This is a genomic window from Dactylosporangium sp. NBC_01737 (genome assembly GCF_035963215.1).
Classification (GTDB): domain Bacteria; phylum Actinomycetota; class Actinomycetes; order Mycobacteriales; family Micromonosporaceae; genus Dactylosporangium.
In genome coordinates, this window is record NZ_CP109153.1 from 2236173 (window position 1) to 2292154 (window position 55982).

The 55982-nt window shown below is 69.4% G+C and carries 56 protein-coding genes, 1 tRNA gene and 5 pseudogenes (2 of these 62 cut by a window edge); 37 read left to right on the forward strand and 25 right to left on the reverse strand.

Annotation, left to right across the window (positions count from 1 at the left end; genetic code table 11):
* The 4 genes and pseudogenes from purF to amcA form a co-directional block, all read left to right on the forward strand.
* Positions 1-1405, forward strand: the 3' portion of a protein-coding gene (gene purF / locus OHA72_RS09725; RefSeq protein WP_327007509.1) for an amidophosphoribosyltransferase. 155 nt of this gene lie to the left of the window's left edge; the window shows 1405 of its 1560 coding nt (coding positions 156-1560); its start codon lies beyond the left edge, outside the window; the stop codon is at positions 1403-1405.
* 58 nt (positions 1406-1463) lie between these two features.
* The gene (gene purM, locus OHA72_RS09730) at positions 1464-2618 is read left to right on the forward strand and encodes a phosphoribosylformylglycinamidine cyclo-ligase (protein WP_327007510.1); all 1155 of its coding nucleotides are present in this window, start codon (positions 1464-1466) and stop codon (positions 2616-2618) included.
* Positions 2619-2813: 195 nt separating this feature from the next.
* Positions 2814-3915 (forward strand): annotated as a pseudogene (amcB, locus tag OHA72_RS09735) (cyclophane-forming radical SAM peptide maturase AmcB); the annotation flags it as partial.
* A 33-nt stretch (positions 3916-3948) separates the two neighbouring features.
* Positions 3949-4086, forward strand: coding sequence for a multiple cyclophane-containing RiPP AmcA (gene amcA / locus OHA72_RS09740; RefSeq protein WP_442788709.1), 138 nt, complete (start codon positions 3949-3951; stop codon positions 4084-4086).
* A gap of 138 nt (positions 4087-4224) precedes the next feature.
* Here the strand turns inward: amcA and OHA72_RS09745 are convergent, their stop codons facing one another.
* A complete protein-coding gene (locus OHA72_RS09745; protein WP_327007512.1) occupies positions 4225-4455 on the reverse strand; it encodes a DUF3073 domain-containing protein in 231 nt (76 codons plus the stop codon).
* 196 nt (positions 4456-4651) lie between these two features.
* Entirely contained in the window at positions 4652-5710 is a 1059-nt protein-coding gene (locus OHA72_RS09750; protein WP_327007513.1) for a Glu/Leu/Phe/Val dehydrogenase dimerization domain-containing protein, read from the reverse strand.
* A gap of 97 nt (positions 5711-5807) precedes the next feature.
* Here OHA72_RS09750 and OHA72_RS09755 point away from each other — a divergent pair, with 97 nt between their 5' ends.
* Positions 5808-6647, forward strand: a complete 840-nt coding sequence (locus OHA72_RS09755) for a DUF8083 family protein (RefSeq protein ID WP_327007514.1) — start codon at positions 5808-5810, stop codon at positions 6645-6647.
* Positions 6648-6787: 140 nt separating this feature from the next.
* Here the strand turns inward: OHA72_RS09755 and OHA72_RS09760 are convergent, their stop codons facing one another.
* The gene (locus OHA72_RS09760) at positions 6788-7000 is read right to left on the reverse strand and encodes a hypothetical protein (protein ID WP_327007515.1); all 213 of its coding nucleotides are present in this window, start codon (positions 6998-7000) and stop codon (positions 6788-6790) included.
* A gap of 558 nt (positions 7001-7558) precedes the next feature.
* Between OHA72_RS09760 and OHA72_RS09765 the strand changes: the two genes are divergently transcribed.
* Complete coding sequence (locus OHA72_RS09765; RefSeq protein WP_033365012.1) at positions 7559-7768, forward strand: BldC family transcriptional regulator; 210 nt, start codon at positions 7559-7561, stop codon at positions 7766-7768.
* A gap of 132 nt (positions 7769-7900) precedes the next feature.
* On the opposite strand, the gene OHA72_RS09770 is transcribed toward OHA72_RS09765, so the two are convergent.
* Positions 7901-8281 (reverse strand): PPOX class F420-dependent oxidoreductase, encoded by a 381-nt coding sequence (locus tag OHA72_RS09770; protein WP_327007516.1) that lies wholly within the window; start codon positions 8279-8281, stop codon positions 7901-7903.
* A 103-nt stretch (positions 8282-8384) separates the two neighbouring features.
* Here OHA72_RS09770 and OHA72_RS09775 point away from each other — a divergent pair, with 103 nt between their 5' ends.
* A complete protein-coding gene (locus OHA72_RS09775; protein WP_327007517.1) occupies positions 8385-9083 on the forward strand; it encodes a glycosyltransferase family 2 protein in 699 nt (232 codons plus the stop codon).
* 5 nt (positions 9084-9088) lie between these two features.
* Complete coding sequence (gene soxR, locus OHA72_RS09780) at positions 9089-9532, forward strand: redox-sensitive transcriptional activator SoxR (RefSeq protein WP_327007518.1); 444 nt, start codon at positions 9089-9091, stop codon at positions 9530-9532.
* Here the strand turns inward: soxR and OHA72_RS09785 are convergent.
* A complete protein-coding gene (locus OHA72_RS09785) occupies positions 9513-10469 on the reverse strand; it encodes an NAD(P)H-quinone oxidoreductase (protein WP_327007519.1) in 957 nt (318 codons plus the stop codon). The two genes, soxR and OHA72_RS09785, sit on opposite strands and share 20 nt — an antisense overlap.
* Positions 10470-10492: 23 nt before the next feature.
* Positions 10493-11041, reverse strand: coding sequence for a hypothetical protein (locus OHA72_RS09790; protein WP_327007520.1), 549 nt, complete (start codon positions 11039-11041; stop codon positions 10493-10495).
* Positions 11042-11306: 265 nt separating this feature from the next.
* Here OHA72_RS09790 and OHA72_RS09795 point away from each other — a divergent pair.
* Both OHA72_RS09795 and OHA72_RS09800 read left to right on the forward strand, forming a co-directional pair.
* Positions 11307-11394, forward strand: a tRNA-Ser gene (locus OHA72_RS09795).
* 325 nt (positions 11395-11719) lie between these two features.
* The gene (locus OHA72_RS09800) at positions 11720-12541 is read left to right on the forward strand and encodes a protein kinase domain-containing protein (protein ID WP_327007521.1); all 822 of its coding nucleotides are present in this window, start codon (positions 11720-11722) and stop codon (positions 12539-12541) included.
* Here OHA72_RS09800 and OHA72_RS09805 read toward each other — a convergent pair.
* A complete protein-coding gene (locus tag OHA72_RS09805) occupies positions 12519-13886 on the reverse strand; it encodes an FAD-binding oxidoreductase (protein WP_327007522.1) in 1368 nt (455 codons plus the stop codon). The two genes, OHA72_RS09800 and OHA72_RS09805, sit on opposite strands and share 23 nt — an antisense overlap.
* Before the next feature lie 156 nt (positions 13887-14042).
* Between OHA72_RS09805 and OHA72_RS09810 the strand changes: the two genes are divergently transcribed.
* A complete protein-coding gene (locus OHA72_RS09810) occupies positions 14043-14615 on the forward strand; it encodes a hypothetical protein (RefSeq protein WP_327007523.1) in 573 nt (190 codons plus the stop codon).
* Between the two features lie 64 nt (positions 14616-14679).
* Here the strand turns inward: OHA72_RS09810 and katG are convergent, their stop codons facing one another.
* Both katG and OHA72_RS09820 read right to left on the reverse strand, forming a co-directional pair.
* Positions 14680-16917, reverse strand: a complete 2238-nt coding sequence (gene katG / locus OHA72_RS09815) for a catalase/peroxidase HPI (RefSeq protein ID WP_327007524.1) — start codon at positions 16915-16917, stop codon at positions 14680-14682.
* Between the two features lie 432 nt (positions 16918-17349).
* The gene (locus OHA72_RS09820; protein WP_327007525.1) at positions 17350-17586 is read right to left on the reverse strand and encodes a hypothetical protein; all 237 of its coding nucleotides are present in this window, start codon (positions 17584-17586) and stop codon (positions 17350-17352) included.
* 55 nt (positions 17587-17641) lie between these two features.
* Here OHA72_RS09820 and OHA72_RS09825 point away from each other — a divergent pair, with 55 nt between their 5' ends.
* Both OHA72_RS09825 and OHA72_RS09830 read left to right on the forward strand, forming a co-directional pair.
* Complete coding sequence (locus OHA72_RS09825; RefSeq protein ID WP_327007526.1) at positions 17642-17962, forward strand: hypothetical protein; 321 nt, start codon at positions 17642-17644, stop codon at positions 17960-17962.
* Positions 17963-18541: 579 nt separating this feature from the next.
* Complete coding sequence (locus OHA72_RS09830) at positions 18542-18718, forward strand: hypothetical protein (protein ID WP_327007527.1); 177 nt, start codon at positions 18542-18544, stop codon at positions 18716-18718.
* A 254-nt stretch (positions 18719-18972) separates the two neighbouring features.
* On the opposite strand, the gene OHA72_RS09835 is transcribed toward OHA72_RS09830, so the two are convergent.
* Positions 18973-19386, reverse strand: coding sequence for a DUF4279 domain-containing protein (locus tag OHA72_RS09835; protein ID WP_327011520.1), 414 nt, complete (start codon positions 19384-19386; stop codon positions 18973-18975).
* Positions 19387-19737: 351 nt separating this feature from the next.
* Between OHA72_RS09835 and OHA72_RS09840 the strand changes: the two genes are divergently transcribed.
* Positions 19738-21036, forward strand: coding sequence for a hypothetical protein (locus OHA72_RS09840; RefSeq protein ID WP_327007528.1), 1299 nt, complete (start codon positions 19738-19740; stop codon positions 21034-21036).
* A 103-nt stretch (positions 21037-21139) separates the two neighbouring features.
* Positions 21140-21499 (forward strand): hypothetical protein, encoded by a 360-nt coding sequence (locus OHA72_RS09845; RefSeq protein ID WP_327007529.1) that lies wholly within the window; start codon positions 21140-21142, stop codon positions 21497-21499.
* Between the two features lie 254 nt (positions 21500-21753).
* Here the strand turns inward: OHA72_RS09845 and OHA72_RS09850 are convergent, their stop codons facing one another.
* From OHA72_RS09850 to OHA72_RS09870, 5 genes and pseudogenes are all read right to left on the reverse strand, one after another.
* Positions 21754-22620 (reverse strand): hypothetical protein, encoded by an 867-nt coding sequence (locus OHA72_RS09850; protein WP_327007530.1) that lies wholly within the window; start codon positions 22618-22620, stop codon positions 21754-21756.
* A 181-nt stretch (positions 22621-22801) separates the two neighbouring features.
* Positions 22802-23050: pseudogene (locus tag OHA72_RS09855) on the reverse strand (transposase); the annotation flags it as partial.
* A gap of 289 nt (positions 23051-23339) precedes the next feature.
* Positions 23340-23990 (reverse strand): transposase, encoded by a 651-nt coding sequence (locus tag OHA72_RS09860; protein ID WP_327007531.1) that lies wholly within the window; start codon positions 23988-23990, stop codon positions 23340-23342.
* 47 nt (positions 23991-24037) lie between these two features.
* The gene (locus OHA72_RS09865) at positions 24038-24541 is read right to left on the reverse strand and encodes a hypothetical protein (protein WP_327007532.1); all 504 of its coding nucleotides are present in this window, start codon (positions 24539-24541) and stop codon (positions 24038-24040) included.
* Complete coding sequence (locus OHA72_RS09870) at positions 24538-24906, reverse strand: hypothetical protein (protein WP_327007533.1); 369 nt, start codon at positions 24904-24906, stop codon at positions 24538-24540. The genes OHA72_RS09865 and OHA72_RS09870 overlap by 4 nt, the downstream gene beginning before the upstream one ends.
* 224 nt (positions 24907-25130) lie before the next feature.
* Between OHA72_RS09870 and OHA72_RS09875 the strand changes: the two genes are divergently transcribed.
* Positions 25131-26237: a uroporphyrinogen-III synthase gene (locus OHA72_RS09875; protein WP_327007534.1), complete on the forward strand. Its 1107-nt coding sequence runs from the start codon at positions 25131-25133 to the stop codon at positions 26235-26237.
* 220 nt (positions 26238-26457) lie between these two features.
* Here the strand turns inward: OHA72_RS09875 and OHA72_RS09880 are convergent, their stop codons facing one another.
* Together OHA72_RS09880 and OHA72_RS09885 are read right to left on the reverse strand one after the other, a co-directional pair.
* Complete coding sequence (locus OHA72_RS09880; protein ID WP_327011521.1) at positions 26458-27435, reverse strand: carbohydrate ABC transporter permease; 978 nt, start codon at positions 27433-27435, stop codon at positions 26458-26460.
* A gap of 25 nt (positions 27436-27460) precedes the next feature.
* Positions 27461-27799 (reverse strand): CoA-binding protein, encoded by a 339-nt coding sequence (locus tag OHA72_RS09885; RefSeq protein WP_327007535.1) that lies wholly within the window; start codon positions 27797-27799, stop codon positions 27461-27463.
* Positions 27800-28012: 213 nt separating this feature from the next.
* Between OHA72_RS09885 and OHA72_RS09890 the strand changes: the two genes are divergently transcribed.
* Entirely contained in the window at positions 28013-28345 is a 333-nt protein-coding gene (locus OHA72_RS09890; RefSeq protein WP_327007536.1) for a hypothetical protein, read from the forward strand.
* A gap of 88 nt (positions 28346-28433) precedes the next feature.
* Here the strand turns inward: OHA72_RS09890 and OHA72_RS09895 are convergent, their stop codons facing one another.
* Positions 28434-28694, reverse strand: a complete 261-nt coding sequence (locus tag OHA72_RS09895; RefSeq protein WP_327007537.1) for a hypothetical protein — start codon at positions 28692-28694, stop codon at positions 28434-28436.
* Between the two features lie 326 nt (positions 28695-29020).
* On the opposite strand from OHA72_RS09895, the gene OHA72_RS09900 reads away from it, so the two are divergent.
* The 10 genes from OHA72_RS09900 (at position 29021) to OHA72_RS09945 (ending at position 38479) form a co-directional block, all read left to right on the forward strand.
* The gene (locus tag OHA72_RS09900) at positions 29021-29254 is read left to right on the forward strand and encodes a hypothetical protein (protein WP_327007538.1); all 234 of its coding nucleotides are present in this window, start codon (positions 29021-29023) and stop codon (positions 29252-29254) included.
* A 518-nt stretch (positions 29255-29772) separates the two neighbouring features.
* Positions 29773-30930: a hypothetical protein gene (locus tag OHA72_RS09905; RefSeq protein ID WP_327007539.1), complete on the forward strand. Its 1158-nt coding sequence runs from the start codon at positions 29773-29775 to the stop codon at positions 30928-30930.
* On the forward strand, positions 30858-31664 hold the full coding sequence (locus OHA72_RS09910; protein ID WP_327007540.1) for a hypothetical protein: 807 nt from the start codon (positions 30858-30860) through the stop codon (positions 31662-31664). The genes OHA72_RS09905 and OHA72_RS09910 overlap by 73 nt, the downstream gene beginning before the upstream one ends.
* Positions 31655-31822 carry a hypothetical protein gene (locus tag OHA72_RS09915; RefSeq protein WP_327007541.1) on the forward strand — a complete coding sequence of 56 codons (168 nt, stop codon included), beginning with the start codon at positions 31655-31657 and terminating at the stop codon, positions 31820-31822. The genes OHA72_RS09910 and OHA72_RS09915 overlap by 10 nt, the downstream gene beginning before the upstream one ends.
* Positions 31823-31909: 87 nt before the next feature.
* Entirely contained in the window at positions 31910-33202 is a 1293-nt protein-coding gene (locus OHA72_RS09920; RefSeq protein ID WP_327007542.1) for an ammonium transporter, read from the forward strand.
* A 33-nt stretch (positions 33203-33235) separates the two neighbouring features.
* A complete protein-coding gene (locus tag OHA72_RS09925; RefSeq protein WP_327007543.1) occupies positions 33236-34387 on the forward strand; it encodes a hypothetical protein in 1152 nt (383 codons plus the stop codon).
* A complete protein-coding gene (locus OHA72_RS09930; RefSeq protein WP_327007544.1) occupies positions 34377-36974 on the forward strand; it encodes a sensor histidine kinase in 2598 nt (865 codons plus the stop codon). Before OHA72_RS09925 ends, OHA72_RS09930 begins: the two co-directional genes overlap by 11 nt.
* Complete coding sequence (locus OHA72_RS09935; protein WP_327007545.1) at positions 36974-37408, forward strand: roadblock/LC7 domain-containing protein; 435 nt, start codon at positions 36974-36976, stop codon at positions 37406-37408. The genes OHA72_RS09930 and OHA72_RS09935 overlap by 1 nt, the downstream gene beginning before the upstream one ends.
* 2 nt (positions 37409-37410) lie before the next feature.
* The gene (locus OHA72_RS09940) at positions 37411-37860 is read left to right on the forward strand and encodes a DUF742 domain-containing protein (RefSeq protein ID WP_327007546.1); all 450 of its coding nucleotides are present in this window, start codon (positions 37411-37413) and stop codon (positions 37858-37860) included.
* 16 nt (positions 37861-37876) lie between these two features.
* Positions 37877-38479, forward strand: coding sequence for a GTP-binding protein (locus OHA72_RS09945; protein WP_442788550.1), 603 nt, complete (start codon positions 37877-37879; stop codon positions 38477-38479).
* A gap of 39 nt (positions 38480-38518) precedes the next feature.
* Here OHA72_RS09945 and OHA72_RS09950 read toward each other — a convergent pair whose 3' ends face one another.
* Positions 38519-38659, reverse strand: a complete 141-nt coding sequence (locus OHA72_RS09950; RefSeq protein WP_327007547.1) for an aldehyde dehydrogenase family protein — start codon at positions 38657-38659, stop codon at positions 38519-38521.
* Between the two features lies 1 nt (position 38660).
* On the opposite strand from OHA72_RS09950, the pseudogene OHA72_RS64575 reads away from it, so the two are divergent.
* From OHA72_RS64575 to OHA72_RS09975, 6 genes and pseudogenes are all read left to right on the forward strand, one after another.
* A pseudogene (locus OHA72_RS64575) lies at positions 38661-39832 on the forward strand (IS1634 family transposase); the annotation flags it as partial.
* 52 nt (positions 39833-39884) lie between these two features.
* Positions 39885-40085 (forward strand): annotated as a pseudogene (locus tag OHA72_RS64580) (group II intron reverse transcriptase/maturase); the annotation flags it as partial.
* Positions 40086-40130: 45 nt separating this feature from the next.
* Positions 40131-40544: an HNH endonuclease gene (locus OHA72_RS09960; RefSeq protein WP_327007549.1), complete on the forward strand. Its 414-nt coding sequence runs from the start codon at positions 40131-40133 to the stop codon at positions 40542-40544.
* Positions 40545-41490: 946 nt separating this feature from the next.
* The gene (locus tag OHA72_RS09965) at positions 41491-41757 is read left to right on the forward strand and encodes a DUF1348 family protein (protein WP_327007550.1); all 267 of its coding nucleotides are present in this window, start codon (positions 41491-41493) and stop codon (positions 41755-41757) included.
* A gap of 303 nt (positions 41758-42060) precedes the next feature.
* Positions 42061-42630 (forward strand): RNA polymerase sigma factor, encoded by a 570-nt coding sequence (locus tag OHA72_RS09970; RefSeq protein WP_327007551.1) that lies wholly within the window; start codon positions 42061-42063, stop codon positions 42628-42630.
* Positions 42627-43565 (forward strand): CU044_5270 family protein, encoded by a 939-nt coding sequence (locus tag OHA72_RS09975; protein ID WP_327007552.1) that lies wholly within the window; start codon positions 42627-42629, stop codon positions 43563-43565. The genes OHA72_RS09970 and OHA72_RS09975 overlap by 4 nt, the downstream gene beginning before the upstream one ends.
* A 255-nt stretch (positions 43566-43820) precedes the next feature.
* Here OHA72_RS09975 and OHA72_RS09980 read toward each other — a convergent pair.
* Positions 43821-45260, reverse strand: a pseudogene (locus OHA72_RS09980) (IS1380 family transposase).
* 669 nt (positions 45261-45929) lie between these two features.
* Here OHA72_RS09980 and OHA72_RS09985 point away from each other — a divergent pair.
* The gene (locus tag OHA72_RS09985; RefSeq protein WP_327007553.1) at positions 45930-47282 is read left to right on the forward strand and encodes a CHAP domain-containing protein; all 1353 of its coding nucleotides are present in this window, start codon (positions 45930-45932) and stop codon (positions 47280-47282) included.
* 393 nt (positions 47283-47675) lie between these two features.
* On the forward strand, positions 47676-47948 hold the full coding sequence (locus OHA72_RS09990) for a helix-turn-helix domain-containing protein (RefSeq protein WP_327007554.1): 273 nt from the start codon (positions 47676-47678) through the stop codon (positions 47946-47948).
* Positions 47949-47971: 23 nt separating this feature from the next.
* On the opposite strand, the gene OHA72_RS09995 is transcribed toward OHA72_RS09990, so the two are convergent.
* Positions 47972-48229 carry a hypothetical protein gene (locus OHA72_RS09995; protein WP_327007555.1) on the reverse strand — a complete coding sequence of 86 codons (258 nt, stop codon included), beginning with the start codon at positions 48227-48229 and terminating at the stop codon, positions 47972-47974.
* A gap of 14 nt (positions 48230-48243) precedes the next feature.
* On the opposite strand from OHA72_RS09995, the gene OHA72_RS10000 reads away from it, so the two are divergent.
* Complete coding sequence (locus tag OHA72_RS10000; RefSeq protein WP_327007556.1) at positions 48244-48855, forward strand: hypothetical protein; 612 nt, start codon at positions 48244-48246, stop codon at positions 48853-48855.
* A 4-nt stretch (positions 48856-48859) separates the two neighbouring features.
* Here OHA72_RS10000 and OHA72_RS10005 read toward each other — a convergent pair whose 3' ends face one another.
* Together OHA72_RS10005 and OHA72_RS10010 are read right to left on the reverse strand one after the other, a co-directional pair.
* Positions 48860-50017 carry a hypothetical protein gene (locus tag OHA72_RS10005; RefSeq protein WP_327007557.1) on the reverse strand — a complete coding sequence of 386 codons (1158 nt, stop codon included), beginning with the start codon at positions 50015-50017 and terminating at the stop codon, positions 48860-48862.
* Between the two features lie 4 nt (positions 50018-50021).
* Complete coding sequence (locus tag OHA72_RS10010) at positions 50022-51125, reverse strand: ImmA/IrrE family metallo-endopeptidase (RefSeq protein WP_327007558.1); 1104 nt, start codon at positions 51123-51125, stop codon at positions 50022-50024.
* 82 nt (positions 51126-51207) lie between these two features.
* On the opposite strand from OHA72_RS10010, the gene OHA72_RS10015 reads away from it, so the two are divergent.
* A complete protein-coding gene (locus tag OHA72_RS10015; RefSeq protein ID WP_327007559.1) occupies positions 51208-51447 on the forward strand; it encodes a hypothetical protein in 240 nt (79 codons plus the stop codon).
* A gap of 44 nt (positions 51448-51491) precedes the next feature.
* On the opposite strand, the gene OHA72_RS10020 is transcribed toward OHA72_RS10015, so the two are convergent.
* Positions 51492-52703, reverse strand: a complete 1212-nt coding sequence (locus tag OHA72_RS10020; protein ID WP_327007560.1) for a Wadjet anti-phage system protein JetD domain-containing protein — start codon at positions 52701-52703, stop codon at positions 51492-51494.
* On the reverse strand, positions 52700-55982 hold the 3' portion of the coding sequence (locus OHA72_RS10025) for an ATP-binding protein (protein WP_327007561.1). The gene runs 275 nt beyond the window's last position; 3283 of the gene's 3558 nt are visible here — the last part of the coding sequence; its start codon lies beyond the right edge, outside the window; its stop codon occupies positions 52700-52702. The genes OHA72_RS10020 and OHA72_RS10025 overlap by 4 nt, the downstream gene beginning before the upstream one ends.

Genomic DNA, 55982 nt, shown 5'->3' on the forward strand with positions numbered 1-55982 from the left:
AGCGGCCGGCATCGCGGTGTCCGACGGCTCCGGCGTGGTGGTGTACAAGGACCTCGGCCTCGTGTCACAGGTCTTCGACGAGCCGACGCTGGCGAGCCTGCGCGGCCATATCGCGATCGGCCATGCGCGCTACTCCACCACCGGCGGCTCCAACTGGGAGAACGCGCAGCCCACGCTGCGCTCGACCGCCCCGGGCGAGGACCGCGGCGGCACCACGATCGCCTTGGCGCACAACGGCAACCTGGTCAACACCGCCGAGCTGGCCCGCCGCGTCGCGGAGCTCGGCGAGCGCGACCAGATGAACTCCACCAACGACACCGCGCTGGTGACGGCGCTGCTCGCGGCCCGCCCTGACCTGTCGGTCGAGGCCGCGGCCCTGGATGTGCTTCCGACGCTGCGCGGCGCCTTCAGCTTCGTCTTCATGGACGAGGACACGCTGTATGCGGCCCGTGACGTCAACGGGGTCCGCCCGCTGGTCCTCGGCCGCCTCGAGCGCGGCTGGGTGGTGGCCAGCGAGACCGCCGCGCTGGACATCGTCGGCGCCAGCGTCGTGCGCGAGATCGAGCCCGGCGAGCTGATCGCCATCGACGAGCACGGCCTGCGCTCCAGCCGCTTCGGCACCCCTGACCCCAAGGGCTGCCTGTTCGAATACGTCTACCTGGCCCGCCCCGACACCACCATCGTCGGGCGCAACGTGCACGCCGCACGCGTGGCGATCGGTCGCACCCTCGCCCGGGAGCACCCGGTCGAGGCCGACATGGTCATGCCCGTGCCGGAGTCCGGCACGCCCGCCGCGATCGGCTACGCGAGCGAGTCCGGCATCACGTTCGGGCACGGCCTGGTCAAGAACGCCTACGTCGGGCGCACCTTCATCCAGCCGTCCCAGACGATCCGCCAGCTGGGCATCCGGCTCAAGCTCAACCCGCTGCGCGACAACGTGCGGGGCAAGCGCCTCGTGGTCGTCGACGACTCCATCGTGCGCGGCAACACCCAACGTGCGATCGTACGTATGCTGCGAGAAGCTGGCGCGGTCGAAGTCCACGTCCGTATCTCGTCGCCGCCGGTCAAGTGGCCCTGCTTCTACGGCATCGACTTCGCCACCCGGGCGGAGCTGCTCGCCAACGGGCTCGACCTCGAAGGGATCCGCCGGTCGATCGGCGCCGACTCGCTCGGCTACGTGTCGCTGCCCGGTCTGATCGCGGCGACGGAGCAGCCGGCCAACCGGCTGTGCAGCGCGTGCTTCGACGGTCAGTATCCGATCGAGCTGCCGGCCGACAACGTGATCGGCAAGCACGTCCTGGAAGGTGTGGCGCGCGCCGCGGGGGCCGCTCCCACCACGACGGACGGTGGCGCGGTCAGCGTCGCCGCCAGTCCGGGCGGTTCGGGCGCACTGCTGCGCCCGTGACCCGCCCACCCGAAGCACCATGCGGTGGCCGCCGCCGAGGCAGACAAAAGGGGAGAAAGTGACGCACGTGGATGAGCGCGCCGAGAAGGCCGGTGAGACCGGCCAGGGCAGCACCCCCGAGCGGCAGTTGTGGACCGCCGGCAACGGCAGGAGCCGCAGGCGCACCGTGACGTATGCGGACGCGGGCGTGTCGATCCACGCCGGCGAGAAGGCCGTCGAGCTGCTCCGCACCAAGGTGCACCGGACCCACCGGCCCGAGGTCATGGGTGACATCGGCGGGTTCGCCGGGCTGTTCCGGCTCGACCTCAAGAAGTACAAGAGCCCGATCCTCGCCTCGTCGACCGACGGCGTGGGCACGAAGCTCGCCATCGCCCAGGCCATGGGCATCCACGACACGGTCGGCATCGACCTCGTCGCGATGGTCGTCGACGACCTGGTGGCCTGCGGTGCCGAGCCGCTGTTCCTGCTCGACTACATCGCCTGCGGCGAGGTCGTGCCGGACCGTGTCGCGGAGATCGGCGCGGGCATCGCCGACGGCTGCCGGTATGCGGGCTGCGCCCTGCTCGGCGGCGAGACGGCGGAGCACCCGGGCGTGATGCGCCCCGATGAGTACGACATCTCCGGCACCGGCGTCGGCGTGGTGGAGGAGGACAAGATCCTCGGCCGCGACCGGGTCGAGGTCGGCGACGTCGTCATCGCGCTGCGCTCCACCGGGCTGCACTCCAACGGCTACTCCCTGGTCCGGCACGTGCTGCTCGGCGCCGGCCGGATGCGGCTGGACAGCGTGATCGACGAGTTCGGCTCGCAGCGCACCCTCGGCGAGGAGCTGCTCACGCCGACCCGGATCTACGCCAAGGACTGCCTCGACCTCATCACCGAGAGCGAGGTCCACGCGTATGCCCACGTCACCGGCGGCGGCATCCCCGGCAACCTGGTCCGCGTGCTGCCCGAGCACGTCGACGCCGTCGTGGACCGCTCGACCTGGCGCCCGCAGCCCATCTTCGACCTCGTGCGCACCAAGGGGCGCATCGAGGACATGGAGATGGAAAGCACCTTCAACATGGGCATCGGCATGCTGACCGTCGTCTCCGCCGAGGACGCGGACCGCACCCTGGCGTTCCTCGCCGGGCGCGGCCTGGACGCCTGGCAGGTCGGCGAGGTCATCGAGGGCACCGGCCAGGTGCAGATGGTCGGCTCGCACACGCGGGGCTGACCGGAAATCAGCGACAGGGCGCCGTCGGAAGTCGCTGCGACGGCGCCCTGAGTCTTTCACTGTCGGAATACGCGGGATTGAACAAGTCCCACATATCTGATCACTCGGGTCTTACCGCAACGGAGCAAGAGACCTTAGGCTGAAGCGACACGTCCCTACGCCCAAAAGGAGGATGGGGCGGTGTCGTGGAACGGCATGCGGGGCATCTCGCCGATCCCAGGCTATGTCGTGTTGCAGCCCACGACGTTGTGCAACCTCGACTGCACGTATTGCTACCTGCCGTTCCGGTCCCGCAACGACCGGATGAGCCCGGCGACGGCGGCCGCGGTCGCCGCGTCCGTCAACGAGTGGGCCGCAGGCAATGACCGCTTCTCTGTGGTCTGGCACGGCGGTGAGCCCCTGGCCGCGGGCCGCACGGCGCTCGCCGAGCTGATGGCCCCCTTCGAGGGCGTCGAGCACCACGTGCAGACCAACGCCACGCTGATCGACGACGCCTGGTGCGAGTTCTTCACCGAGCACCGGATGCACGTCAGCGTGAGCGTCGACGGGCCACCCGACCTCAACGGTGAGCGACTCGATCGCGGGGGAGCTCCCGCGTACACCCGGATCCTCAACGGCATCGAGACGCTGCGCCGCCACGGCATCCCCTTCTCGGCGCTCTGTGTCGTGACGAGCCCCGGCCCCGGCGTGGCCGGCCGGCTCTACGACTACTTCCTCGACCTCGGCTGCGACGTGCTGGGGATCAACATCGAGGAGCAGGAAGGCGTCAACGCCCGAGCCAACGACTTCGGCGCGGACGCGGTCCGCGCCTTCTGGGCCGAGCTCGTGGCGGCGTGGCGGCGCGACCCGCGCATCCATGTGCGGGAGATCGAATGGACGCTGCGGTACGCCGGCGCGGTCCTGTCCGGCGGCGCCGACGACGTGCTGCCCGCCGCGCTCGACCCGATCCCCACGGTCGCCGCCGATGGCAGGGTCTTCCTGCTCTCACCCGAGCTGGCGGGTTTCACCGACGCCCATTACGGCGACTTCTCATCCGGCAACGTGCTGCAGACACCCCTTGCCGCCATCCTGGCCGGTGCGGCCGGCTCCGCCGGATGGGTGCCGGAGTATCTGCGCGGCGTCGAGGCGTGCCGCTCGGCCTGCCCCTACTTCGGCTTCTGCGGCGGCGCCCACGCGGCGAACCGCTACTTCGAGCACGGCAGGTTCGACGGCACCGAGACGAATCACTGCCGCAACAGCAAGATTTGCCTTCTGGAGGGAGTGCTGGACCATGCCGGAGCACGCTGACCCGGTCACCGAGCGCGTCCACGGAGCCGCTGACGGCCTTCGTGTGCTGCTCGACGAGGCCGCCGTGGCAAGGGCCGCCCGCTCGGAGGCGAGTGGCGAGGACGGCGCGAACGCCGTCTGCGCCTGGAACCACTTCGAGAACATCCCGACCTTCTACAACTGGAACAACCGTCCCCGTTGAGGGCCGCTCCAGCAGCATCAGGATGTGCCTGAACACCCACGTGGTGCGCCGTCGAGAGAACGGCCACCGCGCGGGTGTCTCGGACACGACGCGGGCACGTGGGGTCTCCACGTGCCCGTCAGCCGGGTTGACCGATGATCAACGACTCCGTGAGCGCCAATCGCTGTCGCTGGAGGAGTCGTCGTAGTTACCGTCGTCCTCGTCGTCGGCCTCATCGTCGACTTTTTCGCCAGTTCCGGCGTAGTCGTCGTAAGACTTCGGGCTGCCCGCGAGCTCGCGCTGCAACGCGTCGAGGTCGGTGTTGGGGGAGTGATACTTCAACTCCCTGGCCACCCTAGTCTGCTTGGCCTTCGCACGGCCGCGCCCCATGGCTCGACCCCCTCGCACAGAATTACGGGGCAGCCATTACCGGCAGGCCCCGACAACGTCAGGCATCTCTCGTGGCTCTTACGGTACATGTCGAGGGCACCTTTCGGCATCTCGCCCCTGCCGACCAATTCGGTGGCGTTGCTTACCCGACCGGACCGGTTGGGTAAGCACCACCGTCGTACCGTGGTCGTCACGCTTACAAGAGGATCGTACGGAGCCTTCCGACGTCGGCCATCCGCCGTTCGGCGAGACGGTCCGCGGCGACCGCCGGCGGGACCCCCTCAGCCTCCGCGAGCTGCAGGATCTCCCTCGTGGTGTCGAAGATCCGCCCGGCGCGTTGCTGTGCCCTGGCGAAGTTGAAGCCCTCGATCTCGTCGGCCACCTGGATGACCCCGCCCGAGTTGACCACGTAGTCCGGCGCGTACAGCACGTCGCGCTCGGCGAGCAGTTTCTCCACCCCCGGGTGAGCCAGCTGGTTGTTCGCGGCACCCGCGACGATCTTGGCGCGGAGCACCGCCACGACCTCGTCGCTCAGGGCCCCGCCGAGCGCGCACGGCGCGTACACGTCGAGGTCCGCCGCGACCAGTTCCTCGCTGCTGCCGACCACGTCCACCTGCGGATACGTGCTTCGTACCCACTCGACCGCGCGCTCGTCGACGTCGGTCGCGACGACCGAGGCGCCGTCCTCGATGAGGTGCTCGGTGAGGTGCTTGCCGACCTTGCCCAGACCCGCGATGCCGACCCGCCGGCCGGCGAGGGTGGGTGCGCCCCAGCGGTGCTCCGCGGCTGCCCGCATGCCCTGGAAGACCCCATAGGCGGTAAGGACCGACGAATCACCCGCGCCGCCGTGCGACTCGGAGCGCCCCGTGACGAATCTGGTCTCCTTCGCCACCACGTCCATGTCCTGCACATACGTGCCCACGTCGCACGCCGTGTAGTACCGGCCACCCAGCGACTGGACGAACCTGCCGTAGGCGCGCAGCAGCGCCTCGCTCTTGTCCTTGTCCGGGTCGCCCCAGATCACGGCCTTGCCGCCGCCGAGGTCGAGCCCGGCCAGAGCGTTCTTGTAGGCCATCCCGCGCGACAGGTCCAGCACGTCGTGCAGGGCGTCGTCCTCCGACGCGTACGGATAGAAACGGGTCCCGCCCAGCGCGGGACCGAGCGCCGTGGAGTAGATGGCGATGATCGCGCGGAGGCCGGACGGCCGGTCGTGACAGTAGACGACCTGCTCGTGGCTGGTGGTGAAGACACCCATGGATGCTCCTGTGTCGGTGGGGGCCGGTCCTCGTGAGACGGCGCCTGTGTACCGACCCTAATACCGGCAGACGCATGTTTCGTGCGACGATCGGGCCGTGCCGTCGCTCTTCGCGTCATACCTGCGGGTGTACGAGCCGCTGGCCGCCTTCGACCGCGATCACCAGTTGTACTGGCGTCGCTACGTGAAGGAGGGCAGGGCCGTCGCGCTGTCCGACGGCCCCGGCCGGCAGCGCACCGCGGTCATCGAGGCGCTCGGCGCCGGCTGGACGCGACTGCCGGACCTCCCCGACGATGCCTACGTCCTGGAGGCCGACGACACCCTGCTCGTCTGCCCGTGGAATCTGCGCATCCGCGTCGCCGAGGCCGCGCTCACCGCCCGCGACGGGGTGCCCAGCGTGATCGCCGACGCCTTCGTCCCGCCGGTCCTCGCCGGCCTGGCCCAGACGATCGTGGACGACTGGCGCAGCGGCGACCACGTCCTGGAGCGCGGCCTGCCGCGCGTGCACGAGCAGGTCGCCACGTGGGGCGTGCCGCTGCGCTGGTTCGTCTTCGTCGACCTGGAGGAGCGCGAGCTGTCGCTGCGCCCCGGGCGGCGAGTCCTGCGGTACCGCACCGAGATCTCCAAGGCCCGCAGGCGGGCGCACCGGGCGTATGCGGTGCTGCGCCGCGCCATCGGCGACGCGCCGATCACCGTGGCGGTCGAGGAGACCGCGCGGTGGCTGGAGGAGTTCCACTCCCGTTCGATCGTGGAGCTGGACTACGGCGGTCTGGTCGGCCTGCTCTCCGACGAGACCCTCATCGAGGACGACTCGCCCGGCCTGGTGTCCGCGGGGCTGTCCAGCGTGGCCCGCGGCGACGCCGACGAGGCCACCGAGGTGTACGAGAAGCTGGTCGAGCGCTGGCGCGCCGTGCAGCTGCTGGAGCGCTGCAACTGACGCAACCGCTGACCGCGGCCGTTCCGGGGGATCGCTCCCGCACCCGGCGTTGATCACGGCGGAGCGGTGCCGGCGGGCGAGCATCCGCATGCGATCAAAGGACCGCAGTGGTCATCCCAGCGACCACGGGCGTCCTTGGATCACGCGGACGGGATGAAGATCGCCGCCTGACCATGGATCGAAGCCGCCCGGTGGCCGTCCGGCGACCAGCACGCGGCGTTGATCACGATGGCGCGCGGGTCGGCCCCGCGCTGCAACCCGATGCCGGAAGCCGCGCGTTCTGGGCGGGCGGACGATCTTGCGGACGTGATCGAAGGACGGTTTCGGGCGTCCGGGCGGCCATGGGCGTCCATGGATCACGCTGGTGGGGTGCTTCCCTGGCCTGCAGGTGGGCTTGAGCACTCCAGTGCGGTCGTCGCTCGCGGTGGTCGTCCGGGCGGCCACGGGACGGCTTCGATCACGGACGGTGGCCGGCCGTGGCGGGCGGTGTCTTCGCCACGACAGTGGGCTCCGTCATTCCTTCGGGTGACTGTGGCCGGAGCCGTGAATCTTGGCATCGTCGTGGATGAATGTCCGGATCTCTGCACCCACGAACGGGTGTCACCCTTCGCAACCGAATCGCTCCTCAATGGTGTCCGTTATGGGTTATTGGGAGGATTTTGTGGGCTACCGCTCACCCGGTCGAGTGAGCTAGATTCGTATCGACTCACCCACAGAGCGTCACATCCGGTCCTGCTTTATCCCATTTCGTATCATCAAAATGGGAAAATTCACTTATTCATCATCCGTCCATACAGGGACCTTCAGCCGTTCGGCCCATGTCGGACATCGGGGACTAGCCGGACCATAGGAAACGCGTCGGCCGGCGGGACCCCGTCCGACGTTCCTGGGTACCTGTGGAGGAGTGACCGATGCCATCTCGCACGCATGAGCCTGAGCCGTTGCTAACGCCGGCTGAGGTCGCGTCGATGTTCCGCGTCGACCCGAAGACCGTCACCCGATGGGCGAAGGCCGGCAAGCTGAGCGCCATCCGCACCCTCGGTGGACACCGCCGCTATCGCGAATCCGAGGTGCGCGCCCTGCTCCAGGGACAGATCCCGCAGCAGCGCCAAGGCGACTGAGGCCGCAACCGTACCTCGCGCCTCCCTCCGGTGCCAAAACCACACGCTTCTTTCCGCAACGCGCTCGGATCGTCACCCCCCGGTGATCCGAGCGCGTTGCTTTGTGTCGTTGCTTTGTGCGGGGCCGGCCGTTCAGACCAGCGTGATCCGCACACCGACCGTCGCGTCCTCGCCCCGCCGCCTGACGCTCATCCAGACGAAGAGGCGGCCGCGCAGGCCGTACTTCTTCTTGATGAGCTCCCGTGCGGTGCGGCCGCCCTCCGGTCCGAGGACCGTCGCGTGCCCCGGCACCGCGTCGCCCGTCGGCACCCCGCGGATCGTGCACGGGGCCACCGTCACCGTGCCGTCCCTGCGGATCCGCTTGACCTTGCCCGACGCGCCGACGGTCCAGATCACCAACGCCTCGCCGTCCCGCGCGACCCACACGGGGGTGGGCACCGGCGTCCCGTCGCGGCGGAACGTCGTCACCGCTATGTACGCTTCGTCGCCCAAGTGCTTCGCTGCGCTCGTCATAGGCCACACCGTACGAGGTGTGCAACCCCCGTCGGGGACATCACACGCACGGGTGATGGGAAGCTAGTCTGATGGTCCCAGCCCGACCCTCCCGGAGATCGTGATGAAGCTGTCGATCCTGATGCCGGTCTACAACGAGGAAGTTCGCGTCGCTGACGCCGTCAAGCAGGCGCTCGATGTGGACTACCCGACCGAGACCGAACTCGTCATCGTTGATGACGGGAGCCGGGACCGCACGGCGGAGATTCTCAACGGATTGCATGACGAGCGGTTGCGGGTGGTGTTGCATCCGCGGAACAAGGGCAAGGGTGCGGCGATCCGCACGGCGGTGGAGCATGCGACGGGTGACTACATGGTGATCCTGGACGCGGATCTCGAATATGACCCGCAGGACATTCCGAAGCTTCTGGAGCCGGTGCTGGATGGCCGGGCGACGGTGGTGTACGGGAATCGGACGTTCGGTAGTCACAGTTCGTTCTCGTTCTGGTACGTGATGGGCAACAAGGCGGTCACGACGGCGGCGAACATGTTGTACAACTGCTATCTCGGTGATCTGGAGACGTGTTTCAAGCTGATGCCGGTGGAGTTGTACCGGTCGTTACAGATCAGGTCGGCGGGGTTCGGCATGGAGGCCGAGGTGACCGGGAAGTTGCTGCGTAACCGGCACCGCCCGTATGAGGTGCCGATCAGCTACCGCGCCCGCACCCGCGAAGAGGGCAAGAAGATCACCTGGAAGGACGGCGTCGAGGCGCTGTGGATCCTCTCCCGGGAGCGGGTCCGTAAGCCGTCCCACAAGCGCTGACCCGGATGGCTGAGCTCCTCACGATCGGCGAGCTCTCGGCGCGCAGCGGGGTCGCTCCGTCCGCACTGCGGTTCTACGAGAAACTCGGCCTGATCCACTCCACCCGCACCGGCGGCAACCAACGCCGCTACGAGCGCTCCGAGCTGCGGCGGGTCTCGTTCATCAGGATCTCCGCCCAGGTCGGCATCCCCCTGGAGACGATCAAGGAGGCGCTCGCCTCCCTGCCGGCCAACCGCACCCCGACGCGCGGCGACTGGGCGCGGCTGTCCCGCAACTGGCGTGTCCACCTCGATCGGCAGATCGCGCTGCTCGAGCGGCTCCGTGACACGCTGACCGGCTGCATCGGCTGCGGCTGCCTGTCGCTGAGCCACTGCGAGCTGGCCAATGCCGGCGACCGCCTCGCCACCCGAGGCTCCGGCCCGGTCATCCTCACGGTCGGGTCAGAATGATCTTTCCGAAGTGCTCGCTGGACTCCATCAGGCGGTGAGCCTCGGCGGCGTCGGGCATCGGCACCCTGCTGTGCACGACCGGCCCGATGAGACCCTCGTCGATCAAGGGCCAGACTTCCTCCCGTACACCACGGATGATTGACGCTTTCTGCGCCAGCGACCTGGAGCGCAACGCCGTGGCGAACACGCTGCCGCGCTTCGCCAGCAGCGCACCGAGGTCGAGCTCCGCCTTCCGGCCGCCCTGCATGCCGATCACGACCAGCCGGCCGCCCTCGTTGAGCGCCTTCACGTTGCCCGCCAGGTAGGCGCCGCCGATGATGTCGAGGATGACGTCCGCCTTGACCGTCGCGCTGAAGTCCTCAACCGTGTAGTCGATCACCCGGTCCGCGCCGAGCCTGGTCAGCGCCTCATGCTTGCCCTGCCGCGCCGTCGTCACCACGTGCGCGCCGAGCGCCTTGCCGAGCTGCACCGCGAACGTGCCGATCCCGCTGCCGCCGCCGTGCACCAGCAGCGTCTCACCCGGCCGGATCCCCGCGACGTCCACGATGTTGGAGAACACGGTCGCCGCCACCTCGGGCAGCGCCGCCGCGTCTTCCACCGTCGTGTTCCGCGGTACGGGCAGCAGCTGCCCGACCGGTGCCACCGCCAGCTCGGCGTACCCACCGCCCGAAATCAGCGCGCAGACGTCCTGCCCGACCTCCCAGGGGTGCGAGCCCGGCCCGACCTGCACGATCCGCCCCGACACCTCCATGCCCGGATACGGCGGCGCTCCCGCGGGCGGCGGGTAATGCCCCTGCCGCTGCAGCAGATCGGCGCGGTTGACCCCCGCGGCGCGCACCTCGATCAGAACCTCGTCGTGTGCGGGCACCGGATCGGGGACCTCGGTCCACCGCAGTGCCTCAGGCCCGCCCGGCTGCTCGATGGTGATCGCGCGCATGCGGACCATTTTGCGCTACGGCGCTACGGTGCGACGACGCCGGGCTCGGCGGTGGATGTCCGCTCCTGGCTGCCCTGGCCCTGGTCCCACGGCCAGTGGTGCTGCCAGCCCGGGGGCCACGCTGTGGGGTCCTGGGCCGGCTCTTGCGTCGGCTCTTGCGTCGGCTCTTGCGTCGGGTCCTGGGTTGGCTCCAGGGTCGGCTCCTGGGTCGGATCTTCGGTCGGTGCCTGCGTCGGGCTTTGCGTCGCCGCCGGCTGCGTCCTGGCGGGTGCGGTGATTCTCGCCTTCTCCACCCGCTTTGCCTGGGCTGCCTTGGCCGCCTGCTGCGGCCTGGCCGGCGCGGCCACGGTCCGAGTCGGCTGCGGCCCGAGATCGAGGACCGGCTGTGGTGCGGCGGGCACCCCGTACAGGTTGACGTCCTGCACCGGCTCCGGCATCGCCACCCCCTGCTGCGCCGCCTGCGGTGCGGGCCTGCCCTGCTGTGGCGGCTCCCACCCCGCCGCACCGATCACCACACCCAACGCCGCCACCCCGACCCCACCCGCCACCAGCGCCACCAACGGATGCCGCACGATCCGCCGATGCCTGGTGACGTACGCAACCCGTGGATCGTTGAAGAACAGATGCATCCCGCTCGGCCCCCGCCCGTAGTTTTCTCGCTTGCGCCCTGAGTCTGCGCAGCTCAGGCTTATGCCGCGCGACATTTGAAGCGGAGTGTCAAGATGTCATCTGGTCGCGGTCGCCCAGTCCGCCACCGCCCCCGCAACGTCCGGCGTCCCTCACACGGGTGACCGCCGACGCTCGAAGGCGATCTGGCAGACTGGTCGACGTTCCGCTGGAGGGCTCGCCTAGTGGCCGATGGCGCCGGTCTTGAAAACCGGTGAGGCGTTCCGCGTCTCCGTGGGTTCGAATCCCACGCCCTCCGCAGTGCTTCCTTGGCGGCCTTCGGCCGGACCCGGTGGGGGGTTCCCACCCCACACCCCACATGCTCGCTGTGCTCGCACCGCCCGCGCTCCGCGCGGCAGACTCACACGCGTGCGCGTGGCATCCGTTGGTCCCGGCCGTGCGTTGAGCATGCTTCCCGCGGACGTGGTCGAATCCCATGCCGAGCACCAGCGGGTCCTGATGATTCCGGTCCGGCTGGCTGACAGCGCTCGGCCTGTGTACCCCACCAGGCCAACGCGGCGCCTGTTGGAGGCCGGCTCGCGCGGTGCGTACGCCCCTTTCGCGGGCTGGTCACAATGGCGGGCATGGAGGTGGGTGCGGCGCTGAGTGAGGAGTTCGGGGCGGTCGAGTTGCTCGCTGAGGACGGCACGTCGCAGGTGTTCCGCGGTACGAGCGAGGACGGGCCGGTGGCCGTCAAAGTCTCCCGCTGGCCGATGCAGGGCGTGAAGGAGCTCCTCTGCTTCGGTGCGGAGGTTCGGCAGATGATTGCGCTCTCCGCCGAGGGTCATCTGGTGCCGGTGCTGCGCTGTGGATTTCTGCCGGACGGGCATCCGTACGTCGTGACGCGGCTGTGTGCGGGGGGTTCGGTCGACAGGTTCATGCCGTTGCCCGGCGCGGTGGCGTGCGAGGTTGTGGGGACGGTCGGGCGGGCGGTTGCGGGTCTGCACCGGGCCGGCGTGGTGCACGGTGGGATACGGCCGAGCAAGATCCTGGTCGGCAGGGACGGCACGGCGCAGCTCGGTCTCTTCGGTGTCGACGCGGTGACCGCCGTGCCCAGTCATGTCGTCGGGGGTGTGCTGGTGCAGGGCGTGTTGTCGATCGCCTACCTGGCGCCGGAGATCGTGTACGGCACCGGCCGGGTGCCGAGCGCCGACGTGTACTCGCTCGGTGCCGTGCTGTACGGGCTGATCACCGGCAGGGCGCCGTACTGCCCGCCGGATCGCGAGTTGAGCGTCGGCGAACAGGTCGGCATGCTGCGGCGGCCGGTGCCCGAGAACCCGGCGGTCCCGGGCGGGCTGCTGGCCGTGATCCGCAAGGCGATGCGGTTCGAGGCGGGTGAGCGCCACGGCGACGTGGACGAGCTGATCGGTGAGGTGGCGCGGTTCAGTCCAGCAGCGCGGGGATAGCGGAGAAGACGTTGTCCGGGTCGTAGCGGCGCTTCGCGGTCAGGAGACGGTCGAGGTTGCCGGCGAAGGAGTCGCGGGCGCGGGCGTCGTCGTCCGGGCCGAGGAGGTTCGGGTAGCCGCCGGGCAGTGAGACCGGGTCCAGGGCCTCGACCACGGAGTCGGCCCAGGCGCGGTGCCGGTCGGCAGAGTCGGTGGGCGGCCACACGGCGATCACCTCGATGACCTGGTGCGGTACGCGGTTGGCGAATGCGGTCGCGGCCGGGTCGATCCTCGCGGCAGCGCCGTGGAAGCGGTTGACGATCAGGGTCGAGAAGGGTGAGGAGATCTCGGCGGCGCCGGTCACGAGCGCGTCGGCGGCGGTCGGGGACAGTTCGGCGAGCCAGCGGCTGCGCAGCAGGTAGTGGTTGCCCTCGACGATGTTGGCGTCGAACATGCTGAGCGCGGCGACGTACGGCATCGCGCCGACCTGATCGACGACGGGATGCCCGAGGGAGCGCAGCGCGTCGATCGCCCGCTCGCCGGCGGCAAGGTCGGCGCCGGACCAGAACGGGCACAGGAACACCATCGGGCCCTGCGGGCCGGGCAGGAAGCCGGTCATGACGGTCAGCTCGTCGGGTGCGGCGGCCACGATCTCCGCGTAGCCGGCGAGGACCGTACCGGCGTCGGCGAACGGGAAAAACAGCATGCCGGCGAGCACGGTGGGCAGCTCGTGCAGCCGGAACCGCAGGCCGGTGACGACGCCGAAGTTGCCGCCACCGCCGCGCAACGCCCACCACAACTCGGGGTCGCCGTCCGGGCCCGCGGTCATGGTGCTGCCGTCGGCGAGCACGACGTCGGCGCCGAGCAGGTTGTCCAGCGCCAGGCCGAAACGGCCGACCAGCGGGCCGTACCCACCGGCGGTGGTGAGGCCGGCCACGCCGACGGCGCTCACGACGCCGGTGGCGGTGACCAGGCCGTGCGGGGCGGTCGCGGCGAGCAGGTCGGCGGTCGTCGCCCCGCCCTGGACGGTGACGGTGCGTGCGGCCGGGTCGGCGGTGGCGCCCCGCATGCCGGTGAGGTCGACGACGAGGCCGCCGTCGCGCAGTGCCCGGCCGGCCCAGTCGTGCCCGCCGGCCCGCACGGACAGCGGCAGCCCCGCGTCGCGGGCCGCGCGGACGGCGGCGCCGACCTCGGCCGTGTCGCGGCATCGGGCGATCAGCGCCGGCCGGCGCGTCACGGCGGCGTTCCACACCCGCCGGGCGTCCTCGAAGCGATCGACGTCCTCCGGCGCGATCAGGCGCTCGCCGAGGTGCGGCCGGAGCGCGCGGACGGCGGTGTCGATGTCGGCTGCGCTGATGGCGGTCATTGCGCCTCCCTGGCTGCGGACGGTGCGGCGACGGTACCCCGAAGCTCACCATCTGTGCCGTCACGAACACGACCCGCAGCGGTTGAACCGCAGCCGCCCCGCGCGCGTGTGCCGCGCCATAGACGGGTGTCACGCAGGCCTGCCACGATGCAAGGCATGCAGCAGCCGAACAACGGCCATTACGCGCTGCTCGCGCTGCTCGCGCTGCTCCCGCCGGCGGCCGGATTCCTCGTCTGGCGGGCGGTCGAGCACCTGTCCGGCCACGAGTACGCCTGGAGCATCGTGGGCGCGGGCGTCGTGGCGGGGATCGCGACCACGGCGGTCTGGGCGCGGCGGGTGCGGACCAGTGTCGCCGCGAAGCTGGCGGTCGCGGGGTTCCTCACCGAGTTCGGCCTCGAGTTCGTCGCCGGCCAGGTCCGCGGGGGCGTGCCGGCTCTCGTCGCCGGGGCCAGCGAGGCGTTCCTGGCGGGTGCGCTCCTGGTCGGCGAGGTGGTGCTCGCGCTGTGGATCCACGGCAACTACCGCTTCGAGGCGGGCCACCGCGTCAGCGTCTGGCTGCTGCAGGGCCACAGCGGCCACGACCCGGACTACTACCAGGCGTTCTGCGAATGTACGTGGCAGAGCGACCGCTTCGAGGTGGAGGACGGCGACGACTCGGAGGAGCGCGCCTTCGAGGTCGCCCGCGAGCACAGCCCGACCGTCCGCTCGGACGTGGCGGTCAAGTTCTGAGTCCCGACGCCGAGAGGCCCGGCCGATCGCGGTGGATCGGCCGGGCCTCTCGGTGCGCGTCAGCTCAGGACAGGTCGAACCGGTCGAGGTCCATGACCTTGGTCCAGGCCGCGACGAAGTCCGTCACGAACTTGTCGCGGGCGTCGTCGCTGGCGTAGACCTCGGCGAGGGCCCGCAGCTGCGAGTTGGAGCCGAAGATGAGGTCGACCGCGGTCGCGGTCCACTTCACCTGGTCGGTGGCGAGGTCGCGGATCTCGTACACGTGCTCGTCGGACTCCGACGCCTTCCACCGGGTGCCGGGGGAGAGCAGGTTGGCGAAGAAGTCGTTGGTGAGCACGCCGGGCCGGTCGGTGAGCACGCCGTGCGCGGCGCCGCCGACGTTGGCGCCGAGGGCGCGCAGGCCGCCGACGAGGACGGTCGTCTCGGGCGCGGTGAGGTCGAGCATGTAGGCGCGGTCGATGAGCAGCACCTCCGGCTGGGTCTTCTCGCCGGGACGCAGATAGTTGCGGAACCCGTCGGCGCGCGGCTCGAGGACCCGGAACGACTCGACGTCGGTCTGCTCCTGCGTGGCGTCGGTGCGGCCCGGGTGGAACGGCACGGTCACCTCGACGCCGGCGTCGCGCGCCGCCTTCTCCACGGCGGCCGAACCGGCCAGCACGATCAGGTCGGCGAGCGAGATCTTCGCGCCGCCGGCCTCGTTGAACTCCCGCTGGATGCCTTCGAGGGCGGTCAGGACCGTCGCGAGCTGCTCGGGCTGGTTGACCTCCCAGCTGCGCTGGGGCTCGAGGCGGATCCGGGCGCCGTTGGCGCCGCCGCGCTTGTCGGTGGAGCGGAAGCTCGCCGCGGACGCCCAGGCGGTGGAGACCAGCTGGGCGGTGGTGAGGCCGGACTCCAGGACCTTCGCCTTGAGGGCGGCGACGTCGGCGTCACCCACGAGCGCGTGGTCGACGGCCGGCACCGGGTCCTGCCACAGCTGGGCCTCGGGCACCCACGGCCCCAGGAACCGGTCGACCGGGCCCATGTCGCGGTGCAGCAGCTTGTACCAGGCCTTGGCGAACGCGAGCGCGAACTCGTCGGGGTTCTCCAGGAAGCGGCGGGAGATCTTCTCGTACGCCGGGTCGACCCGCAGCGACAGGTCGGTCGTGAGCATCGTCGGCTTGTGCTTCTTCGCCGGGTCGTGCGCGTCGGGGATGATCGCCTCGGCGTCCTTGGCGACCCACTGCTTGGCACCGCCGGGGCTGGTGACCAGCTCCCACTCGTAGCCGAACAGGATCTCGAAGAACCGGTTGCTCCACTGCGTCGGCTTGTCGGTCCACGTCACCTCGAGCCCGCTGGTGATCGTGTCGGCGCCCTTGCCGCTGCCGTGGCTGCTCAGCCAGCCCAGGCCCTGCGCCTCCAGCGGCGCGCCCTCGGGCTCCGCGCCCACGTGGTCGTCGGCGACACCGGCGCCGTGGGCCTTGCCGAAGGTGTGCCCGCCGGCGATGAGGGCGACGGTCTCCTCGTCGTTCATCGCCATCCGGCCGAAGGTCTCCCGGATGAAGTACGCCGCCGCCTGCGGGTTCGCGTTGCCGCGGGGGCCCTCGGGGTTGACGTAGATGAGGCCCATCTCGGTCGCGCCGACCTCGGGCGCCATCTCGGTGTCGCCGACGTAGCGATCGCCGAGCCAGGTGTCCTCGGGACCCCAGAAGATCTCCTCGGGCTCCCAGACGTCCTCACGGCCGAAGCCGAAGCCGAAGGTCTTGAAGCCCATCGACTCCAGCGCCACGTTGCCGGCGAGCACCAGCAGGTCGGCCCACGAGATCTTCTGGCCGTACTTCTGCTTGACCGGCCACAGCAGGCGGCGGGCCTTGTCGAGGTTGGCGTTGTCGGGCCAGCTGTTCAGCGGGGCGAAGCGCTGACCGCCGTCGCCGGCGCCGCCACGGCCGTCGTGGATGCGGTAGGTGCCCGCGGCGTGCCAGCTCAGCCGGATCATCAGACCGCCGTAGTGACCGAAGTCGGCCGGCCACCAGTCCTGCGAGGTGGTGAGCACCTCGGTGATGTCCCGCTTGAGGGCCTCGACGTCGAGCTTCGCGAACTCCTTGGCGTAGCTGAAGTCCGGGCCGAGCGGGTTGCCCTTGGAGGAGTGGGCGTGCAGCACCGACAGATCGAGCTGGTTGGGCCACCAGTCCCGGTTGGTGCGCGGGCGACCGCCGGTCTTGGGGGTCGGCGCTTCGATCGCGGGGTTCTCACTCTCGCTGCCCTGCGCGGTCGCAGAGTCGTGCGCGACCGGGCAGCCGCCCGCCGTCTCGTTGTCCTGAGTCATCTGTTTCCTTCCGAACTGGCGGATCACTGGGAATGCGTTTGGTCGCGCAGGCAGGTTGCGTGCGCCGCACGAGACCGGCGTCGGTGAGCCCTCAGTCCGTCGTACACCGTCCGGTGGGACACCGTGGGATGTTCGGCCCGGTGTTCACGAGCGACTGAGTCACCCGATCAACACTAGGCCACTTGTCTGGAACAGTTCAAGTTTTCGACGAGCACGTCAGGAAATATTCATCCCCTCGCCGACCAGCTCATCTGCAAGGTCGAATTGGCGGGACGCGGAACCGCCGGGCCGTCCGGAAACAAAACGACCAGGAGAAACTCCTGGTCATTGCTGCATGCCCGAAGGGACTCGAACTCCAGCGCGCCGCACCCTCCGCCGAGGTGGTCGCGATGGTGCCGGCCGGATCCGTGCGGGACGGACGGCGATCCGCCGTCAGGCGTCCGGCCGTGGGCGGTGCCGCTGGAATGCGGCGGCCCTGACGATCTCGTCGCTGTCGGTGCCGTGCTGCACCACCTGGCGCGCCCGCTGTTCGGCATGCAGGCGCTCGGCAACGACCCCGCCCGGATCCGGTGCGCCGTGGACGGGGACTTCGTCATCGCGGCGGAGCCCGACCTTCCGCCCGAGCTGCAGCAGGACCTCCCGCTCAACGTCCTCACGATCCTCGCCCACATGACCGCGGCCGACCGCCCGATCCTGCAGGAAACCGTTCGGCTGGCTGGCCCAGGTGATCCACGGGCTGGCGCCCGGTCAGATCGACTCCGTCGACGCGGGCAACGTCCTGTACTTCCGCATCTACCAGCAGTCGGACTCGGTGCCCGACGAGGACCGCCGGCAGGCCAGCGCCGGCCTCGGCAAGGCGGTGTTCCTGAAGATCGAGATCGTGGACGACGCGGGCGTCGAATGGGTCGTCCCGGCCTACGAGCACGACCTGCGCGCGATCGTGAAGCAGTACCGGCGATCGCTGCCCCGCTACACGGAGTACCAGGTGCTGACCAAGCGGAAGGACATCCTGCGCCGGCTGGAGACGGCCCTGACCACATACTGACCCCGCCCACCCACATGAACATGGGCCAGGCAAAGCAAAGGGCCTGAACTGCTTCTACGCAGCTCAGGCCCTTGACGATCCTGCGCGCCCGAAGGGACTCGAACCCCTAACCTTCTGATCCGTAGTCAGAAGGTTGAGGTGCATCATCTCCCACGATCACACTCTCACGAATCGTGCCGTTTCGCAAGGGCCCGTACTGGAAGCGTGCGGCGCGTATCCGCAGGTCCACGCGATCTCACCATTCAACGCCCGCCGCCAATAGGCGGCCGACGGGCGCGTGTGCCGAAACGGTGCCCGGCGTGCTGAACGGTCGCGCTACATCCGATCACCGCCGGAACACAACGCGATCGCCGCGTCATGGGCTACGAGCCCCTCGACCGTCGGTCGTGCGCCGTCGCAAGAGCCAAGATCGACGCACTCATCTGCCGATGAGCGCTCACGTGATCTTGTGCCGTTGCGACCGCCCATCTGACAAGACTTCCTCAGGATGTGCCGGGGCGTGGATGATCCGACTCTTGCCGGGCTTCAATGTAGGTACGGCCGAACCGGTCGTCGGAGCGCACGGAAAGGTGACGACCGATGAGCGCGCAGCCCAAACGTATCCCGGGCCAGAGCAACGCCGAGTATTCCGCCGGCCCCGACCCGAATGCGCAGTTCCTCGGCACCCATTCGGTGTCGGGCGGCGACACGTCCTGGGTGGGCCGCCTCTACAACGCCATCGCCGACCGGCTCGCCGCCCGCCGCAACCGCACCTGACCCGACGCACGCCCGGTTTCGTGGGTGCGGCAGTCTTCGACAGCGGTCACCCATTGTCATCTCATGTCCGCACGTAGCCGCCGTTGGTGCGCGGCGTCCCGTCGCTACTCGTCACGGTGGATGATCGGCCTGCGGCGCCGAGGCCTTTCTGAACTGCCGATGACCGGACGTCGAGCCGGACGCGCCGGAGCACCGATGATGCACGGCATCCGCTGCCGGAGGTTGGTGAGCCGTCGGGCTGCGGAGACGATGCCTCAGTACACGTATTGGTCGCAGTCGAGCCAAAGATCGAGTTTGGCCAGCCGGCGCACCGTCGCCGCACTGAGCGAAAGCGCGGGTGTGGTCACGAGCTCCTCGCCGTCTGGGCCCTGAACCGGATGCATCTCGATTACGACGTTAATCCCTGCTTGGAGTCCCAGAACTTGACAGGCTCGCGCCAGGCCGTCAGCACGCGACTCGATGATGTCCAGCAGCTCGACAAGAACGACCTCAGTGTCGTACTCATCCCGCTCCGGAACCTCGACTTTCCAGCCGCTACGCCGCCATGCACGCTGGTGCGGACCGTAGCGATCGCCTTTCCTGTGTTGACTGGTGGGTGGTAGTCCAACCAGTCGTGTCACCTCTGCCGGGTCCAGATCCCGGACGTCGTCGTCTTCGGCAAACGCCACCGTCAAGTACGCACGCTGGACGCAGCGTCCCCGCACAACACCGCCAGTGTCCCCACCGTCATCAGCACTCATGATCAGCAAACTACAACGACACGAGACTGCTCGCTCATGCCGCGATCTGCTCGCAACAGAGGTTACGGCGTGCCGGCCCGGCTGTTCGTGCTCGTAGCCGATGTGCGGGCACGCGATCATGGTGGGCGAAGGCCGGGGCAGGAAGCCGGGCGTCACGTGCGCTTCGGCATAGGCGCTCGGACGCCGCATCCGTCCGTCTGATCATGAGCGGCTGCCTGTTCACGGGTTCTCTGCAGTCCCCGGACCGACTAAGGTTCCGATCTTGTGTCGATGCCTTGCATGATCTGCGGTGAGCCCGGCTTCGCCACCGGCGACGGACACCTGTGCCCGGAGCATGGCGGCCGCCCGCCGGCTCCGGCCACCCGGCTGCGGCCGTCGCTGTCCTGGCATGTGCTGACCTGGTTGTTCGTGGCCGTCACCATCGGCTACTTCGGGCTGCTGGTGGCGCACATCGCAGCGTTGGCTGCCGTGGACACGATCGTCACCGACCCGGCGTCGTTCTCCACCGCGGCGTCCCGCGCCGTGTTCGACGGTGCCGCTCTGCTCAGCAACGTCACGCTGGTGTGGATCTGGGTGTACCTCGCAGGCTTCATCGCCTGGTCCGTCAGCAGCCGTCGCCACGTTCAGCGGCTCGGCCACGACCGAACCGAGATCCTGGGCCATTGGACGTACACGACCTGGCGGCTCAGCCTCGTACCGGTCGTCGTCCTCTCACTCGTCCTCGCCAACCGGCCCCTGCCCGGCACCGATGATCCGGCGGCGTTCCGGGACGCCTTCGTCAGCCGGAGCTACGCGCTGATGGGCTACACCATCCTGCGGATCGCCATGGTCGCGCTGCTGTCGGCGTACGCCATCATCGTCTGGCGCCGCGTCACCCAGACGTCGAGCCCACCGAACACCACCGGCCAGCCGGACACCCACCGCAACATCCGGCAGCGCGGGCCGCTCGGCGCAATCATCGGGGCCGGCCTGGCCGGCCTCATGCTCGTTGCGGTGATCGTCATCGTCGCTGCGAAGTCGGCGACGGCACCGCACGTGGCCGGTACCGCACCGAGACCCAGCGCTGCGGCGACGCCGGGCCCGAGTCCCGTCCGGCCGACCGCTACCCTCGCGGCGCCCGACGCCATTGTCGAGTACGAGAAACCAGTCGATCAGACGCCCGCGACCACGATGCGTACAGCGCACCCATTCCCAGGCGTCGAGCACCCGTTTGATGCGTACTACCACGACCCGGCCGGACACACCGCCACGATCTGGGGCGGAACCGGCGAGGCGTTCAACCGGGACTTCGACACCGACGCCCTGGACGCACTGTTGAGCAGCCTGGGTCCGGTCGGCGGCGCGACAGCCGACCACTTCCGCCTCGCCATGGACGGCCTCGCCCGCGCCGCCCATGCTCGCAGTTCACCAGCCAAAGCCAGCGCGGTACGGCGTGTGTCTGGGCTGGCCACGGCGCTGTGCTCGCGTTCGTCTTCACCGGCCTCGACGCGCCGGGCGCCTCAGACATCATGTGGCGCATGCTCGACGGAATCATCGTGCTCTAACCACACGGACAGCATCCTCATCTGCCGCCGATAGCGCTCGGCAAGCTGCTGATCGTCGGGGAAGCAGGACGGGCGACCCCGGCTTCGTCCACCCGTGCGGCACGACTGACACCTGCCGCCGCCGGTAGCATCCGGGCATGCAGCCGCGACGTCACCGGATGCGCCAGCGACAACGCCGTGATTCGGCACAGGAATGGATCCGTTCCGGTGCTGCGGTCACGGTGAAGAGCTACGCCAGACGGTACGGCGTCGACAAGTACGCCGCCTACGACGACCTGACCGCGCTCGGGTTCGCGTTGCCAGACTCGGCGCAGCAGTGGGCACAGCGCCCGCCAGCGACCCCCCGCCGTACCGTCGAACGGGGTAGCGACCAGATCGACGACGAGTGGTGGATCATGCTGGACGGCAGATCGTTCTTCGTGGCGGGCTACACCTCCGGCGGCGCGCCCTACGGCATGTTCGCCGACGAGATGCTGCCACAAGACGACTCGCAATGAAGACGCTCCGGCACCAAGATCACGTGCACGGATTTGCCGCGAAGCGCTCGCCACCCAACGTGACGGCAGGGCCGGTCGGCGGCGTCCGATCGTGCCGATGTCAGTGCGTTATGACCCTCTTGATCGTTCCGGCTGCTGTTCGCTGACAGGCAACGTCGACGAGGTCGGGTCAGAGTTCTACGGCCGGCGGTCCTGGTCTGTCGATGCTGTTGTCGACGCCCCTGATGTCGCGTGCGGTAAACGTTCCAGCCGACTCATCGGCTGGCGCTGGCGCCGTAGCCGTGGTGCATCCGGAAGCGCATCGGCTCGGTCCCGGTGGCGGTGACATGAGCAATCAGCTGCGACCGCAACGGCTCTGGGACTTCGGCCCGCAACGGCCGGGTCCACTCGAGGCACGTGAACAGTTCCGCTGCGCCGTCGAGCTGCCCCGGTGATAGCGGAGCCATCATCAACGCATCGAGGATTGCCTTAGTCGACTCGGCGAGCAGGAGCCGTTGGGGCAGGGACTCGTACCAGAAGGTGCCGTTCTCGCGTGCAGGTACGCCGGCCCAAGTGGTCAGCGTCCGGATCCGCTCCACCAGGTCGGGGATCCGGCGGGCCATCAGGTCGGCCAGTTGCCGCTCGGCGTGGTTCTCCCGGCGCGTCACGGCCTCGGCGAGGGAGGCGAGGCCAGCCGGTGCGGCAGTCACCCAGCGAACCCGTCGCGCTTCGTGTTCCACCTCTTGACGGGCAAGCATGAGCTGGACGTCTCGTGACCCGCTCAAACCGTGCTCGGCCAACCACTCGGTGAGTGCGGGGCCGTTGCGGAGTTCGGCGTCGCCGTCGCCGAGTCCCCTGAGATACGTCTGATGGTGCACGGTCCACCGGGCGAGTTCGCGACCGTCAGCGCCCGACACGACCATCGTTGGCCAGCCGAGACACAGGCAGCCATCCCTGCGGTCGCTGTCCACGACGGCCAGCACGCGCGCCAGCCCAGCGATCTCATCACCAGCCACCACGGTCCGCGCGGCGTCGGCACGGTCGAGTTCGTCAGGACCGGCCTCGACGATAAGGACCTCGGCCGCGTTGGCCAGGATCCCATGGAGCCAGGCGGTACTGGGCTTCTTGTTCCTTTTCGCCATGGCGGCGAGCGTACTGCTGTCGGCTGGTGGCCGAATCCTCCGATGATCCACACCGATCTCCGATGCTTCTCGCGGCAAATCTTGCAGCTCCACGTCGCTTGATCGAGTGCGCACATCTGCCGCGATGCGGTTCGCTACCAAACGTCACCGTGGTTGATCGTTTGGCTCTCTGACATGCCGAATACGTCCCGGCCACGTCCCGGGGCACCCGGACCTCGACCGGCCCGACATCGGTCAGCACCGTTTTGGTCCTACTGCCGTTGCGGCTGTTGCCGCTGCCCTTGCCCGCCGGGTAATGCTTGTCGTAGCCGACGTGATCAGTGATCTCGCCGTCCAGCGCGGACTCCAGGACCCGCTTGGTCAGCTGCTGCAACAGCCCGCCCTCACCGGTCAGCTGCAATCCGTCACCACGCGCCCGGTCGACCAGCATCGCGATCAACTGCTCGTCCGTGACCGCACCGACCGGCCCGCCGGTCGGTTCCTGCTCGACGGTGGTTTCCGTCGTCATCTGGCGTCTCTCCCTTGATCAGCAGATCCGCCGTTATTTGTACAGTCCCCCCCCGAAACCCTATCCGCCCTGGTGAGGGTCGGTGCGGGGTGTCGGAGATGTTGACCCGGTTGCTAGACGCTGGGCCTGGGCGTAGCTGGTGATCGATGCGGCATGATGGACTGTCGTGCTGCTGCGACTGACCTTGTGCGACTCTGTTGCCTAATTCTGTCTATGCGGCGAGGGTGAGATCGAGCCTGCTCAGGTGGGTTGTTCGGGTGCGTTGTGTGGGTGTGCCGGTCCACCATGCGTGGAGGCGGATGAGGTTGACCGCGGTGGCGGCGAAGGCGTGTTCGAGGTCGACTTTGCCGAGGCCGGTGTGTCGGGCTTGGTGGATGCCGGTGGCTGCGGTGGCCTGGTGGATGGTGCCTTCGATTCCGGCGCGGGCGCGGTAGGTCTGTTTCCAGGCGTCGGTTTGCTGCTCGGCGCGGGCGTCGCGGAGGGCTTCGTGCAGGTGGCGGGGTCGTAGCGTCAGCTGTCGTCGACGCTGGGCTGAGCGGGTGCATTCGGTGCGGGCGGGGCAGGTGATGCAGGCGCTGAGGGGGAAGCTGACCACGATGACGTCCTGGCCGTCTTGGCGGGTGGGGTTCCAGGTGGCTGAGTGGTGGCCTTGTGGGCAGGTCACTTGTTGTTGGTCGAAGTCGATGGTGAACGCGGTTCGGGCGTAGGTGCTGTTGGTGCGGGCGTGGCGGGAGGAGTCGCCGCGCATCGGGGCGATCAGGCGGACCTGGTGCTGGGTGCGGCAGGCCAGCAGGTTCGCGGTGGAAGGGTAGCCGGCGTCCATGAGGTGCTCGGCCGGTAGCAGGTCCCGGTCGGCGAGCATGTCGCGGGTTCGGCATCGTCATCGCCGAGTCGGCCACGCCCTGGGTGTCAGGCGTGGGTGGTGACCACATTGGTGATCAGGTTCGGTGGCTGGGTGGGATCGGTGCTGCCGTCCTCTGCTGGGGTGTTGTCGCAGGTCTCACTGAAGTGGACCTTGTAGCCTTCCCAGGCGCGGCCGCGTTTCTCGCTGTAGCGGGCATCGGTGTCGTACGGGGAGATGATCCTGGTTCTGCCCGGCGGGACTCCGTGCAGATCGGCGTCCCGCCAGATCACCCCCGCCCGGGAGCCTGTCAGAATTTCGGCTCTGGCGCGAAGACGGTGCTGGGGTCGGACCACGCCTCTCCACCCAGTACCTGTCGATCCGGTCACGGGCGGCGTCACGCCCGCGGCGGTGAAGGCGTCGGTGCGGTACCAGGTGACCGATTTGTTGGCGGCCTTGAAGTACACGCCGTAGAGGCGGCCGTGGACGGTGCCGAACTGCTGCCACTGCGGCGTGAAGTGTGCGCTGACCGCCCGCTCGGCCTCGCCGGTGGCGGCGGAGCGGGCGATCACGCCCGGCTGGTCGAGGCCCTCGCCGTCGGCCAGTTCCAGGTCGACGGTCCGGTACGGGCTGGCGGGGGCGGACGTGCCGCACCCGGCGGTGCAGGACGAGCGCCGCCGACCCCGCCGCGGCGGGGTCGGCGGGTGACGGCGTCGTGCGGGTCGTCGGAGTGGATCCCGAGGACGACGGGCCGGCCGAGGTGGCGGCGCAGCGTCGGGCGTTGTTGTACCAGCGCCCGGACCGGGACCTGCTGGCCGCAGACGGCGAGGACCGGGCAGCCGAGCCGCTCGGCGAGCAGCGCCGGCATCAGGTTCATCGCCGGCTCGGCGACGGTGAGCGGGCCGGCGTCCCGCACGAGCACACTGCTGTCCCTCATCGGCTCTTCCCTTCTGACGGCGTGCGAGTCGGGTGTTGGGCCGTTCGCCGCCGCACACCAGAGCCGGCCGTCTTGTGTAGCCGTCTTGCAACGTCCCTCACAAGATCGGCATCCGATCCCGCCCGCCGTGAACTTGCGTCCCTCGCCGGGCGTTCCACCGGGTGACAAACGGGCGGCGCCCGCAACGCCGCCCGACCCCTGCCTGTCCCGGGAAGGAGACGGTGGTGCAGCAACCCGCGGCGGATCCGGCTCTCCTGCGTGGCTTCACGATCGCCGTCGTCAGCCACCGCCGCCGGCACCGCGTCGCGGACCTCCTCGAACGGCACGGCGCCCGGATCGTCTCGGTCCAGGGCGTCCGCGCCGTGCCGCAGGCGGACCCGGCGGCGCTGAGCCGGGCGACGGCGGCGTGCCTGGAGGCGCCACCCGACGACGTCGTGGTCTCCTCCGCCGCCGGGTTCCGGGCCTGGCTGCGCGCGGCGCCCGACCCCGACCGGCTGCTGGCCGCCCTGCGGACGGCCCGGCCGCTGGCCGCGGACGCCCGAACGGCCGACGCGCTGCGGGCCGCGGGCCTGCACGACGTGCTGTCGACGGCGGCCGGGACCGCCGACGGACTGCACCGGCACCTGCTGGCCAACCGGGCCGGCGGGCGGCGGGTCGCGGTCCAGCTCGACACCCCGGACCAGGCCGAGTACTGCGGGGTGCTCGGGGCGTGCGGCGCCGACGTGGTCGAGGTGCCCACGTACGTCACCGAGCCACCCAGCGACGTCGTCGGCGTGCGGCGGATCGTCGAACTGATCGGACGCCGGCAGGTCGACGCCGTCGCCTGGCTCGACCCGGTCGCGGCCAGGCACATCCTGCGATTCGCCGACGACCACCGGCGGCTGCCAGCGGTCGTGGCGCAACTCGGCACCCACGTCCCGGCCGTCAGCCGAGGCCCGCTCGCCGCCGCGGTGCTGCGCCAGCACAGCGTGGTGCCGGCGACACCGCTGACGCCATTCGATGAGGAGACGGCCGCGCTGCTGGCCCGCACGGTCCTCGGCCGGGCCGTGCACGCCACCGTCGGCAACCGGGTACTGGAGGTACGCGGCCACGCAGCGCTGCTCGACGGGACCCTCTACCCCATCCAGCAGGGGCCGGTCGAAGTACTACGGATCCTGGCCGGCGACCCGGGCAAGGTCCTCTCCAGCACCGACATCCGCCGACGCCTGCCCAGCGTCGCCGACGTCGATGACCACGCCATCGAGATGGCGGTCTCCCGCCTCCGCCGTGCCCTGCCCGGCCTGGACCTCGTCCAGACGGTGATCCGGCGGGGGTACCGCCTGGCAGTCTGACCCAGGTCCGGCTTCGGCGAAGCCGCCGTAGTGGGTGGCTGCCCTGTTGTCCATGACGGATGTGGAGGGCGCGGTGGGACCGGACGGTTCGATCCGGCCGCAACGACACCGTCGCCGGCGTGCGCTGGCTCCCCACGGGGGCCTTATCACGTACGGACACGGTGGCTGGCGCCGCTTCGACCAGATCCCCAGCGAAACCTGATCGAGGCTGGGACGGGCCCTAAGTTCGCCGGTGCAGGCGGCGAAGCTGGACCGCCGCGATCGGGACGACCAGGGCGAATAGCAGAACCGCCAGCGCGGAGCCGCGGCCGGTGTCGTTGGCGCGGAACGACTGGTTGTAGACCTCCAGGGCCAGCACGCTACTCTCGAACTGCCCGCCGGTCGCCGTGCGGACGATGTCGAAGACCTTCAGCGTGGCCACGGTGATTGTCACGATCACCACCACCACGGTCAAGCGGATGCTGGGCATCGTCACCCACCAGAACATCTGCCGCGCGTTGGCTCCGTCCAGCCGGGCCGCCTCCGCGGTCTCCGCCGGGACGTTCTTGATCGCTGCCGACAGCACGACGGTGGCGAACCCGGCCTGGATCCAGACCAGCATGACGATCATGTAGAAGGTGTTGCTCGGCGCGTCGGTCAAGAACTGCTGTGGCTCGCCGCCGAGCCAGACCAGCACCTGGTTGAGCAGGCCGATCTGGTCCTGGCCGGCCTCCCGGTAGGCGTAGACGAACTTCCAGATGATCGCTGCGCCGACGAACGAGATCGCCATCGGGGTGAAGATCAGGGAGGTGGCGAGCCGCTCGCGGCGGGCGTTGTTGACCAAGACCGCGTAGGCCAGGCCGATGGCCGTCGACGCCAGTGGCACGCAGATCACCCACAACAGGGTGTTGCGCAGCATCAGCAGCGTGTCGTCTTCGGTGACGATCCACGCGTAGTTCGCCATGCCGACGAAGGACTCGCTGGTGGCGTCGAAGAACGAGAGGTACAGCGTCCGCAGCATCGGATAGGCGAGCCCGACGCACAGCAGCAGGAGGGTCGGGCCAAGGAAGACGGCGACGTACCATGGCCGTGCCCGGCGGCCCCGCCCGAGGATCGCGTCGAGGCGGTACACGAGCAGCGCGACCGCCAGCAGGAACGCGCCCATGTACAGCAGGGCCGTTGCGACCTTGCGGCCCTCGCCGAGGAGGTCGAATTCCATCATCGAGGTCTCACCCCAGGCTGTGTCAGCGGACGTCCACGGGGGACGGTTGGACGTGGATCGACCAGTGCGACCGGTGCTCGGCGCCGACCAGGACGACGACTGTGCGCGGTGCCTCCCGGACCGTCAGCTCGCGGACGCGGGCGGTGTGCTCCGGCTCCGCCGTGTCACATACCACGACGATCGGCTCGGTCGCCGAGGGAACCTCGGCCGTCTCGGCCAGGGACGCGACCGCGTGAACGTCCGGCACGGCGGCGCCGGCCGCCGAGCTGACCACGACCACGGCGGCGCCGTCCTCGGCGAGCGGGCGGGCGATGCCAGCGGCGAAGCGGCGGGCGCTCGGCTTCGGCCCGGTGACGAGCACGTCGGGGCCTGGGCCAGGTCGGCGCAGAGCGCCGCGTCGCCGGTCCAGCCGAGCGCGACGACGTACGGCCGCGGCGTCCGTTCGGCGTTCTCGTCGGCCGGGCGGGACAGTTCGACCCGGTACTGCTCGACGAGCCGCGGGCACAGGTAGAAGCCGCCCCGGGACACCACGCGCAGCGCGTCCCGAACGGCCTGCTGCTCGGTACGGAGGGTGATGCGCTCCCGGACTTCGGCCCGCACCGCGGCGGTGCGTGCCGGCGGCTGCTCCCACGTGGAGCAGATCAGCGGATGGCCGATCCGGGCCACGGCGGCGTTCGCCTCGACCGGCACCGTCCGCGCCCACAGGGGAAGGCCGAGCACGGCGATGTCGTACGTCCCGTCCAGCGCCTCCGTCGAGCTCACGCTGGTCGGCGCCGCGAGGCTCCCGTCCTCGGCGATGAGCTTCTCCATCCCGGCCCGGGACACCGGCTGGTCGCCCACGATCGAGGTGGTGAGCACCGTCGACTGCATCTCCTGCCCTTCGATGGGACCGTCGTCGCCTTGGTGACGGATGGTCGTCGTCCTCGGTTCACGGACGTCTGGACTCGCCGTGCGGGTACAGGGTAACCACGGCGCCCGGTCGACGTCTCGGGCCGTCAGTCGGGCGAGGACGGTGCAGGACCGGACGCCCCGGCCAGGTGCATCCGGCCGAACGCCATCGTCGGCGCCGCCTCGTGAGGCCCGGCGACGGCGGTGCCGCCGGCGTCGAACCTCGCTTTCAGGTCGGCGACCAGCAGGTCGTCGCTGAGGAACGCGGTGACGAAGGCGACCTGGGAGCGCGGCGGTTCGAGCACCAGGTCCAGCCGGTCGAGGCCGTCCGGCGCCGGGCAGCACAGCTGCGACCTGCGGCGGGTCACGAGGGCCTGCGTCGATCCCGAGTGCGGCCATGACGTCCGCCGCCGACGACGGGCCCGGCACACGGCGTCCATCCAGCGCGCGACCTCGACGGCGTTCACCCGAGCGGACCGCCCTTCCCTGCGTCCGGCACGGACCGCGGCCCCTCCCGGTTCCGTTCTCCTGTCGATACACTTGTTCGAGACCAGGGACGAGGGTCGACACCAGCCATGGCGGTGCCACCGGGGCGACGACACGGCCTAACGGCCTGACTGCTGGGAGCCATCGCGGCGCTGCCCGCCCGGCCGCGGCCCGCGCCCAGTCCGACGAGTTCGTCAAGTGCTACGTCATGGCCGCGCCCCGCACAGGCGCCACCGAGACCCTGTGCCAGATCGCCGAGCGGTTGCCGGGCAGCACTGCTCGCTTCACCGAGAACATGGACCGCAACCAGGGCCGCAAGCAGCCCGACCCGGCCAGGCTCACCCCGGCTGGGCGCTGGTCCTGCTGTGGGACCGCCTATGGCGACGGCGTCGAGGTCGGCCTGCTGCCGACCTCGACGCGGTGTCCACCGGCGTCCGCGTGATCGCGCTCGGCGCGTACGTCGACCCGGAGCCGCCGGACGTGGCCCGGGCCATCGCCGCCGCGACCGACCACGACGTCGTGGTCGTCGTCGGCGCACCGGTGGGCGCGGTTCGGCGATACCCCGCTCACGACGCCCGACGGACTGGCCGACGTTGCAGTGCACGCGCTGCCGGAGGACCGGTCCGCCCTGCGGGAGACGCTGCGCCGGGCGATGCTGGCGTACCTGCACCGCTACGAGCCAGCATGCCGTGTCCGCGGGGGTGGTTGGTTGTTCCTGTTGAGGGGTGGGTCGATGTCCCGGTGGTGGGGGTTTCGGTGGCGCCTCAGCTGCGGGTATGTTGCTTCCCCGCCGACTGACCGCAAGGACCCGAATCGCCATGAGTCCGGCACATGACAAGGAGGGGTCCGCGGTGACCCGGTAACGCACCTGCCTCTTCGGCTGACGAAAAGCTACCCAACCCGGCAGCGCCGCTGTCCGTACTTTAGGAAGGAGATCTATCAGAAAAGCAGGAGTGTGCCATGCGACCGGTGTTCGAGAGCGAGGCTTCGCTCACTGATCCGACCAGCCGGCTGGCGGGCGCGATCCAGGATTTGTTCGACCAGGTTCCGAAGATTCAGCACCGGTACCGGGCGGCACGTGCCAAAACCCATCCGGACGACGCGCTCGGCCTGGTCGACGCGTGGACCGAGTTTCATCAGGCGCTCACCAACGCCCGGTACGACCCGGCGTCCCGCGCTCTGCTTCGAGCCGCGCCCTCGCCGGACGCGCCTGAAACGGCGGCCGGGCTGCCCGAGCGGGTCATGGAGATCGCCGCGGAACTGTCGGACGCCCAGGTCCGGCTCCGAGAGGCGATCCGGGCCGCGGAGGCTTCCGAGCCGCTGGCCGGTCCGCCGGACCGCGGCGTCCTGCTCGCCCGCTGGCGCCTGCTGCATCGCGGCGAGCACCAGCTACGACGGGCCATCGCCCGCGCGATGTCCGCGCTGCCGGCCGCTGACCACCGCCTGCTGCGCAGCCTCGCGCCGCTGGGCGCCCGATACGCCGCATACCTCGACGCGGAGCGGACTCTCGCGCGGCAGTGGGCGGCTGCGGCGCGGGACTGGGATCCGGCGGCGGTTGCGGCGCTGGATCAGTGGTTGTCCTACACCACCGACCTGCGCGACCGGCTCGACCAGCTCGTCGCCGGGTACGACGAGGCCGAGCCGCTGCCGGCCGTGGCGTGGCCCTCAGCCGGTGCCGCGGATCCGGCAGACCCGATGGACCTCGCGGTGCCCACGCCCGACGTGGTCGGGCCGCCGGCGGCCGCCCTCGGATTCCGGGCTGCGCTGGACGCGCTCCACGACGGGTACCCGGAGCTGATCGCCGGTTGCCGTCGGGTCCTCGCCGCGCTCGGCGGGCTGGGTGGTCAGCCGGGGGTGGGCTCGCTGCGAGAGGCGCTGCTCATCGCCTGGAGCCGGTACGATGACGCGCTCGCCGGCCTCGGCCAGCGCGTCACGCAGCTCGCCCAGGCGGCCGCCGTGGTCGATGAGCCCGGGCTGGAGGCTGAGTTCGACCATGCTGCCGAGCTGCGCGCCGGCTTGGCGGACCAACTGGCCGAGGCCGAGGCATGGCTGGCCCGGGCCGACCCGGCGACCGACCGACCGGTGTCCGGCCCGATCCGGAGCCGCGCCCGGCGCTGACGACCGCGGGCCGGCACGGGGTTTCGCACCGGCTGCGCTGGCTCACCGACCAACCGCAGGTCAACGCCGAGGCGTTCGAGCTGTACATCGCGTCTCGACGGCCCGTCGAGCGCTCGATCGTCGATGGGGTACCGGGTCCGTGGCTGTTCCTGATCGGCCGGCTTAACCGGGCCGGTTTGGCCGCCGAGGTGTGCGGAGGAAGCCTGTTGCGGGTTCGGGTCGGCCCCGGCGCCGCGGTCGACGGCGCCGCACTCGGCAGCCGGCGCCCCGTCGAGCTGCACCATCTGCTCGCCGCGCCGGACTCCTACCTGCTGCCGGTCGCGTGGCTGTCCAACACCCGGATCGTCGGCGCCTACCGGGTTGATCCGCAAGGGCGGGCCCATCCGGAAGAACTGCCCGGTGAGCTGGCGGGGCTGCCGCTCACCGGCTGTTCGAGCGACGCCCGGCACGGCGCCGCCGGCTTGCCCGACGACGTCGTGTACTGGCCCGGCCGGCGGACGCCCGGTGCGGCCCTCGCGTACGCGCTGATCCCCGAACCGCTGACCCACCCGGTACCGGACCAGCTCACGTTGTATCGGGAGCGGCCACGCGCCCGGCTCGGCCATTTTCTCGTGGAACTGGACGTCGGCTCGGGCCGGGCGATCGACATCGCGGCCACCGCCGGGCAGCTCCGCGAGCCGCCGCGGCTGCGATCGATCGCCGGCGAGCTGTGCAGGCCGACGGGGTGGAGCTGATCCTGCCGCAGTGCTCGTACGCCTCGGTTCAGGTCAAGCGGATCTCGCATCCCGGGCGCGACTGGCGGCCCGCCGGCACGTCAGGAGCACTACCACTGACCAGTCTGCTCGGCGATGAGGCGGCCACTGTCGATCATCCGATCCGCCATACCGGGTAAGCCGTACAGCGGGATTTGACGCTTCCATGAACCACTGGAAGCTGCTGCACGTATGAGGTTCGAAACCTTTTTACATGGAGGTAACAGGTGGATAACGTCACCGACTCCGGCAGTACTGCGTGGGTGCTGGTCAGTGCCGCATTGGTCCTGCTGATGACGCCCGGTGTTGCCTTCTTCTACGCCGGCATGGTTCGGCGCACCAACGTCATCAGCATCATCATGCAGAACTTCGCCACGCTGGCCATCGTCACCATCACCTGGATCACCGTCGGCTTCACGATCGCCTTCGCTCCCGGCAACGGATTCCTCGGCGATTTCCGCTGGCTGGGCCTCAACAACCCGACGGGCGTGGCGAGCGCGGCACCGCATGTGCCGGTCATGGTCTTCGCGCTCTTCCAATTGATGTTCGCCGCGGTCACCCCGGCGCTGATCACCGGCAGCACCGCGGAACGTTGGCGGTTCGGTCCGTTCTGCGCGTTCATCGCCATCTGGTCAGTCCTGGTGTATGCGCCCATCGCCCGCTGGGTGTTCGCTCCGGAGGGCTGGGCCGTGCGGTGGGGCACGCTTGATTTCGCCGGCGGTACCGTCGTGCACGCGAACGCCGGCGCCGCCGCGGTCGCCATGGCGATCGTGCTGGGCCGTCGCCGCGGCTGGCCGGCCAACCCGGCCCGCCCGCACAACCTGCCGATGGTGATGACCGGCATGGCCATGCTGTGGTTCGGCTGGCTCGGGTTCAACGGCGGCTCCGCGTACGGCGCCAACCAGCTGGCCGGCACGGCCGCGCTGAACACGATGGTCGCCGGCTCGGCCGCGCTCATGGCGTGGAGCATCACGGAGCGGGTCCGGTACGGCAAGCCGACGAGCCTGGGTGCTGCTTCCGGAGCGGTGGCCGGATTGGTCGCCATCACCCCCGCCGCGGGCTACGTCGCCCCGGTCGGCGCGCTCGCGATCGGCGCGCTCGCGGGTCTGTTGTGCCATCTGCTGGTGGGGGTCAAGGTCTGGTTCCGGGTGGACGACTCGCTCGACGTCGCCGCCGTCCACCTGGGCGGTGGGGTCATCGGCGCGATCTGCGTCGGGCTCTTCGCGACGAAATCGGTCAACGCCGCGGGCGCCACCGGGCTGTTCTACGGCGGCGGATACCACCAGCTGATCCGGCAGGTCGTCCCGCTCATGATCGTCATCGCCTACTCGCTCGTGCTGACCCTGCTCATCAGCGGCGTGTTGAACCGCTTGCTGGGCAACCGGGTCGGCGGCCGGGCCGAAGCCACCGGGCTGGACCTCGCCGAGCACGGGGAGGCCGCGTACGACCTGACCGATCGCGACAAGCCGGCCGCCGCGCCTGACGCGCGCCCGGTTCCCGCCGCGGTGAAGACGCAGTAAGCCGGTTGTGCCAGCCCAGGAGGGAACGGCTCGATGAGTACAATGGCGGCTCGCCCGAAGTCGCGGATCGTCGCGGCGGTCCTCACCGTGACAGTGATGGGCACCCTGCTCGGTGTCAGTCTCTTCCGCTCGTGGTCCGAGTTGTCCCGGCAGCGCAGCTTCGTCACCGCCGAACGGGCCGGTGTCGCCTACCTGCGGCCGCTGACGGCCCTGATCGGAGCGCTGACCGCGGCCGAGTCCTCCGCAGTGCGGGGCCAGCCGATCGACACCGGACGGCTGCGCACGGCCGCGGCCGGCGTGGCGGCCGCCGAGACCGCACACGGTGCCGCGCTGGGCACCGGTACCCGGTGGTCCGAGCTGCAGCAACGGATCGGCGCGCTGATCGACAAGCCGGGCACCGGTCCGGACGCCTACCAGAACTTCGGTGACGTCGTCAGCCTCACGATCCAGCTCACGGTGCACGTCGGCGACTCGTCCAACCTCATCCTCGATCCTGAGCTGGACGCGTACTACCTGATGGACGTCGGGCTGCTGCGGCTACCCGGATTGATGTTCAACACCGCCCGCGCGGCGGATCTCGTCGCACTGCCGCTCGGCCGGGACACGCCGGGCGAACGGGCCGCCGCCATCGCAGTGGCCCGGTATGAGGTGGCGGCCGCCGCGGCCCAGATCAGCACCGGGCTGAAGAAGAGCGTGCTGAACACCGGGCGCTCGGCACTCGGCACCGACCTCACCGGCGAGCAGGACGACTTCCAGAACGCGGTCGACGCGCTGACCCCGCCGGCGCTGGTCCGCCAGTTCAGCGGACCGGTGACAGAAGCCGGGATAAGCGACAGCGCCGCCCGGGTCAACAGCGCGGCCGTCACGCTGGCCGGCGCGATCTGGGTGCAGCTCGACGCGCTGCTCGCGGATCGTCACGCCGGCCTCGTCGAGCAACATCGGCTGATCATCGCCGGCGCGGTCACCGTGCTGGCCGGTGCACTCCTCCTGCTGTGGTTGTTCGCTCCCGACCGGCGCTCCCGCGCGATCGAGGAGGACAGCGACGACAGCTCCGCGGCCGAGGCCGAGCCAGAGGCGCCGCAGATCAGCCTGATCGATGCCCGCGACCTGCTCGGCGCCGAGGAGCTCGTCCACGTGGGCCGAGGGGTGCAGGCACGGCCGCGGGAGCGCGACGGTGCTGAATAACCTCGGGGTCCGCCAGAAGCTCAGCCTGCTGCTGGTCCTGCCGCTGTTCGCGGTGGTGTGCACGATCATTCCCTTCACCGTCGAGCGGGTCGACGATGCGCGCGCCGCGGCGGTCACCGCGCAGCTTGCCCGGCTCGCTCGCAAGGTCGGCGGTCTGGTCCAGGACCTGCAACAGGAGCGCGCGCTCGCGCTCGCCTACCTGGTGCTGTCGTCGACGGACCGGTCCGCAGTGGTCATCCAGCAGCAAGTGGTCGACGACAGCGTGGCGCGCATCCGCGGTCATGGGCTCGAGGCCGACCTTGCCCTGGCCCTGAACCGGGTCGGCGAGCTGGGCGAACAGCGGCGGCTGGTGCTGTCCCGCAGCGCCGGTACCGCTACCGTGTACCGCGCCTATGGAGACGTCATCCAGGCACTGCTGAACGCGCTGGACCTGACCACCCGTAACGGTGTCGACGTGGTCGGGCTGCGTCAGCTCGCCACGCTCGACGCGTTGCTGCGCGCGAACCAGGCCGCCAGCGACGTCGCTGCCGGGTTGGTGATCGCCGCCGCCGACCGGGGCACCGGTGCGCCCCTGCTCGCCGCCAGCCTGGCGACCGAGCAGCAGCAGCGCGACCGGTTCCGGCAACTCGCCACCGGCCAGCAGTCAGCGCTGCTCGACATCGTGGAGCAGAGGCCGTCCGGGCAGCGCATCAGGAACATCGCCGCCCGGTTCAGCGACACCGGCACGGCGGGTGCCACCGATGGCGTGGCGACCGCACTGGGCGTAGCCAACGCATACGGCCTCCTGCGCCAGATCGTCGAGGACCGGATCGCGTCCGACATCGCCGCCGCGGCGGACAACCGGGAGTCGAATGCCCGTTCGGTGGCGCTGGGCGTCGGGTTCGGCGGCGTCCTCATGCTGGCCCTCGTCATCGGCCTGTCGGTACGCGTGAGCCGGTCGATCGCCTCGCCGCTGCGAAGGCTGGCCCGTGCCGCCGTCGCGGTCGCCGACATCGCCAGCGCCGAACTGGTACGGGTGGACGACGCCGACGAGGCGGTGTCCCGGCCGACCCGGCTGGCCGCGGTCAACATCCGGGGCCAGCACGAGATCGGCGAACTGGCCGCGGCCATCAACCGGGTCCAGGCGACCGCCGCGTTGCTCCTGGAACGGCAGGTCAGCACGCAGCACAACGTCGCCATCATGTTCGCCAACATCGCCCGCCGTACGCAGAGCCTGGTGACCCGGCAGCTCAGCCTGGTCGACGAAATGGAGCGCAACGAGAAGGACACGCAGGTCCTGGAGAAGCTGTACCGGCTGGACCACCTGACCACCCGGTTGCGGCGCAGCGCCGAATCGCTCCTGGTGGTCTCCGGCAAGCGCGACACGGAACTGGTCGCACCGACCCCGCTGATCACCGTGATCCGGGCCGCCGCTGGGGAGATCGAGGGCTTCCAGGCGGTACGGCTGGGGTTCGTCTGCGACATCGTGGTCGCCGCGGATCTCGTCGCCGACCTGCGACTGCTGCTCGCGGAGCTGCTCGAGAACGCGACAGCGTTCTCGCCGCCCGGAGCGTTCGTCGAGGTCAGCGCGGAGATCGGCGATGATTGCCGGATCACCGTCGTGGACTTCGGCATCGGCATGCCAGCGGCGCGGATGCAGGAGGAGAACCGCCGGATGGTGGAGCGGCCGCGGCTGGACGTGGCCCCGACCGAAGTGCTCGGGCTCTTCGTGGTGGGCCGGCTGGCTCGCCGGCACAGCCTGACCGCGCGGCTGGATCCGACCCCGAGACAAGGTGTCACGGCCACGATCCTGATCCCGGCTCGCCTGTACTCGGTGGCACATTCGCTGCCCACCCATCCGGCCGCCCTGGCCGCCCCAGCCGCCGCGCTGCCGTCCACGCCGAATTGGTCGCGTCCGGCGGGCGGTTCATTCGGCTGGTTCGCCGGACCGGGAAGCCAGAAAGGGAACGACAACGGCCACTTCGCCGCCGACGCGACGCGTGCGGTCCTGGACCGTCCCGCGGCCCAGCCGCCCGCCCCCGCAGAGGTCAACAGCAAGGTGCAGGTCAACGGCAAGCACGCCGCCGACACCCGAAACGGCCTCCACAGGCGTACTCCGGGCAGGTTCGCGTCGGCCTTCGAGACCCGTCCGGCTACCCGCGAACCGACGGGGTTGCGCGACGCGGAAGCCGAAGCCGCCGAGCTGACCGCGTTCACGCAAGGAGCCGAGCAGGCCGCGGCCGACCGCCGGCACCACGCGCCGCCCATCCCACCGCGACCGAACTCGAACCCGCCAGCGCGCAGATCGGCCGCGGTCAACCCGAACCCGTACCCCACTGCGCCGCCCCCTCCGCAGGCCGGGCCGGCGGCCGAGCCCCGGGCGGCGCACGGCCTCACCCGGCGAACTCCAGGTGCCCACATCCTCGCCTCTGCACGGCCGAACCCCCCCGCCGCAAACCTGCGAGGGACGCCGGCGAACGCGGCTCAAGCCGGCCCGCTCCGGGATCCGGAATCTGAGCGGGCTGCGCTGGACGGTTTTTCCGAGGGGCTCGCCCGTGCCGCACACAGCCTCAATGAACTCGATCCCGACCGCCGGAAGAGGCAGTGATGACCGTACCGATCCAACACATCAGCGCGGAGGCGCAGCAGTTCAACTGGCTGCTCAACCAGTTCGCCGCCAACACACCGCTCGTGGCCGACGCGATCACGGTCTCGTCGGACGGGCTGCTCATAGCGCTGACCAACTCGCTGGAACGGGCCGATGCCGACCGGCTGGCGGCGATCACCTCGGCGATCATCAGCCTGGCCAACGGCGCCTCGCAGGTGTACGACCTTGGCGCCCCGAACAAGGTGATCATCGACCTCGATCGTGGATACCTGCTCGTCAGCGCGATCAGCGTGGGCGCGGTGCTGGGCGTGCTCGCACACAAGTCGGCGAACCTGGGGCAGCTCGCGTACGAGATGGCCATGTTCGTCAACCGTGCCGGTGCGGTGCTCACACCGGGCCTCATCGACGAACTGAAGAGCAACGTCGGGTTCTGACGATGGTCCATGACAACCCCGCCGACATCCCGTCGGCGCCGATGGCGCGGCCGTTCTTCGACACGCCCACCGGCCCACTGGGACAGTCCTTGCCGTTTCCGGATCCGCTCCGGCCAGCCACCTCGGCGGTCCGTCCGTACCTACTCACCGGGGGACGGGCGCGACCCGACTCCGGCCTCGAAATCGAGGCGCAGGTGCTGACCACGGCCGCGGGCGAGGAAGCCGCGGGGCGCTACCGGTACGAGCAGCACGACATCGTCCTGCTGTGCCGCGCGCCGCTGGCCGTCGCAGAGATCGCCGCCCGCCTCAACCTGCACCTCGGCGTGGCCCGGGTCCTCGTCGGCGACCTCATCGCCTGCGGACACCTGGCCGCACGTCGCCCGGTCAGCGGCCTGCACCGCAATGCCGCCATCATCGAGAGGGTCATCCGTGGACTTCAAGCCATCCACTGACAGGCCCGGGGGGCGCGTGCTTCCCGGGCAGATGGCCGGCGCTACTCCCGCCCGCCGCCGCCCGCCGCTGCCGGTGAAGATCGTCATCGCCGGGGGCTTCGGGGTCGGCAAGACCACGACGGTGGCCAGCATCTCCGAGATCCCGGTGGTGACGACCGAGGCGGCGATGACCGAGGTGGCCGCCGAGATCGACCGCACCGGGCACGTCCCGGACAAAGTCACCACGACGGTCGCGCTGGACTTCGGCTGCATCACCATCGACGAGGAGATCAAGCTGTACCTGTTCGGCACGCCCGGGCAGGACCGATTCGGCTTCATGTGGAACGACCTGGCGATCGGCGCGCTCGGTGCGCTGGTCATCGTCGACACCCGCCGGTTGGACGACTGCTACCCGTCGGTGGACTACTTCGAGCAGGCGGGTATCCCGTTCGCCGTCGCGGTGAACCTGTTCGACGGCGACCTGCCGCACGAACTGGACGACGTGCGGTGGGCGCTCGCGATCAGCGACAACACGCCGCTCATCACGTTCGACGCGCGTAGCCCGCAGTCGGTCCGCGACGCGCTGCTCGCCGTGCTGCACCGGGCCTTGGCCGAGACGAACGCGGCGACGGTCGGCTGAGGTCTTCCCCGACCGGCCGCACCGCTCATCAGCCGCGCGTCACCACTGGGTGACGACGTAGATGGTCTCTAGGTACTCGGTGACGCCCTCGAATCCGCCTTCGCGGCCGAGGCCGGACTCCTTGACCCCGCCGAACGGCGCGGCGGGATCGGAGACGAGGCTGCGGTTGAGGCCCGCCATAGTGGCTGGGCTGCGCCGCCTCGTGGCGTCGATCAACCGCTATCTGGGCGAGGAACCGGCGGACCTCGCCGAGACAGCCGGCGGTGGCCCGTTGATCGTGGTCGAGTCGCGTTCCTGCGGGTCGGTGTGGCTGCTCGACGGGCTGTGGAAGACCCTCGGCATCGACAAGGCCCTGAGCGGGGTCCTCGACGGGCGCCGGTTCCGCACGCAGGTGGAACGTGTGCTGTTCGCGTTGGTCGCCAACCGGGCGGTAGCGCCGGCGTCGAAGCTGGCTGTGGCGGACTGGGCCACCTGCGACGTCGCCGTCCCGGGACTGTCCATGATGGACGCCGATCAGGCGTATCGGGCGATGGACCTGCTCATCGACGCTGACGCGGGTGCGCACGCGGTCGTGCAGGAGACGGTGTTCTTCGCCGTGGCGACCTGCTCAACCTGGAAGTCGACGTGCTGTTCTTCGACACCACATCCACCTACTTCGAACTCGGCGACGAAGATGACACCAGCAGTGCGGACGGTGCGGCGGTGTCGACGCTGCGCCGTTTCGGTAAGAGCAAGGACCACCGTCCGGACCTGCCGCAGGTGGTCATCGGTCTGGCCGTCACGCGGGAGGGCATTCCGGTGCGGTGCTGGGTGTGGCCGGGTAACACCACCGACGCGGCGGTGATCCCGCAGGTCAAGGATGACCTGCGGGGGTGGAAGCTCGGGCGGGTCGTCACCGTGGTCGACCGGGGGTTCTCCTCGGACGCGAACCTGGCCTACCTGGCCCGGGCCGGCGGCGGGTGGATCGCCGGGGAACGCATGCGCGACGGCAGCCCCGACGCGGCTGCGGCACTCGCCCGGCAGGGCCGCTACCAGATCGTCCGGGACAACCTGCGGGTCAAGGAAGTCGCGGTCGACGCGACCCCGGGCAAGCGGTGGATCATCTGCCACAACCCCGACGAGGCAGAACGCGACCAACGCACCCGCGACAAGCACCTGGCCCGCATCGAGGCTGAACTCGCCCGGATCGCCGAGGCCCGGACCAAGGCCAGGACGAAGGCGGCCAGGGCCGGCAGAATCGCCGACGAGGAACCGCACCGCAAAGCTGAATGCGCCCTGCGGGATCATCCGACGCTGGGCCGCTACCTGCGCCAGCAGGCCAACGGCAGGCTCGTCGTCAACCGCGCGAAGGTCGCCGAAGATCACCCGAGGCCGCCGAGCGGTCAACGGCGCGATCGGACTGTTCGTGCCCCGCGACGTCATCAGGCAGCGATGCGCGAACTACAAGCGCGAAGGCAAACCCGCTCAACGCGGCGCGCTGCTTCACGACGACGACTTCACCATCGTCGCGAAGTACCAGGCCGAGTACCGGGGCCTGGTCCAGTACTACCTGCTCGCCCAGGACGTGTTCCGCCTGGACACCCTGCGCTGGGTCATGGAGACCTCGATGCTCAAGACCCTCGCAGGCAAACACCGGTCCACCGTCACGAAGATGGCCGCCAAGTACAAGACGGTCATCGCCACCGATGACGGGCCACGGACCTGCTTCCAGGTCGTCATCCCCCGGGACCGGGGCAGGAAACCACTGGTCGCCCGCTTCGGCGGAATCCCGCTACGCCGCCAACGCGCAGCAGTCCTGACCGACCAGTCACCGATCATGGCCAGCGCCAAACGCAACGAACTGATCCACCGGCTGCTGGCCGAGCAATGCGAGATCTGCGAGTCCACCGACAGGCTGGAAGTCCATCACCTGCGCAAACTCGCCGACCTCAAACGCCACGATCGGCCCGACAAACCCGCATGGGTGCACCTCATGGCGAAACGGCGCCGCAAGACCCTGGTCATCTGCCGGACCTGCCACGAGGACATCCACGCTGGTCGGAACAGCACATCCCTCCGGAACTGACCACTGGAGAGCCGTGTGTCAGGGAAACCGACAAGCACGGTTCGGGAAGAGGCCGACGGAAAAGGACCCACACCACGGGCACCTCGCCGGCGGCCCACTTCACTCGGCGAGCGGCCTGGAGAAACGGACCAGCGGCAACACTGGCACCGCGCTCCAGGCCGACTCAACTAGTCCAGAAGGTCGGCGTTCCTGGTCAGAGCCTTGATCGGCTTCGTTTGGGGGGCCTGATTACACCGGAAATCCGGTGGATTGTCCGTCCACTGTGGATCCCTTCGCAGTCGCCTTCGGCGACAGGGCGTCTCAGGTCGATCGGAGCGCGGATGGGGACGCGTGCGGCGTGGCTGCCGGGGTGCACTCGTCCGCCACGGCGCCTCCAACGTTGACGACGTGCAGCCCATCCTGCCTCCGCGAGGTGCAACAGTCCATGGCCCTCAGCACTGGGTCGCGACCACTTGCGGACGCGAGGCAACCTACGGATCGGACGACTCCAGCGTCGGGGTGATTGACGGAAGAGCCGTTATCGCACCTGGCACGGTTCCCGCGGCTTGCCGCATCCGGCCCCGCGGAGTGGCGCGCCGGTCGGGCCGGCCGGATCTCCCACCGCCCGGCGCGACCCCGGTGCACCAGGGCGCCAGGGTGTGCGGCGTGGATGGTGCTGAGCCCCGCGACGATCTCGCTGAGGACCACCCGGCAGCACCACCACCGCCGTCCTCATCACCATCGACCCGGACACCGGCGCGCAGGACGTCGACATGCTGCGGCCCATCCGCCGCCGGTTCGGCCACCGGCTCGGCCTCGACTGCTGGGTCATCTGGCCCGGGCCGTCCAGGTCGGTGATCCGGTCACATTGATGGCTGGCGCCACCGAACCAGACCGTGTCGCCGGCTGGATCGTGGGTAGGCCCTACCACCGCCCATCCCAAACCCGCAGATCTACCGGAGGAACCATGACCGCCCGGTCACCGCTACCACCGTTCACCTTGGAGACCGCGCTCGCCAAGGTCCAGGCCGCCGAGGTCGCCTGGAACACCCGCGACCCCGAACGCGTCGCCCTCGCCTACACCGAGGACTCGAGCTGGCGCAACCGCGACCAATTCCTGACCGGCCGGGCCGCGATCGTCGAGTTCCTGCACGCCAAATGGCAGCGTGAACTCGACTACGCGCTGCGCAAGGAGCTGTGGAGCTTCCACGGCAACCAGTCTCAGTTGACTTGACAGGTTCCGATGCGCCGCGCGACGCGCGGCGCCTTGTTCTAGTACAGGACAATTCAGCAACGCTCTGCGCCATCGGCGCATGGACGCCTACTTTTATGTGTCGAACCCGGCTGCCTGCTGGGTCTCAGCCTGGTCAGACACGCGAAAGCCCTGAAATCCTGCTGTACGACAACCGGGGCTTCGGCGTGTCAGCGGCGGGCGACGTTCGTAGGCCGTGAACTCTGGGGGCGTTTGAGGCAGATATGGGACAGGGGTCTGCATCGTGCAGCGCCTGGTGTGGGTGGATCGACGACCGATTGGTGGGTGGGTGCGCTGGCGTCTGATGTTGAGATCGTCCGGGCTTCGCTCGGGAATCCGGAGGAGTTCGCTCTGCTGTATGACAGGTATGCCGGGCGGTTGTTCGGGTATGCCCGGCGGCGTGTCGGTGATGATGTTGCTCAGGACGTCGTGGCGGAGGCGTTTGTCGTCGCCTTCCGGGCAAGGGACCGATACAGACCGGAATATGTGAGCGCTCAGTCGTGGCTGTATTCGATCGTGTCGCAGCAGATTGCGATGCATTTTCGCGCTGAGACTGCACGGTATCGGATGATGGCTCGGGTTGGGGTTGAGCCGTCGACGGAGGAGTTCGCTGACCGGGTTGGTGAGTCCGTCGCAGCCGGATCGGTCAAGAAGTTGTTGAGTTTGGCGTTGAGCAAATTGGCGCGGCGTGATCGGGATGTGCTGCTTCTGGTGGCGTGGGGCGATCTGACGTATGACGAGGTCGGCCAAGCGTTGAACATTCCGGTTGGGACGGTGCGCTCGCGGCTGAATCGTGCGCGGCGGAAGGTGCGGGCGGTTCTGGCAGACGGCAATGTTCTGGAGGTGCCTTCATGAATGAGGTTGAACTTGTCCGGTCGCTTGGCGATGACCTGGCGAACGGCGGGGGCGTGCCAGCAACGGTTAGGGATCCCCTGCTGCGTGAGATCGTCGATGCGGAGCGTCGCCGGATCCGGCCTCGTAGGTCGTGGTCCCTGCGCCTTCGCGTGTTGTCGGCGCTCAGCGCGGGGATAATCGTGGTGGCGGGCGTGGTGACAGCCGTTCGGATGGTGGACTCTGACAGGCCCGAGGAAGCTGTGGGGCGTGACGCGGAGGCCGTGAACGTGTTGCAGAACGCGGCCCGGGTCGCATTGACGCGAGCCGAGCCGGCACCGCGGCCGGATCAGTTCGCGTTCGTGGAGTCAATTGACCACTACTCAATGCGTATTGTGCAGCCGGGTGGGTCGGTCCAAACGGATGATCGCGGGCCGCAGAACCGGCGGGTTTGGTGGTCCATTGATGGCACGCGTGCTGGCTTGCTGCGTACGCGTCCCATGTCGAGCCCGGAAGCTGCGGCGATGGAAGCGCCGGTTCCGGCCGGGGTCCGTGGTTATCGACCGGACCTACCGGTCGACGGTGCGGCCATGCTTGCCTACCTTTATAAAAACAGCCAGGGTGACAATCCCAAGGATGTGCAGGCATTCGTCACCGCGGGTGATCTCGCGCGCGGTACCTACCTGACGGCCGAGCAGCAGGCCGCGTTGTATAACGCGATCGCGATGATTCCGGGGGTGTCGTATCGGAGTGATGTGGTGGATGTTCTGGGCCGGCGTGGGGTCGGAGTGATCGTGCGGCGCATTGATGCCAGCACTGGTGCGTCGGCTGACAGCGACGGGGACAAGGGCACGATGCTGATTTTTAACCCGACTACATGGCTGTACCTCGGTACGGGTGTGACGGCGAGGCTTCGGCAGGGGATCGTTGACCGGATCGGCGAGGTCCCCCCGGCATAGTTGGCGTGGCGGTCGATAGTGCGTTCGTAACCACACCACGTGTGACGCGCGAGCTGGAAGGCCCGGCCACATGAACCCCTCAGCCCTGATCCACCGATGAGGTTTCGGTGTTCGGTGGGGCTGGTTCCGTGATCTTGGGTGTTGGTCAGGGCGTGTAGCGGTGGCCGGCCGGTTTGCCGGTGCGCTCGGGGTCGCTTGGCGGGGTTTGACGTGTGGTTGGCCTGCGTCGGCTGTGTGATTGTCTACTGTGGATGGTCAGATGGGTGGGGCGTGTACGGTGGTGAAGAGCCGTCGCCAGTTGTGCTGCCAGGGCCAGTGCTGCGGGAGGTGGATGGTGACCTCGCGGGCGTGGCGGGTGAGTCGGCCGGCAATGTTGATGAGGTGCCGGCGGATGGTGGCAGCACGGGCGGTGGCGTGGGGGCGTCCAGCGAGGGTGGCTGCGGCGCGGGTGAGGTTGTGCGCGATAGCGACGCAGGTCAGCCAGGCGTTGTTGGCGTTGAACCGGCCCGAGGGCAGGTGGGCGAGGGGGCCGTCGATGAGTTCGGCGAAGACCTGTTCGATGATGGCGTGGCCGCGGTGTTGGGCTTCGGCTTGGACGAGGATGTATGGGCTGTCGGTGAACGCGGCGTGGTAACGCCACACGGTGAACAGTGCGCCTTGGTTGTCCACTGTGGATTTGTTCAGGTCGGGGACGCGGCGCACGATGAGCCGGGCAGTGACCTCGTGGCGGGTGCCTTCAAACGCGGTGTAGGTCGTCTCGGCGATCTGTGCGCGGGAGATGAACCGTTGCTACTCGTCGTCCCAGACCGGTTGTGGGTAACGAATTTCGGTCCAGGCGTCCTCGCCGATCGTGGCGATCGCCCGGCGGACCTTGGCGTCGATGCGGACGGTGATCGAAAAACGCACCCGGGTTCGGCGGCAGGCGGTGACGACCGTGCGGGAGTAGAACGCTGAGTCCGCTCGCAGGACGATCTCACCGGCTGGTGCTGTCGTCGACGCTGTCGTGGCGGCTGCGGGCCGGGCTGCCTGGGCTGCCAGGACGGCTTTGGTCGTGGCGACGGCCTCGGCGACGAGTGCTGCCGCGCCCCGGGCTGAGCCCGCGTTCCCGGCGCGCAGCTGGGTCGCGGCGATCACCGGCGCCGCGTCCGCGGTGCTGATCGTGGCGATGAGCGGGTTCAGACCACGCAGCAGAACCTGATAGCCGCCGACCTTGGCGTGACCGAACGCAGCACCCTGCTTCTGTTTGCCGTAGACCCGGCGCAGCAGCGAGTCGACGTCGACGAACGTGACCGACCCGGCACCGGGCAGCAACGGCGCCTGCCCGGCCAGCCGGACCAGGAACTGCCGCGAGGCGGCCTGCAACTGCCGGACGTGGCCGTGGGTGAACGTCCGCAGGAACGAGCCCAGCGTCGACGGTGCGTACACGCTGCCGAACAGAGCCGGCATGCCGCCGTGGCGCAGTACGTTCAGGTCGTCGATCGAGTCGGCGCCGGTCACCATGCCCGCCACGATCGTGGTGACCTTTCCCGACGCGTTGGACCCCTTGTCCGTGGGCACCCGCAGCCGAGCATCGACGACCCCGTGCAGGTCACACCGCTGCGCGAGCGCCAGGACCGGCGCCAGCCCGGCACACGACACCAGATTCGGATCATCAAACGATGCGCGCAGCCGTGCCGCGCCGTGCGATATTCTCACCCGGACGGTGCCCTCTCGAACTGAACGATAGATGCCTCAAGAACCTCTATCTTTCCAGCTCGCGGGGGCATTGTCGCGTCCGAGACGTCCCCGCCACATCAATCTCATCGGTGGATCAGGGCTTAGCCGCCCGTTCTAGCGCTGCCCAACTGGGGTTTCCCGCTTCCGCGCGTAGCCGCTCCAACCTGTCGAAAAGTGCACTAACCGGCTCTGGATCGGATGCAGTCATCGCGGCCTTCCGTGGCAACTCGATGGTCGACGGGGCATCCGGGACAGCGTAGGGGCCGCGCGTGGCCCCATCCCGGATATCCAGGATGTCCGGGATGGGGGTCAGCGGATGGCCGGATGTCCGACAGTGGCGCACACAGCCCGGCCCATGCCGGGACCGCCTAGAGCCGATCGCCAGCCGGCGTGTCGACAGCGTCGGAGGGTGCAGTACCCCCCAGCCCTGCTTGTCGTCACGCCAGGACGCGGATCGGCTCGCGCGTGCTGAGGAGAATGTGAATGTCCATCAGAATTCCCGACCGGTCAGGCCGGTCCCGCTGGCGAGACGTTGCGCTCGCGGTTTGCGCAGCGATCGTGATCGGCGCTTTGGCTGGGCCGTCGGTCCGCGCCAGCGCAACGCCGTCGTCGACTACCCATCCTCGTCCAGGGGCAGGTGTGGCCGGCGTGACCCGCCTGTGTGGCCCAGACCCCAGCTACGGATGCACGACGGGCGGGTACGCCGGGCAGAGCACCGGCTGGTCCGGGGCCAGGTACGGGGCGGGCTACGCGAGCAGCAACAGCTACGGCTACCACAACTGCACCCTCTACGCCGCCTACCGGCTGGCCACCAACGGCCTCGCCGACCCCGGCTGGGCGGCTAACGCCACCGACTGGGACACCTCCGCCGCCGCCCACGGTGTCCTCGTGGACCAGAATCCAGCGCTCGGCTCCATCGCCCAATGGAACGGCGGATCGGCCGGGCACGTCGCCTACGTCGAGGTCGTGACCTCGACGTACATCGAGGTCACCGATGACAACTTCGAGCTGAACTACACCGACCGGTGGCGCATCACCACCAACTCGCCGGCGTGGCCGGACAACTTCATCCACTTTCGGGACCTCGCCGGCGGGGTCGGCAGCCGGCTGCTCGGCGACGTCAACGGTGACAACAAGGCCGACGCCGTGGTGATGTTCCGCGACACCGGCACTGCCATGGTCGCGCTGTCCACGGGGTCGAGCTTCGGCTATCCCGGCAACTGGTCCTACGGACACTCAGTGGGCGCCAGCCGGTATTTCCTCGCCGATGCCAACGGCGACGCCAAGGCGGACCTGGTCGCGTTCTTCGCCGCCACTGGACGGTGGACGGCCAGCCTGTCATCCGGGTCGGGATTCTGGGCTCCGACGGACTGGGCAGCCGGACACGGCGTAGGCACTACCGGTCAGTGGGTGATCGACGCAACCGGCGATCACAGAAGCGATGTGGTCACCTTCGACGCCAGCACCGGCGACTGGTGGGTGTCCACATCCTCAGGCAGCGGCTTCTGGTCGCCCGCACGGTGGATCACCGGGCACGGCGTTGGCAGCAGCGACCAGACGCTGGGCGACGTCAACTACGACGGCAAGGCCGACGCCGCGATCTACGTCGCATCCAGCGGCGCCTGGTACGTCGGCCTGTCCACCGGCTCCGCGTTCGGCTACCCGGGCCAGTGGTCGGCCGGACATGGTGCCGGCAGCAGCAAGCGACTCGTCGGCGATGTCGACGGTGGAGGCCGCGCCGACGCGGCGTACTTCTGGGCCGGCAACGGTCGCTGGCAGGTCGGCACATCAGCCGGCAGTGGCTTCTGGACGCCGACGGAGTGGGCCTACGGCCACGGGGTGGGGACCACCGAACAGTTCCTTGCCGACGTCACCGGCGATGGACGCAGCGACATGATCACATTTGACGTCGGTACCGGAGACTGGTGGGTATCCGCCTCGTCGGGCAGCGGCTTCTGGTCACCGGCACGCTGGATCAGCGGGCACGGCGCAGGGTCGTAGCTGCGACAACGGACGCGGTGAGGGCGCGACCCTGGCCCTCGCCGCGTCCGCGCAGGCCGATGAGCCGCGACGGTGGCCTAATCCGATCATGGCAGCGGTCCGGTCGGCGCACCTAGCCTGACAGCACGGTCCTCATCCGGTTGTGCGGCTCGTCGAGCCAGCCCGGCAGCCGTGCACAACAATTCCGCATCGATCCCCGCTCACGCGGTCGGTCACGCAGGGTCCGCCTTGCGGTTCCCGATTGGTATGGATCATCGGCCACCGCAACGGCAGGCCCAACCTATCCTCATTGGCTCTCCGCTGCCGTGTTACGCCGGGTCTTCACCGCTCCGCCGTCGTTCCCGGTAATGCGGGCCGCCCCGAGTCAGAAAGAATACATGTATTGTTACCGGCATGGGGCGGAAGGTGACGCCGGACGAGGATCGTGAGCATGGCCGGCGGCTCGGCGCGGCACTAGCGGCGCGACGAGCGGAGCGGGCGTGTTCGGCTCCGGATCTTGCGCAGGCGTCGTCGGTGGCAATCGATACGGTGCGCAGTTTGGAGAATGGGCGGGTCGCGGTGCCCGCGTTCCTGACGGTTGCCCGGCTGGCGGGCGCGCTGGGGTTAAGTCTTGACGAGCTGCATGCCGCCGCGATGCGCGACGTGAGCGCAGGCCAGCCAACGTGATCGTGGAACGACGCCCAACGCCGCTATCGAGGATGCGTCTCGACGACGCTAGCGGTGGCGATGCAGCGGATCGACTCGGCCGCGGCCGACGTCTGGCCTGTCGGATCGACCGTTCGGCGATCAGACGACGTGCGATGGTTTTCGACCTTGGCGTCGGGTGGAACATACGGAGCGCCGGTGATCAGCGCGGTGTGACAGGCGGTTCGTTCGTTGACGGGTGGTGGAGGCGGGCCGAGCGTCACCAGCTTGGGGCGGGTCTCGGCACGGACTGGACGCTGCACGGCGGGAGGTTGCGATGACGGGAACCGCGGAGGCGTTCACCGCCGCTGCGTCGGCCGCATCGCCGAGCCTGCGGCTGGACGACGGGCGGCAGGAGCGGATGTCGATCCTCGGGACCGAGGCGTTGATCTGCTACCGCCACGACGACGCCGAACATGCCCGACGCCGGGCCGTCGGTGCGGCTGGGATCATCTCGAGCGACGTGCTGGAGATGCTGCTGGGTCTGCCGATTGGGCTGCCGGTGCCGATCCGATCGTTGACCACGCGTGAGGCGGAGGCGGTACGCCGCGCTCCATCGGGTGCACTGTCACTGCGGGATGGCCAGGTGACCCGGCATGCGGTGACGCCAGTGACGGTTGATCTGGCGGTGGTGGCGGCCCGGACCTGGCGCTCGGGTTTGGAGTCGGCGGGACGGTTCGCGCCGTTCTGCGCCCGGGCGATGGTGCTGCGTCGCCGTCCTGCGGATCTCGCCGAAGTGCGGCTCCAGGCTGGTTTCTACGGAGTCGGTGTGGTGTTGGTGGATGGCCGGTCAGCGGAGGTGCTGGTGGAGCCGACGCCGTTTCAGCGACACCGGTTCACGGCCGCGGGCTGGCGGTTCGTGGAGCAGGTGTACCGCCAGAGTCGATAGCCGTTCATGGCTGGCTCGGGACCTCGCCGGGGAGCGGGAGGTTCGCGAGCTTCTTCAGTGCGGGGGAGGGCTTGAACGCCCCTGCCTGACGGATCCTGGCATTTTCCTGGTCGTGGGCGTCGATGGCGGCGCTGCAGACACTCCGCCACCACCGCTGCCGCTGGATGGTGTTCGGTTGGTCGAACAGGTTGGACAGCCAGCCGGTCCACACAGCGGCGTTGTGTGCGTGCGCGGTGGCCCGTACCTCGGCGTTGGTGCTGTCGAAACGGCCTAGTGAGGCGCCGTCGCAGATTTCGCAGTCGCACGTCGGGGCGAGCGTGTTGGCGTACTTGTCGGCGATGAACCGGGCCTCGCTGTAGCGCAGCATTGTCGGTAGCAGCACGGCTGGGGTGTGGACCCCGGGGTTGTTGGCGTCCGGCTTCTCGTCAGCGGGGACGAGGTGCCGGAGCGAACCGCCGGCGCCGATCGTGGCGAAGGCGCCGCCGTGGGCGATGCAGTCGAACGCCGCTGGTACGTCGGCGCGCCACAGGCCCACGTCGGTGGTCTCGGCGAGCAGCCGGCGGAAGTTCGGGATCGCGGCGGCGTCGTCGAACGGGTTCCTTTGCGCGCCGAACATGAGCGCCTTCGGGTGGCGGATGCGCTGCAGCCCAGCGATGAGTTGGCGGAGGTACTGCTCCTGGGTCAGCCACGGCAGCGCGACTGGCACGGCGACGATGACGTCGTCCCGCTTGATCTGCCCAGCGGCGTGCACCAGCGCCTTGAAGGCGGCGGAGTCGCCGGCCTGGACGTATCGGCTGGGGGTGATCGCCGCTGTGGCGTGGCTGTCGCGTTGCCCGTCGAGCACGGTGTCGAGGTCGGCGCCGAAGAGCATGCCGTCGTCGCCGGGCAGGGAGAACGGCGCGTCGGCTGTGGCGACCTCGTCCTGGTAGGCGCCCGGGTCGATGAGCACCGGGATGTTCGTCGCGTGCCGACTGATGGTGTCGATCCTGGTGTTGCCGCCCCGGCCGCAGAGAACCAGGCCGCTGCGATCGGCGGGCAGGAACGTCGGCATCTGACGGGTGAACTGTGGCCGGTCCAGCAGGAAGATCCGACCGGTCACCGCCGTGATCGCGCTGGTGGTGGGCCAGCGACTGCCTTGGCTGGCCGCTGCGGGCTCGGTCATCACATCACCTCGAAGGAAGAGTGTTGGTGGATTCGCCGCTGAGGTAGAGCTGGACGAACTCGTCCGGGAGCAAGCCGGCGGCTTCGGCGAGAGCCTCGACGTCGTGCCGCTGCGCGCGGAGGTCGGCGACGAGGGCGTGCACACGTTCGGGGGTTTCGCGGACGAGGTCGCTGGGTTCCTGCGTGCGGTACCCGAGGGCGGACATCTCGACCATGATGTTGCGGTACTGCCAGTCGGTCACGACATTGAGGGTCGCGGCCCGGCGTAGCAGCGCGGCCATCGACACACCCCATCGTTGTTTGAGTTCCTGCAGCCGAGCCAGATCGAGGCGGCCCTGCTTGAGCTCGGCCCGCACTGCCCCGGCGGGCAGCAGGAGCTCGCTGGCGAACTCGTCGGCTTGCCGTTCCTGCACCGCGCCGGAGTCCGGCTCTCGATGCATGATCACATGGCCGAGCTCGTGACCCAGGCTGAACCGCGCCCGGTCGGGCGGAGCCTGCGAGTTGATCAGAAACAGCGGCGGGTCGCCGTCGAGCCACTGGGTCACCGCGTCAAGTTCGCGGGAGCCGAGATCGCGCTGGAGCACCAGCCCTCCAGCGTCTTCGATCGAGCGCACCAGGTCCGGCACCGCACCTGGCGCCAGGTCCCACTCGTGCCGCACGGCGATGGCCGCGTCGGCCGGGGTGTCGAAGTCGTCGACCGCGATGTGGTGGAACCGGTGCGTTCCGTCGACCCCGGCGAGCGCGAGCAGACCCTGGGTCTGTTTGCGTGCCAAGGCGAGTTCCGCGTGGATGCGTCGTAGCGCCGGCGCACCGAGCGAGGCGCGCTTGCGGTGGTGCACCAGACCGACGCCAACACCGTGCAATTCTGGGTCGGCGCACAGCAGGGAGATCGGGTAGCGCAGGGCGCGGGCGTACAGGTCGAGCCGGTCCCCGGTGACCTCCAGCCGTCCCGCCTCGGCCTTCGACACGTATCCCTGCGACACTGCGGCGCCGGCGAGGCTCGTCATGGCTCGGGCCAGGTCCGCCTGGGTCATCCCCCGCGATTCACGGGCCAGTATTAGCGCAGCAGGGAGTCCTACCATGCTGGCTTCCACATCTTGCCCGTCCAAGCGCACCTCCCCACTCCACTCCAGAGTATCCCTCACTTCCACACCACGCCAGTAGACCGCAAAATATTCCTCACCAAGCCGCATGCGGACCCGCTGGCTGCCGACCGGGCCGCTCGACGCCCGCCGCAAGCCCTATCTCGACGACGACCTGTTCCGCGGCGCCGACGACGGCCGCGTGCGGCGCCGCGCCACCTACACCGGTTCGGCCGCCGGGAATGACCCCTTCGAGACGTTGCTCGCGGGTTTGGGACGCCGCCGACACCGTCGCTCGGTCCTTCCGAGACAACGCACTGAATCCGAAAACAAAGGCGCTCAACTTTGAACGCCTCGATGGGATCCGCAGCGACGGGCGGCCTACAAGCGCAACTACTGATTGAGTTTGGCGCTACCCACGATTCGCAGAACGGTCGACGCGGCAAGGTCGAGCGGGATTCGTTCCTGTTCAACGCGTCGGTGTCTCGTCCATGTCTCGGCGGTGAGGCACTCGTAGAGCGCTGTCTCTGCGTCGGTGAGCAGTGGTACCGGGCGTGGCGTGCGTGGTTCCAAAGGTCGACCGCGCGGGTCGCGGTTTGTTCCGTATCGCTCCCATTCGGTATAGGTGGGCAGATCCATGAACAGCGAGGTCGCCGGGACGCCGGCTACGCGGAACTCGTTGAGGATCTCCAGCCCGTCGGCGTCCATGTCTCCCCAATAGAAGATGTGGTTGGCCGCGACCAGCCATGGCAGGGCGGCGATCGTCGTGCCGCCGCGGCCGACGCCCTCGACGCTGATGCCGGTGTCCAGCTCGGGAAAGTGGATAGCGGTGTCCTTGTTCTCGGAGATCACCACAATGTGGGGTTGGTACGCCGGCGTCATGTGGTCGCCGATGGTTGCCGAGTCGTGTCTGCGCTGGCCTGCGGCGCGGTGGGCTGGGTCGAGGTAGGTGAAGTGGACACGCGGGGGATGCGGCGGCAGCAGACCAAGGTCGTCACGGGATGCTAGGCGGCGCACCAGGCCGTGCCTGTGGTTGAGCCACTTGGCGTGCAGCCCTTCGATCGGCACCTGTCTGGGGGTGAGGCCGGTCGCGTCGTGCGTGGCGAACCAGGCTCCGGCGCGGCGCAGAAGGTCGAAGTCGACATCGCTCAGGTCGTCGACCGCGGCAACGGTCGCAGCGAGCAGGCCCGAGCCGGCGAGGTGCGGGAACTGCTCGGCGAGGACGGTGCCACGTCGGCGGCCTCGTTCCAACCGTTCGATCCAGGCCGGCCCGCACAACCGGGCGGCGTTCTCTGCGTCGCCGATGACGACGTGTGTGGGCAGTTCCTGGTCGGTGCCGTGCACGAGCCGGGTACGGGTGCGCAGTGTCGTGCCGTGCGCGTGGCTCCACGTCCGCCAGTTGGCGGCCCATGCCGCGATGGCGGCGAAGTCCTTCGCGAGGCCGGCCGAGGCGAGTTGTCCGAGCGGGAAGGCATGCGGCCAGGCAGGCGGCGGCGTTTCCGGCTCCTCGGGCTGCGGTGGGCCGTGGGTGGCGGCGATGTGGTGCGCCCACGTGGTGCTGAGCCGACGTTCGACGTCGGTCAGCAGCTGCTCGATGGTCTTCATCGCGGCGGGTGCCCGTCCGGTGCGACCTGGGCCGCTGGGACGGCCGCGCCGTTGATCGGGCTGCGGGTGGCGGGCACAGTCGGTGGTGGCGGGGCCGTGATACGTCTGGCGTCGGCGATGCGGGCGACGAAGGAGTAGTGCGTGGTCGTGTTCTTGGTGATCGCCAACAGCTGGTCCATGTGCGGCTCGAGCGCGGTGACCTTGTCCAGCGGTGCGCCCACGATGAGTTGGAACCCGAGTCCTTTCCACGCCTGCACCGCCCGGCCGGCGAACTCGGCGTCGGACTTGACGAAGCCTTCGTCGAGAAAGACCGGCGCGAACCGTGGACGGGCGCGCAGTTCATCACCGAGCCGGAACCGCAGGGCCGCCCCGACGATGAACGCGACCAGTTCCTGGCTCTCGCCGCCGCTTTTGCCACCGAGGGAGGAGTGCGTGCTCAGCAGTTGTCCGGCGGCGTCGTAGCGTTCCGCGGTGATCTCGACGTGTCGCCGGACGTCCAGCAGCCGGTCGCGGTCGCTCATGTCGGCGGCGGCACGTGGGTCGTCGCGTCGACGGATGCGGCGCATGAACTGCTGCAGCTCATGGAAGCGTTGTTCCATCTGCTGCTCGGGCAGTTCCCGCGTCGCACCGGAGGACAGCACCCGAAGCTGGCGGCGGAACTGGACCACGGCGTCCGGGGCCAACCGTCGCAGTTTGATCCGCAGCCGGTCCTGGTTGGCACCGAACGGCAGGTCACGCAGGATGCTGTTGATCGGGTCGAGGCGTTCCTCGATCTCGTCGATGGCCGACTCCATCGACCCGGCGAGCGGGACCAGGTCTTCCCCGCTCCACTTCATCAGCCGTTGCCGCCACGTTTCTCGGCGCTCGTGCAGCCCGGTGGTAAGAATCGTTTCCAGGATCGTCGCGTAGTCCGGGTAGGACGACGCGGTCCGTCCCAGGTTGGGGTCCTCGAACTTCACCTGGTAGGCGGTGAAGATCCGTTCCAGTTCGGTCTCGGCGTTGCGGGCCTGGGTGCGAGCTGACTCGGCGGTGGAGGACAGTCGCTGCCGCAACCGGAACAGGTTCGCCGGGAACTGGTCGAGATCGTCCGGGTCGGCGGGGGCGACCGCCACGGCGAAGTGCCGGTCGAGCGCGGCGGCCTGTTCGTCGGTCAGCACGACCCGCTGCTCCCGGCCGAATCGGGTCGATTCGGCGTCGACCGTCATCTGTTGGTCCTGCAGTTGCGACGCCCGATCGCTGAGGCTGGTGCCGCGCTGGTCGAGGGAGAAGCGGTGCCCGCGGGCCTTGTCCAGCTGCCTGCGTAGCTCTTCGATGCGCTGCTGCAGATGCTGCAGCTGGTCGTCGGCGTCGAGGATCGCCTGACGTGCGCGCTCCAGCTCGTCGATTCTGGCCTCGACGCCGGCGACGTCGATGTCGTCCCAGGTGACCGCCCGGACTGCCTCGTAGGCGCTGCGGCGCGCGTCGAGGTCGTCGCGTTCCTCATCGATCGCGGTGCGCTGTCGGTCGATCGCGTCCAGCGCGACCTTGATCCGGCCGAGTTCACGGTCGATGTCGGCGATCGAGTCCTCGTTGCTGAATCCGATGATGTTCGCCTGTTCACCGCGGCCGTGAGTGCCGCGCATCCCGGACCGGGTCTGCCCGGCGAGCGTGACCCGGAGTCCGGGACCAATGAGCTGGGCCGCGGTCTCCACGCACAGGGCGTTGCGCGCGGGATCCGACACGTGCCGGGCGACCCAGCCAGCGAACGGAGAGTCTTTGACGACAAGCTTTCCCGCGATCCGTTCCGGATCGCGGTCGATGTGACCATCCTGGTCCAGAGGCACGCCCTCGAACGTCAACCGGCCGCGCAGCCGCAACGGGTCGATCGCCGCGGAGAACGACTCCAGCCGGTCGCGCGGCACCAGCAGCAGCCGCGCGCTGGCCCCGAGCACGGTCTCCACCGCCGTGCGCCACCGGTCCTGGTCAGGGGCGATGTCGATCAGCTCGGCGAGGAACGGCAGCTCGGCGACGTCCATGCCAGCGGCTCGGGCCACCTCGTGACGCAGATCGTCGAGGAACTTGGTCACGCGCCCGGCCCGCCCGGCCAGCGATGCCCGTTCCGCGCTCAGGTGTTTACGGCGCTCCAATAGCGGAAACGCGCTGTCACGCAGGCCTTCACGCCGGTCCAGCAGCGCCTGCGCGGTGCCCGGGTAGTCGGCGGCGAACCGCGTGGCGGTCGCCCTCGACCGCTCGAAGCTGTCCCGGTCGTCCAGCGGCACGGTCAGGGTGGCGATGCGCTCGGCCAGGGCTGTGCGCCGGGCCAGACGTTCGTCGCGGCGCTGACGTTCCTGGTCGGCCTGTTCGGCGAGGCGTTCGAGTTCGCTGCCGCCCGCGTCGCGGTGTGCCGCTTCGGTCGTGGCAAGTTCTCGCTCCAGCGAGTTCACCGCTGCGGCCGCCTGAACGAGAGCCGTCGCGTTGCGCCGCTGTTCCTCTTCGTTGACGGAGATCGCTGTGTTCAGCAGGGCGGTTTCCCGCCGCAGCCGCCACAGCACGATCGGGGTGTCACCGGTCGCGGTGAGTCCGAAGTTGTCGATCTGCTCGATAGTGGCATGCGCTGTGGTGAGATCGGTGTGCTTTTGCGTGATCGGGCCGAGCAGGTCGGCCTTCTGCTGCTCGGTCTGCATGGCCAGGTAGGCGGCCTCGAGGTCGTCGAAGTGGCCGATCGCCCGATCGGCCGCCTCGTAGGTCGCCGGCCGCTCCAGCACCATCTCCTTGTAGAGCTCGTCGACCGTGCGGATCTGGTGCCCGGACTGGATGCGGACCAGCAGCCGCAGCGCCTTCTCGCCGTCGCCGTTCGCGCCGATGCCCAACCGGGTGTGCAGGCGGGCGGCGAACGCGGCGTAGCTGTCATGGGTCGTCAGACCGGGGAACGCCGCCTTTAGTGACTTCGGGGCGAACAGCGCGGTGGCGTGCTCGCCGAGGTCGGCCAGGTCCAGCTGCCCGTCGTAACTGGCCATCCGCATCGTGATGTCACCGACCTGGCTTGCCCGGGCGGGAACGTAGTAGACGCGCAGCGCGGTGAACCGCCGGTCGTGGTCGTCGACGAATGTCATCGCGACTGCGCCCCATGTCGAGCGGCCGTCGCCGCGCAGCACCTTCGGCCGTACCCGGCCGTGATCGTCTGCCGTCGTGTCCGTCTGCCCGCGTAAGTATGACAGCAGGTTGCGTTGTTCTGCGCTGCGTGCCCGGCCGGCGACCGCGTCATTCGAGGCGCCGTTGAACGGCGTGTCCGACGGCATC

Coding starts and splice junctions, on each gene's coding strand:
- OHA72_RS09745 (WP_327007512.1), bottom strand. CDS start 4,455: ATGGGGCGCGGCCGTGCGAAGGCCAAGCAGACTAGGGTGGCCAGGGAG.
- OHA72_RS09750 (WP_327007513.1), bottom strand. CDS start 5,710: ATGGGTGTCTTCACCACCAGCCACGAGCAGGTCGTCTACTGTCACGAC.
- OHA72_RS09760 (WP_327007515.1), bottom strand. CDS start 7,000: ATGGACGCCCATGGCCGCCCGGACGCCCGAAACCGTCCTTCGATCACG.
- OHA72_RS09765 (WP_033365012.1), top strand. CDS start 7,559: ATGCCATCTCGCACGCATGAGCCTGAGCCGTTGCTAACGCCGGCTGAG.
- OHA72_RS09770 (WP_327007516.1), bottom strand. CDS start 8,281: ATGACGAGCGCAGCGAAGCACTTGGGCGACGAAGCGTACATAGCGGTG.
- OHA72_RS09775 (WP_327007517.1), top strand. CDS start 8,385: ATGAAGCTGTCGATCCTGATGCCGGTCTACAACGAGGAAGTTCGCGTC.
- soxR (WP_327007518.1), top strand. CDS start 9,089: ATGGCTGAGCTCCTCACGATCGGCGAGCTCTCGGCGCGCAGCGGGGTC.
- OHA72_RS09785 (WP_327007519.1), bottom strand. CDS start 10,469: ATGCGCGCGATCACCATCGAGCAGCCGGGCGGGCCTGAGGCACTGCGG.
- OHA72_RS09800 (WP_327007521.1), top strand. CDS start 11,720: ATGGAGGTGGGTGCGGCGCTGAGTGAGGAGTTCGGGGCGGTCGAGTTG.
- OHA72_RS09805 (WP_327007522.1), bottom strand. CDS start 13,886: ATGACCGCCATCAGCGCAGCCGACATCGACACCGCCGTCCGCGCGCTC.
- OHA72_RS09810 (WP_327007523.1), top strand. CDS start 14,043: ATGCAGCAGCCGAACAACGGCCATTACGCGCTGCTCGCGCTGCTCGCG.
- katG (WP_327007524.1), bottom strand. CDS start 16,917: ATGACTCAGGACAACGAGACGGCGGGCGGCTGCCCGGTCGCGCACGAC.
- OHA72_RS09830 (WP_327007527.1), top strand. CDS start 18,542: ATGAGCGCGCAGCCCAAACGTATCCCGGGCCAGAGCAACGCCGAGTAT.
- OHA72_RS09840 (WP_327007528.1), top strand. CDS start 19,738: ATGATCTGCGGTGAGCCCGGCTTCGCCACCGGCGACGGACACCTGTGC.
- OHA72_RS09845 (WP_327007529.1), top strand. CDS start 21,140: ATGCAGCCGCGACGTCACCGGATGCGCCAGCGACAACGCCGTGATTCG.
- OHA72_RS09850 (WP_327007530.1), bottom strand. CDS start 22,620: ATGGCGAAAAGGAACAAGAAGCCCAGTACCGCCTGGCTCCATGGGATC.
- OHA72_RS09860 (WP_327007531.1), bottom strand. CDS start 23,990: ATGCTCGCCGACCGGGACCTGCTACCGGCCGAGCACCTCATGGACGCC.
- OHA72_RS09870 (WP_327007533.1), bottom strand. CDS start 24,906: ATGAGGGACAGCAGTGTGCTCGTGCGGGACGCCGGCCCGCTCACCGTC.
- OHA72_RS09880 (WP_327011521.1), bottom strand. CDS start 27,435: ATGGAATTCGACCTCCTCGGCGAGGGCCGCAAGGTCGCAACGGCCCTG.
- OHA72_RS09890 (WP_327007536.1), top strand. CDS start 28,013: ATGCGCTCCCGGACTTCGGCCCGCACCGCGGCGGTGCGTGCCGGCGGC.
- OHA72_RS09900 (WP_327007538.1), top strand. CDS start 29,021: ATGGCCGCGCCCCGCACAGGCGCCACCGAGACCCTGTGCCAGATCGCC.
- OHA72_RS09905 (WP_327007539.1), top strand. CDS start 29,773: ATGCGACCGGTGTTCGAGAGCGAGGCTTCGCTCACTGATCCGACCAGC.
- OHA72_RS09910 (WP_327007540.1), top strand. CDS start 30,858: ATGGCTGGCCCGGGCCGACCCGGCGACCGACCGACCGGTGTCCGGCCC.
- OHA72_RS09925 (WP_327007543.1), top strand. CDS start 33,236: ATGAGTACAATGGCGGCTCGCCCGAAGTCGCGGATCGTCGCGGCGGTC.
- OHA72_RS09935 (WP_327007545.1), top strand. CDS start 36,974: ATGACCGTACCGATCCAACACATCAGCGCGGAGGCGCAGCAGTTCAAC.
- OHA72_RS09940 (WP_327007546.1), top strand. CDS start 37,411: ATGGTCCATGACAACCCCGCCGACATCCCGTCGGCGCCGATGGCGCGG.
- OHA72_RS09950 (WP_327007547.1), bottom strand. CDS start 38,659: ATGGCGGGCCTCAACCGCAGCCTCGTCTCCGATCCCGCCGCGCCGTTC.
- OHA72_RS09960 (WP_327007549.1), top strand. CDS start 40,131: ATGGCCGCCAAGTACAAGACGGTCATCGCCACCGATGACGGGCCACGG.
- OHA72_RS09965 (WP_327007550.1), top strand. CDS start 41,491: ATGACCGCCCGGTCACCGCTACCACCGTTCACCTTGGAGACCGCGCTC.
- OHA72_RS09975 (WP_327007552.1), top strand. CDS start 42,627: ATGAATGAGGTTGAACTTGTCCGGTCGCTTGGCGATGACCTGGCGAAC.
- OHA72_RS09990 (WP_327007554.1), top strand. CDS start 47,676: ATGGGGCGGAAGGTGACGCCGGACGAGGATCGTGAGCATGGCCGGCGG.
- OHA72_RS10000 (WP_327007556.1), top strand. CDS start 48,244: ATGACGGGAACCGCGGAGGCGTTCACCGCCGCTGCGTCGGCCGCATCG.
- OHA72_RS10005 (WP_327007557.1), bottom strand. CDS start 50,017: ATGACCGAGCCCGCAGCGGCCAGCCAAGGCAGTCGCTGGCCCACCACC.
- OHA72_RS10015 (WP_327007559.1), top strand. CDS start 51,208: ATGCGGACCCGCTGGCTGCCGACCGGGCCGCTCGACGCCCGCCGCAAG.
- OHA72_RS10020 (WP_327007560.1), bottom strand. CDS start 52,703: ATGAAGACCATCGAGCAGCTGCTGACCGACGTCGAACGTCGGCTCAGC.